The 57,671-nt window shown below is 40.6% G+C and carries 36 protein-coding genes and 4 pseudogenes (2 of these 40 only partly in view); 26 read left to right on the top strand and 14 right to left on the bottom strand.

Translation table 11 applies throughout. The features are described 5' to 3' along the window. Together AC1TO5_RS10515 and AC1TO5_RS10510 are read left to right on the top strand one after the other, a co-directional pair. Window positions 1-1,147: the 3' portion of an S-layer homology domain-containing protein gene (locus AC1TO5_RS10515; RefSeq protein ID WP_482062758.1), read on the top strand. The gene continues 422 nt to the left of window position 1, outside the view; 1,147 of the gene's 1,569 nt are visible here — the last part of the coding sequence; its start codon lies off the left edge, out of view; its stop codon occupies window positions 1,145-1,147. 288 nt (window positions 1,148-1,435) lie between these two features. Beyond that, on the top strand, window positions 1,436-2,140 hold the full coding sequence (locus AC1TO5_RS10510) for a response regulator transcription factor (RefSeq protein ID WP_482062757.1): 705 nt from the start codon (window positions 1,436-1,438) through the stop codon (window positions 2,138-2,140). 258 nt (window positions 2,141-2,398) lie between these two features. On the opposite strand, the gene AC1TO5_RS10505 is transcribed toward AC1TO5_RS10510, so the two are convergent. Together AC1TO5_RS10505 and AC1TO5_RS10500 are read right to left on the bottom strand one after the other, a co-directional pair. After that, window positions 2,399-3,343, bottom strand: coding sequence for an IS3 family transposase (locus AC1TO5_RS10505; protein WP_482063108.1), 945 nt, complete (start codon window positions 3,341-3,343; stop codon window positions 2,399-2,401). Between the two features lie 134 nt (window positions 3,344-3,477). Then, the gene (locus AC1TO5_RS10500; RefSeq protein ID WP_482062756.1) at window positions 3,478-3,957 is read right to left on the bottom strand and encodes a helix-turn-helix domain-containing protein; all 480 of its coding nucleotides are present in this window, start codon (window positions 3,955-3,957) and stop codon (window positions 3,478-3,480) included. A 355-nt stretch (window positions 3,958-4,312) separates the two neighbouring features. Between AC1TO5_RS10500 and AC1TO5_RS10495 the strand changes: the two are divergent. The 5 genes and pseudogenes from AC1TO5_RS10495 to AC1TO5_RS10475 form a co-directional block, all read left to right on the top strand. Continuing rightward, a pseudogene (locus AC1TO5_RS10495) lies at window positions 4,313-4,836 on the top strand (transposase); the annotation flags it as partial. A gap of 489 nt (window positions 4,837-5,325) precedes the next feature. Continuing rightward, window positions 5,326-8,568, top strand: a complete 3,243-nt coding sequence (locus AC1TO5_RS10490) for a family 43 glycosylhydrolase (RefSeq protein ID WP_482062755.1) — start codon at window positions 5,326-5,328, stop codon at window positions 8,566-8,568. 98 nt (window positions 8,569-8,666) lie between these two features. Continuing rightward, complete coding sequence (locus tag AC1TO5_RS10485) at window positions 8,667-9,863, top strand: Ig-like domain-containing protein (protein ID WP_482062754.1); 1,197 nt, start codon at window positions 8,667-8,669, stop codon at window positions 9,861-9,863. A 547-nt stretch (window positions 9,864-10,410) separates the two neighbouring features. Next, window positions 10,411-11,403, top strand: coding sequence for an S-layer homology domain-containing protein (locus AC1TO5_RS10480; protein ID WP_482062753.1), 993 nt, complete (start codon window positions 10,411-10,413; stop codon window positions 11,401-11,403). A gap of 187 nt (window positions 11,404-11,590) precedes the next feature. Next, window positions 11,591-15,058 (top strand): carbohydrate-binding protein, encoded by a 3,468-nt coding sequence (locus AC1TO5_RS10475; protein WP_482062752.1) that lies wholly within the window; start codon window positions 11,591-11,593, stop codon window positions 15,056-15,058. 510 nt (window positions 15,059-15,568) lie between these two features. Here the strand turns inward: AC1TO5_RS10475 and AC1TO5_RS10470 are convergent. Next, the gene (locus AC1TO5_RS10470; RefSeq protein WP_482062751.1) at window positions 15,569-21,088 is read right to left on the bottom strand and encodes a sugar-binding protein; all 5,520 of its coding nucleotides are present in this window, start codon (window positions 21,086-21,088) and stop codon (window positions 15,569-15,571) included. 778 nt (window positions 21,089-21,866) lie between these two features. Here AC1TO5_RS10470 and AC1TO5_RS10465 point away from each other — a divergent pair. Beyond that, window positions 21,867-23,606 carry an ABC-F family ATP-binding cassette domain-containing protein gene (locus AC1TO5_RS10465; RefSeq protein ID WP_482062750.1) on the top strand — a complete coding sequence of 580 codons (1,740 nt, stop codon included), beginning with the start codon at window positions 21,867-21,869 and terminating at the stop codon, window positions 23,604-23,606. Between the two features lie 422 nt (window positions 23,607-24,028). Here AC1TO5_RS10465 and AC1TO5_RS10460 read toward each other — a convergent pair whose 3' ends face one another. Next, complete coding sequence (locus AC1TO5_RS10460) at window positions 24,029-24,208, bottom strand: hypothetical protein (protein ID WP_482062749.1); 180 nt, start codon at window positions 24,206-24,208, stop codon at window positions 24,029-24,031. 178 nt (window positions 24,209-24,386) lie between these two features. After that, window positions 24,387-25,586, bottom strand: a complete 1,200-nt coding sequence (locus tag AC1TO5_RS10455; protein WP_482062748.1) for a hypothetical protein — start codon at window positions 25,584-25,586, stop codon at window positions 24,387-24,389. A gap of 448 nt (window positions 25,587-26,034) precedes the next feature. On the opposite strand from AC1TO5_RS10455, the gene AC1TO5_RS10450 reads away from it, so the two are divergent. The 3 genes and pseudogenes from AC1TO5_RS10450 to AC1TO5_RS10440 all read left to right on the top strand — a co-directional run. Then, window positions 26,035-28,059 (top strand): cohesin domain-containing protein, encoded by a 2,025-nt coding sequence (locus tag AC1TO5_RS10450; RefSeq protein ID WP_482062747.1) that lies wholly within the window; start codon window positions 26,035-26,037, stop codon window positions 28,057-28,059. A 103-nt stretch (window positions 28,060-28,162) separates the two neighbouring features. After that, window positions 28,163-29,200 carry an S-layer homology domain-containing protein gene (locus AC1TO5_RS10445; protein ID WP_482062746.1) on the top strand — a complete coding sequence of 346 codons (1,038 nt, stop codon included), beginning with the start codon at window positions 28,163-28,165 and terminating at the stop codon, window positions 29,198-29,200. Between the two features lie 357 nt (window positions 29,201-29,557). Beyond that, window positions 29,558-30,100, top strand: a pseudogene (locus AC1TO5_RS10440) (class I SAM-dependent RNA methyltransferase family protein); the annotation flags it as partial. A 677-nt stretch (window positions 30,101-30,777) separates the two neighbouring features. Here AC1TO5_RS10440 and AC1TO5_RS10435 read toward each other — a convergent pair. After that, window positions 30,778-30,960 (bottom strand): hypothetical protein, encoded by a 183-nt coding sequence (locus AC1TO5_RS10435; protein ID WP_482062745.1) that lies wholly within the window; start codon window positions 30,958-30,960, stop codon window positions 30,778-30,780. Window positions 30,961-31,165: 205 nt separating this feature from the next. Between AC1TO5_RS10435 and AC1TO5_RS10430 the strand changes: the two genes are divergently transcribed. Together AC1TO5_RS10430 and AC1TO5_RS10425 are read left to right on the top strand one after the other, a co-directional pair. Next, the gene (locus AC1TO5_RS10430; RefSeq protein WP_482062744.1) at window positions 31,166-33,541 is read left to right on the top strand and encodes an endo-1,4-beta-xylanase; all 2,376 of its coding nucleotides are present in this window, start codon (window positions 31,166-31,168) and stop codon (window positions 33,539-33,541) included. Window positions 33,542-33,715: 174 nt separating this feature from the next. Further along, window positions 33,716-34,762 (top strand): S-layer homology domain-containing protein, encoded by a 1,047-nt coding sequence (locus AC1TO5_RS10425; RefSeq protein WP_482062743.1) that lies wholly within the window; start codon window positions 33,716-33,718, stop codon window positions 34,760-34,762. Window positions 34,763-35,148: 386 nt separating this feature from the next. Here AC1TO5_RS10425 and AC1TO5_RS10420 read toward each other — a convergent pair whose 3' ends face one another. Continuing rightward, a complete protein-coding gene (locus AC1TO5_RS10420) occupies window positions 35,149-36,021 on the bottom strand; it encodes a GNAT family N-acetyltransferase (RefSeq protein ID WP_482063107.1) in 873 nt (290 codons plus the stop codon). A gap of 732 nt (window positions 36,022-36,753) precedes the next feature. Here AC1TO5_RS10420 and AC1TO5_RS10415 point away from each other — a divergent pair. Together AC1TO5_RS10415 and AC1TO5_RS10410 are read left to right on the top strand one after the other, a co-directional pair. After that, complete coding sequence (locus AC1TO5_RS10415) at window positions 36,754-38,181, top strand: MFS transporter (protein ID WP_482062742.1); 1,428 nt, start codon at window positions 36,754-36,756, stop codon at window positions 38,179-38,181. Between the two features lie 21 nt (window positions 38,182-38,202). Continuing rightward, window positions 38,203-39,390: an amidohydrolase gene (locus AC1TO5_RS10410; protein ID WP_482062741.1), complete on the top strand. Its 1,188-nt coding sequence runs from the start codon at window positions 38,203-38,205 to the stop codon at window positions 39,388-39,390. Window positions 39,391-39,528: 138 nt separating this feature from the next. Here the strand turns inward: AC1TO5_RS10410 and AC1TO5_RS10405 are convergent, their stop codons facing one another. Then, entirely contained in the window at window positions 39,529-40,446 is a 918-nt protein-coding gene (locus AC1TO5_RS10405; protein ID WP_482063106.1) for a tRNA dihydrouridine synthase, read from the bottom strand. A 588-nt stretch (window positions 40,447-41,034) separates the two neighbouring features. Here AC1TO5_RS10405 and AC1TO5_RS10400 point away from each other — a divergent pair. Further along, the gene (locus AC1TO5_RS10400; RefSeq protein ID WP_482062740.1) at window positions 41,035-41,262 is read left to right on the top strand and encodes a hypothetical protein; all 228 of its coding nucleotides are present in this window, start codon (window positions 41,035-41,037) and stop codon (window positions 41,260-41,262) included. On the opposite strand, the gene AC1TO5_RS10395 is transcribed toward AC1TO5_RS10400, so the two are convergent. Further along, window positions 41,236-42,138, bottom strand: coding sequence for a hypothetical protein (locus AC1TO5_RS10395; RefSeq protein ID WP_482062739.1), 903 nt, complete (start codon window positions 42,136-42,138; stop codon window positions 41,236-41,238). The genes AC1TO5_RS10400 and AC1TO5_RS10395 overlap by 27 nt on opposite strands. Window positions 42,139-43,134: 996 nt before the next feature. On the opposite strand from AC1TO5_RS10395, the gene AC1TO5_RS10390 reads away from it, so the two are divergent. The 9 genes from AC1TO5_RS10390 (at window position 43,135) to AC1TO5_RS10350 (ending at window position 53,336) form a co-directional block, all read left to right on the top strand. After that, window positions 43,135-43,977: a carbohydrate ABC transporter permease gene (locus tag AC1TO5_RS10390; protein WP_482062738.1), complete on the top strand. Its 843-nt coding sequence runs from the start codon at window positions 43,135-43,137 to the stop codon at window positions 43,975-43,977. Window positions 43,978-43,992: 15 nt separating this feature from the next. Then, window positions 43,993-45,207: an extracellular solute-binding protein gene (locus tag AC1TO5_RS10385; RefSeq protein WP_482062737.1), complete on the top strand. Its 1,215-nt coding sequence runs from the start codon at window positions 43,993-43,995 to the stop codon at window positions 45,205-45,207. 32 nt (window positions 45,208-45,239) lie between these two features. Further along, window positions 45,240-46,121 (top strand): carbohydrate ABC transporter permease, encoded by an 882-nt coding sequence (locus AC1TO5_RS10380; protein ID WP_482062736.1) that lies wholly within the window; start codon window positions 45,240-45,242, stop codon window positions 46,119-46,121. Beyond that, complete coding sequence (locus AC1TO5_RS10375) at window positions 46,105-47,022, top strand: ComEC/Rec2 family competence protein (protein ID WP_482062735.1); 918 nt, start codon at window positions 46,105-46,107, stop codon at window positions 47,020-47,022. Before AC1TO5_RS10380 ends, AC1TO5_RS10375 begins: the two co-directional genes overlap by 17 nt. A 14-nt stretch (window positions 47,023-47,036) precedes the next feature. Further along, window positions 47,037-47,810 (top strand): inositol monophosphatase family protein, encoded by a 774-nt coding sequence (locus AC1TO5_RS10370; RefSeq protein WP_482062734.1) that lies wholly within the window; start codon window positions 47,037-47,039, stop codon window positions 47,808-47,810. 41 nt (window positions 47,811-47,851) lie between these two features. Further along, entirely contained in the window at window positions 47,852-48,556 is a 705-nt protein-coding gene (locus AC1TO5_RS10365; RefSeq protein ID WP_482062733.1) for a GntR family transcriptional regulator, read from the top strand. Between the two features lie 26 nt (window positions 48,557-48,582). Next, the gene (locus AC1TO5_RS10360) at window positions 48,583-50,565 is read left to right on the top strand and encodes a hypothetical protein (protein WP_482062732.1); all 1,983 of its coding nucleotides are present in this window, start codon (window positions 48,583-48,585) and stop codon (window positions 50,563-50,565) included. Between the two features lie 217 nt (window positions 50,566-50,782). Continuing rightward, the gene (locus AC1TO5_RS10355) at window positions 50,783-52,033 is read left to right on the top strand and encodes an MFS transporter (RefSeq protein ID WP_482062731.1); all 1,251 of its coding nucleotides are present in this window, start codon (window positions 50,783-50,785) and stop codon (window positions 52,031-52,033) included. Between the two features lie 7 nt (window positions 52,034-52,040). Continuing rightward, window positions 52,041-53,336 (top strand): alkaline phosphatase family protein, encoded by a 1,296-nt coding sequence (locus AC1TO5_RS10350; protein ID WP_482062730.1) that lies wholly within the window; start codon window positions 52,041-52,043, stop codon window positions 53,334-53,336. Window positions 53,337-53,522: 186 nt separating this feature from the next. Here AC1TO5_RS10350 and AC1TO5_RS10345 read toward each other — a convergent pair whose 3' ends face one another. The 5 genes and pseudogenes from AC1TO5_RS10345 to AC1TO5_RS10325 form a co-directional block, all read right to left on the bottom strand. Then, window positions 53,523-54,377, bottom strand: coding sequence for an ABC transporter permease (locus AC1TO5_RS10345; RefSeq protein ID WP_482062729.1), 855 nt, complete (start codon window positions 54,375-54,377; stop codon window positions 53,523-53,525). After that, complete coding sequence (locus AC1TO5_RS10340) at window positions 54,374-55,291, bottom strand: ABC transporter ATP-binding protein (protein ID WP_482062728.1); 918 nt, start codon at window positions 55,289-55,291, stop codon at window positions 54,374-54,376. Before AC1TO5_RS10340 ends, AC1TO5_RS10345 begins: the two co-directional genes overlap by 4 nt. Beyond that, the gene (locus AC1TO5_RS10335) at window positions 55,288-55,704 is read right to left on the bottom strand and encodes a hypothetical protein (protein WP_482062727.1); all 417 of its coding nucleotides are present in this window, start codon (window positions 55,702-55,704) and stop codon (window positions 55,288-55,290) included. Before AC1TO5_RS10335 ends, AC1TO5_RS10340 begins: the two co-directional genes overlap by 4 nt. A gap of 12 nt (window positions 55,705-55,716) precedes the next feature. Continuing rightward, on the bottom strand, window positions 55,717-56,163 hold the full coding sequence (locus tag AC1TO5_RS10330; RefSeq protein WP_482062726.1) for a LytTR family DNA-binding domain-containing protein: 447 nt from the start codon (window positions 56,161-56,163) through the stop codon (window positions 55,717-55,719). A 230-nt stretch (window positions 56,164-56,393) separates the two neighbouring features. Next, window positions 56,394-57,289, bottom strand: a pseudogene (locus tag AC1TO5_RS10325) (aldo/keto reductase); the annotation flags it as partial. Here AC1TO5_RS10325 and AC1TO5_RS10320 point away from each other — a divergent pair. After that, window positions 57,284-57,671, top strand: a pseudogene (locus AC1TO5_RS10320) (AraC family transcriptional regulator); its annotated part runs 258 nt beyond the window's last position; the annotation flags it as partial. The pseudogenes AC1TO5_RS10325 and AC1TO5_RS10320 overlap by 6 nt on opposite strands.

Below are 57,671 nucleotides of genomic sequence, written 5' to 3'. Positions count from 1 at the left end.
GGTTTCGAACAATAGTGGTCAGCTAGGTAAAACGAATTATACGTTTGACGGATGGAACACATCAGCAGATGGATCGGGAGTAGAGTATAAAGTAGGAGATACATTCGTCATTACAGACGATGTAACGCTCTATGCACAATGGGAGTTGAAACATTCACCTACACCTAGTGGAAATAGTAGTATTTCAACAATACCATCTAATATAAGAATGGTTACAATCTATGCAGGGCAATCTGGTGAACTAAATTTTGAAGAAGAAATCATAGTTCATATTCCAGTTGTATCCGCCAGTCAAGCTGTAGACATAACGGTAACGAAAATGCTTAATCCACAGCCATTCATTAAAGATAACGATGTGCTGTTAAGTTCAATCTATGATATATCCAAAAACGTCTCGTGGAAATTTGATCATCCGATTACAGTCACCCTGCAGTTTGATCCAAGTAAAGTAAAAGACAATCAAAAACCAGACCTATTTTCATATGATGAAATTAATAAAGTATGGGTAGAGGTTGAAGGAAGTACAATAATAGGTAATACGATTTCTGCACAGATGAATCATGTAGCAAAAATTGCAGTATTTCTAGTAGAGAAAGAAACAGTATCTCAGATTATTTCAAACTTGTCTGATATAACAGGACACTGGGCAGAAGAAAGCATCAAACAGGCGCTAGTCAGTGGCATCATTAAAGGTTATGCAGATGGGACATTTAGACCGAATGGATCTGTTACGCGTGCAGAGTTTGCCGTGATGCTAGCCAATAGCTTGAATTTAAGTGGTGAAGGATCAGAGCTAACATTTACAGATCATGCCGTAATTGGAGCATGGGCAAAGCAAGCTATAGCACAAGTTGTAGAACAAGGTATTATAACAGGATATAACGATGGAAGTTTCCGTGCGAATGCGGATATTACACGAGCAGAAGTGGCAGTCATGATCGCACGTGTAAAGAATGCTATAGGAGCAAATACAGTATTGCGATTTAGCGATGCAGAAACAATACCAGCGTGGGCAAAAGCTGCGGTAGCCTATGTAGATGAGGTAGGTATCATGCATGGGGAGACGGATACATTATTTAAAGCAAACGATGAGACTACACGAGCAGAAGCAGTTACGATTATCTTAAGACTATTAGAGCTAAAATAGCTTCTATTGTTTTAGTAGAGTGAACGGAATATGGTGAAGTTTCAATATAAAACATACTAAAAATAGTAGCACAGACCAAGGCCATAGTTTGTGCTACTATTTTTTGTGCGCCACGCATGGCGCGTAGCTAGGCGGTTAAAGCCCACCATGATAGAATAGAATCACTTTAATTGGTAGATTGAAAGTGAAATGGAAGGACAAGGATTTCGCATCTTGGATGCATTTCGTCGTAATCGATATTGTATATATCGCTTCCTTGTATTTGAGAAGGAGAAAGGTGACGGAGTGATGGACACGCACAAAATTATGATCGTCGATGATGATCCCCATATATGCGAGATTGTTCAGGTGTATTGCGAAAGAGAGGGTTTCATATCCTCCTATAGTCATAGCGGGACAGAAGCCATGAAGCTACTTAAGTCTTTCGAGCCGGATTTGATTGTACTGGATGTATTGCTGGCTGATGAAAACGGCATAGATTGGTGCAGGGACGCACGGGGCTACACGAATGCGCCAATCGTGTTTCTGAGCAGTCGTGAGGAGGACGAGGTGAAAATCAGTGCATTATCCTATGGCGGTGACGATTACGTGACCAAGCCGTTCAGTCCAGGAGTACTCATGGCCAAGATCAAGGCTCATCTTCGCAGAGTATCGACGGGCAGAAGGGAACAACTGCTGGAGTTACCGGGGGTGACGTTGGATTTCTACGCACAGTCCGTCAACATGGGGAGTGAAACTATCTTTTTGTCAAAAAAAGAGTTTAGTCTACTGTCCTATATGGCTCAAAACGTCAATCGTGTCGTCAGTGTCGATGCGTTGTTTCAGTTCATTTGGGGAACGGAGAGTCTGGAGGACACGAGAACGGTCGCTGTACACATCAGCAATTTACGCAAAAAAATCGAGGCTGACCCTGCCAATCCTGAGAGAATCATTACGGTTCGGGGGGCCGGATACATGCTAGTTGCCAGAGGTGCGTTGCAAGCGCGAACATAGTGTTAAGGTTGATAATGTGACCGCGACTGCCGCTAACATACTAGAGCAAGAAGGGGTAGAAGCAAGCTGCTTTAATGTAGTGAGCTGAACCGTATAATATAGAGCGAAATCCGAGGTAGGCATAGTTCCCAGGCAAAGTCAATTGAAAAATAGCGGCGTAGGGATTACCTGAAGTGCTCCCTGTCAAGTGGACAGTGTAAAAAACAAAAATAGTTAGATTAGAAACCTCGGCTCGTTTTAATAGAGCTGAGGTTTTTTTCATGATGCAGCTCGTCGGTATTCGTTAGGTGACAAGTCATCCAAACATTCTGAATAGCGGTAGTTGTTGTAATAGCGAATATAGTTGCTAACGTCTTTGAGAACGTCTTCATAGGTGTTAAACTTTGTAAGATAATAACTTACCGATTTGTAAGTACCCCAAAAGCGCTCAATAGGCTGGATGTCCAAACATCGGCTCACGCGAGACATGCTTTTTATAAATTCGTATTTTACTTGGAGTCGATTATACTCATAAGACGTATACTGGAAGCCTCTGTCGCTTTGGATGAGTGGAGTGACACCAGGATTCTTCTCATAAGCCTTCTTGAGCGTATCCATCACGAGTTTATTGTTGTTAGAATGGCTCAATACCCAGGAAACAATGGAATTATCGTACATATCAATAATCGCGCTTAAATAGGCTTTGCGACCACTTCCATACTTTAGTTCAGTTACATCTGTAGACCACTTTGAATTAGGAGAATGGGCGTCAAAGTTACGGTTCATTACATTTTCAACGACATGGATCGCAGAGGCTTTCACATAATGTGGCCGCTTCTTGCGGATGACTGCTTGGAGTCCAAGCGCACGCATGATTCGATAATAACGTTTTTTGTTATACTTCTTTTTGAGTTTTCTGTTTAACTGAGTACGCATTTGGCGATAACCAAGTATCCCTTTTCTCTTGTCATAACGAAGCTTTACTTCTTCGGCTAGTGCAAGAATGTCACGTTCTCTGGTAGATGGAGTACAATGTAACCACTTGTAATAGGCAGATCGAGCAACTCCTGCTAACGCACACAACTTCGTAATGGCGTACCCTTTTTCGTTGTTCAGTTCTTGAATCGCTTGATACAAGTGTTCTTGCTGAACGAGGGTTAGCGTGTATTTCGTCGCTTGATCTCTGCCAACTTTTTTTCGAAGGCATTCTCCATCTCCAGGTATTCGTTCCGAGCTTCTAGTTCCTTGATCCGTAGCTTAAGGCGTTCGTGCTCATCTAGTTCTTCTATAGGCTTATTACGACCGCAATTGTCCTTAAGCGCATCCTCGCTACCTGCTTGGTATTTCCGAACCCATGCTTAGACTTGCTGATAAGATACCCCGTACTTTACGATCGCTTTCTGATAATCCAAACCATTAGCGATGGTATATTGTGCAATTTCGATCCGTTCTTCAAATGTTGTTTTACGTCCTTTATTCATATGAGATAGCCCTCTTCCTTTACGAGTAGGTTTCAATTCTATCTCACTAGTATACTTGGAAATCCAATTCCTTAAAACACTTCTACTTGAAATGCGATGCTTCTTTGTCGCCTCTTCTACAGAACAATGACCAGATAATACATCATGAATAGCAGCGAGCCTCAATTCCTTTGAGTAGGTTTTCCATGTATTAGATTCCTTTAATCCATCTGCTTTATATTTTCTTATCCAATCATTAACCGTGTGTGGGTTAACACCTATCTGTTTTGCTTCATATGTTGGATTTGATTTGTGCTCTAAGCATCGCTGTACGACATGTAATTTTGTTTCAACAGAGGTTGAACTTCTTTTAGACATTAGAAAAACTCCCATCATCGTAGTAGTAGAAATTTTGTTTTTTCTACTGTCTACTATGATGGGAGCATATCAACTGCAGGCATAGTCGTGTTTTATTTGTTTATTATTATTATTTGAATCAATTTCATAAATATAAAGCTTTGCTACGACTAGCTCCTTAAGGCATAGAAAAAGGAGTACCCCCCAAATCTCGAATAGGTAAAGTAACCACACCATACCAAAAGAGACGAGGAGAACTCCCTATGCCATATATACGAAACGAGAGCTTATTTACCCTGCAAGAGCTTTATGAAATGGAACAAAAAGATCGTTTCCGTGAGATTTTCTCTACCATCGATATTAAGCCTATCTAGCAATTCCTTCTGAATCTTCCTATTCCAGGTTGGTGCGCAAGATGAGCCAAAGCCATGCGTTGGAAGAAATGCAAGAACAGTTGTTAAAGCAAGCCATGGCAGAATCATTCATTACGGACGATACCGTTGCCATAGATGCAACTCATATCGAAGCTCGAGATCAAGCGCCTGCAAAGCAAGAAAAGGAAAAACCCGAACCTAAAAAGCGTGGGCGAAAATCAAAAGCCGAACGTGAAGCTTGGCTCGAACAATAACAAGAAGAAGAGAAACAAAAGCCAATCTTCGAGAAAGAAATCGCTGCACAACTCAGTGGGACGTTCCATATTCTAAGGGATGAAATGCCTCTTAACCCGCAGTGGGGAATCAAGAAAAATAGTGATGGAAAAAACGTCTTCTGGTATGGCTATAAAGGTATCTTGCTGTAGGAACCAAGAGTCAATATATCCTTGGAGCCATGCTCTCTTCTGGGAACATGAATGATGGTAAAGCCGCGATTCCGCTCCTAAAAGGGGTTGCTTTGCAGTTGATGATAGGGTTTGGGGGTAGGCCCCCATGTGAAGCCATATCTTACCGCTGGCACTTTTATCTAGCATTTAAACAGATAATTATGAGAAATACCCACCAAGCCTAAAATCTCTACTTTTCGAACAAGAAATTACATCGTGATTTTCTAGTGATGCAATTATAATAAAAGCAATATAAACAGGGGGGAGGCAAGAGGATTACTGTTTTTTAAAGTTTTTGTATTTTAATAAGAAGGAGGAGGAGAAGTAGCGAAAAACTGTAAGGATTTCGCATATTAAAACCTTAACGTCTACAATATTTAAAGCGTTTTCAATAACATAGTTGTTAAATTAAGTATGTAATTGAAATCCAAACGGGAAATTTTATGTGTAGTTCGCTTCCAATCAATCACCTTGGTAAATCACTCATATTGCAAAGAAATCATACATCATGCTCGTAATAATTTAACACTAATTTTTTAGAATGAGCCATAGGGGAGGAACTCAAATCCATGTATAATAAACTATTTGCAATCGTATTAGCTTTTACATTAATAATTAGCTGTCTACCTGGCACATCTACATATGCTGATGGCACCACTGCCAAGAACCCAATAATTTGGGCGGATGTACCGGATGTTGATGTTATCAGGGTAAATGATACCTATTATATGACCAGCACAACCATGCACATGAATCCTGGAGTTCCTATTATGAAGTCTAAGGATCTCATAAATTGGGAAATCGTCAATTATGTATATGATGTGCTCGCGGCTACTGATAAACAAACTCTTTCAGATGGTCAAAACATATACGGGAAAGGCTCATGGGCAAGCAGCATTAGATACAATAATGGCAAGTTTTATGTAGTATTTGCTTCCAATGATACTGGTAAAACGTATATCTTTCAAACCACCGACATAGAAAAGGGCCAATGGGAAAAGTATGAACTTGCTGGTGGAGTTTATCATGACATGTCATTGCTGTTTGATGATGACGGACGTGTGTATTTGGTTTATAGCGGTGGAGCTATTAAGATTGTTGAGCTTACTTCAGACGCAACAGCGATCAAAGCAGGCGGAATGAATAAAACAATAATTCAAAATGCAAGCGCTCCTGGTGGCTCCGGCGGTCTTGGAGCTGAAGGTTCACACATTCATAAAATTAATGGTAAATATTATATCTTCAATATTTCATGGCCAACAGGGAATATACGTACTCAACTAGTACATAGGGCTGACACTATTGATGGCACATATGAAGGGAAGATTGCTTTAAGATCGGGCAGTAATTCAAGCGGCGCCGGAATAGCACAGGGGGGGATTGTTCAAGCCTCTGACGGAAAATGGTACGGAATGCTGTTCCAGGATCATGGATCTGTAGGACGTATACCTTACATTGTACCGATGACATGGAGTGAGGATGGATGGCCTGTATTCGGAGATGTCAACGACACGGGAATTCCTGCCGTGCTTTCAAGATCATGGGTTTCATCAGATAACTTCGATCAGAGAACAGAGAAAGTTGGTGCTTATCACACAGAGGTAGCAGGAGGAGAAAATGATTATAATGGATCCAATCTATCATTAGTTTGGCAGTGGAACCATAATCCTGACAATAGATACTGGTCTCTTACTGACCGACCGGGGTATGTAAGACTCACTGCCGGAAAAACAAGCATGAGTATTCTTGATGCCAGAAATACTCTTACACAAAGAACCTTCGGGCCTGAAAGTTCAGGAACAATTGCTATCGATGTTAGCAATATGAAGGACGGGGATTATGCCGGAATTGCCGCCTTCCAACGAGACTATGGGTTTGTCGGTGTTAAAATGTCCGGTACTACAAAATCTATTGTTATGGTGAATGGAAGTTCAGGAACAGCAGTGGAAGCAGCAAACATTCCGATTACTCAGGACATCGTATATTTAAAGACTGAACTTGATTTTAAGAATAGGACAGATAAAGCATATTTTTATTATAGTCTTGACGGTGAGCGTTGGGCTTCCATAGGAAACACGCTTCAGATGTCATATACATTACCTCATTTTATCGGCTACCGTTTTGCCTTATTTAATTTTGCTACAAAGACTACAGGTGGTTACGTAGATATCGATTATTTCAAACTAGATGACAAATTGGCAGGATCAAACTTTGATACGAATTTGAAGGGTCTCCAGGTTAATGGTGTACAAGTGAACGGGTTCAGTCCTAGTACCTACACTTTTTCTCTAGATGTTCCTGCAGGATCAGCTCCGCCGCAGGTTACCGCTACTCCAAATGACCCTGGTGCGATTGTTACGATATCACAGGCGACGGCAGTACCAGGAAAGGCTACGGTAACTGTAAGCAGGGAAGGCTTACAATCATCTGTCTATACTATTAATTTTAATACGCCTGTCTTTGTTGCCATTGAGGCAGAAACAGCAGCAGAAAACTCGGAAAACGCCTATGTATCTGGCATCATAAACGACCATACCTGGTCGCTTGTTGACGGACAGTCCACGAAAGCTATGCTATTTGGACCTGACACTGACTTCAGTATGCCAGGTACGGATACAGCTACCTTGGCTTCAGGTTCCAGACTCGGATATAAAATCAATTTTACGACTGCAGGAACATACAATGTTTGGCTGCTCGCAAAGAGCGTTGATTTTAATTCGGACTCCATCCACGTTGGATTAGATAATGAGTATAAATTCACATCCAATGGTATTCAGGCTGTTAGCAACAGTCAGTTTAAATGGGTGAATCTCAGTAATGGTGGTACAACTGTGCCCGGGGGAACTCCTTTGAATATAACTGCTGGCGTGCATGAATTGAACTTTTGGGGAAGGGAAGACGGACTAATCATAGACCGGATTTATTTAACGACAAGCAACTCGACCGCAGATCCTGTCTGGCCCACCATTCAGCCACTTGTACCTACAGCTGCACTTTCAGCAGACAGTAGTGTAAAGCCTGGAAGCAGCTTTACAGTGGCAGTTAATCTGAACAACTTGGAACAAAGTGTTTATGCAGAGGACATCACCCTGTCCTATGATTCCAATGTATTTGAGTATGTGAGTGCGGCAGGTGCCGACAACAATATCCAGATCATTGAAGAGGACAAAGCCACTGTCGGTAAAGTAAGACTCATTATCGCCAATATTGGGGGGGTAACTGGAGCCAGTACACCGGTTCTGAATCTAACCTTCAAGGTAAAGGCTGGTGTTCAGAATACCACCGGAACAATTACAACTACCCAGGCGATGCTTGGTGTGGCTCCAGAAGGAACCGTGATTCAGGCGGCTCTTGGCAGCAAGAGCATTGCAATAGGCAATATTGAAGTGGTTAAAGACAAGTCAGCTTTGATAGCAGCGATTTCGGATGGACAGAGCCTGTATGACAATGCAGTAGTTGGCACACTGCCTGGACAATACCCGCAGGGAGCCAAAGATGCATTCGGTGCTGCCATCAACGCAGCAAAAGCTGTAAAGGATAACCAAAGTGCAACTCAGACCGAGGTCGATAGTGCCGTAACAGCACTTAACAGTGCAGTAGATACCTTTAAGGCAGCAGTTATGAAGCAAGTGTCTGCTGACCTCAACAAGGACGGAAGGATCAATGTAGGTGACCTTGCGATGGTTGCGTACCATTACGGTAAAGACTCTACCGGAGCAGATTGGGCAACAGCCAAGATTGCTGATATGAATAACGATAATAAGATCGATATTATGGATCTTGCGTATGTTGCTTCCAAGCTAGTTGACTAAAAAAATCATACGAAAAGCTATGGATGGGGATGCTTTATACCCCGTCCATAGCTTTTACAAAATGGTATGGATAAGTTTTGGAGAGGTGGCGTTTGTCAATGAAAAAATTATTTAACCTTATCGTTATCATTTCTATTATTTCGTCGCTGTTTACGACTGTATCCTTTGCAGAGAGCCGAGAAGTAATTGACGTAACAGGAGTAACACTGAGTCTTAATCTCACTCCAGGAAATAGTGGACAGCTGACTGCGACAGTGGCTCCATCTATTGCAGCCAATAAGGAAGTAACCTTCTCATCAAGCAATACAGGTGTCGCAACAGTAACTGGGGCATTTTACAATCCTGAAGCAGGAACTACAAGTATAACTGTAAACGCAATAGCTGCAGGATATGCGGTCATTACTGCGACAACAGCAGATGGTAATCAAACAGCGGTATTTAATGTAACGGTAACTCAACCCTTAGTACCTACAGCTGCACTTTCAGCAGACAGCAGTGTGAAGCCTGAAAGCAGCTTTACAGTAGCAGTTAACTTGAACAACTTGGAAAAAAGTGTTTATGCAGAGGATCTCATTCTTTCTTATGATTCCAGCATATTTGAGTATGTGAGTGCGGCAGGAGCAAACAGTAACATCCAGATCATTGAAGAGGACAAAGGCACTACCGGTAAAGTAAGACTCATTGCCGCCAATATCGGAGGGGTATCTGGAGCCAGCACAAAGATTCTGAATCTGATCTTTAAGGTAAAGGCGGGTGTTCAGAATACCACTGGAACGATAGCAGCTACCCAGGCAAAGCTTGGTGTGGCTCCTGACGGAACTATGATTGAGGCGGCTCTTGGCAGCAAGAGCATTGCAATAGGCAGGATTGAGGTGGTAGACAAGTCAGCTTTAGTAGCAGCCATTACTAATGGAGCGAGCCTGTATGACGCTGCAGTAGTTGGCACACTGCCTGGACAATACCCGCAGGAAGCCAAAGATGTATTCGGTGCTGCTATCAACGCAGCAAAAGCTGTAAATGACAACCAAAGTGCGATACAGTCCGAGGTCGATCGTGCCGTCACAGCACTTAACAGTGCAGTAGATATCTTCAAGGCAGCAGTTATGAAGCAAGTGTCTGCTGACCTTAACAAAGACGGAAGCATTGATGTAGGTGACCTTGCGATGGTTGCATACCATTACGGTAAAGACTCTGCTGGAACGGATTGGCCAACAGCCAAGATTGCTGATATGAACAACGATAATAAGATTGATATTATAGATCTTGCGTATGTTGCTTCCAAGATACTCGAATAAGTGATCTGCTCAATCGTGTGGTTTGAAGAGTGTCCTCTATGATGATGGGGGTTTGAGGTAAGCCCCCTTGTGTAATCCTATCTTACAGAGGCTCTCTTTTTTTTCAAAGTTCAAGTTTTTCTTTTTACACACATGATAACGGTCGAAACAAAAGCAAAAGTAATCTGGTATCACTCCGGAGATACTGTCAATTAACATTCGAACAGTTAATTGTTAAAAATTCCAAAAAGTACCTAAAAATTTATACTTTTCAAACAAGAAATTCCATCGTGATTCTAAGGTGGCAAAGTTATAATAAAAGCAATATAAATCAAAGGGGGATAGGCAAAAGAATTACTGTAATCTAGAAGTGTTAATTAATGAGTAGGAGGAGAAGCAGCCTAGCATTGTATGATTTTATGGTTTTCTAATATTAACAAACATAAAATTTAAAGCGCTTAGAAAAACAACTATTGAATTAATAGGTAAATCTTGAATCGCATCAAGTGACGACTTCTAAAGTCTACTTATACAATAATCATTCTATTCTTACGATAAGGAGGTTAGCATGAGAACAGGGAAATTAACTATAGTAATGTTTTTAGTTGCAGTCATGATAGCAGCTTGTATACCCGGAACAGGATATGCAGAAGGGGATACGGTCTTCACTCTGACTAATAATAAAGACAGCGCTTTGCCTGATCAAGCGTTAGTAGTTACGGTGAATGGCAGCAACTTAAAAGACCTCTATGCATATGAAGCTTTGATTACGTTCGATCCTGATATTGTTGAGTTAGATAAGGCGGAATCAAAGCTAGAGGGTTATTTTATACAACCCAAGGTAGATAAAGGAAAAATGACTATAGCGTTCACGAAAATTGGAAAGAAGGCAGGAGAAAAAGGGAGCATAGCTCTGAGTACCATCGCCTTTAAAGGGAAGGCTCAGGGAAATGCCAAAATTAAGCTGGTATCAGTGAAGGCACTGGATCAGAATCTAACAGCTACTGTTTACAGTTATGGAACCACCTTCGACGATCTAGCAGGCTATGATTGGGCTAAGATGGAGATAGAGGCTCTTGTATCATTGGGAATAATTAAGGGAACATCAGCTACTTCCTTTAACCCGGGAGACAACATTACTAGGGCAGATTTCATTAGCTTGCTGGTCAGGGCATTAAAAATTGATGCAGAAGTAGACGGCAGTTTCATGGATGTAAAACAGTCTGACTATTATTACAAAGAGGTAGGGATAGCAAAAAAACTAAGAATTGCTCAGGGAACAGGCGACAACCAGTTCGAGCCGAGGAAAAGCATATCCAGACAAGATATGATGGTGCTGGCCGAACGAGCAATGAAAATTGCTGGTAAAATGCAGGATGAGTCAGTCTCGGATTTAAACAAATTCAGTGATTCTAGTGAGGTAGCTGCTTATGCAGTAAGACCCTTGGCTCAACTGGTCAAGGAAGAAATCATCCAGGGCTACAATGGCATGATTAAGCCCAATGCTACGGCGAAAAGAGCGGAAGCAGCCGTTATCATATACAGGTTATTGAACAAGTAGATAAAATAAGGTGGCATATGGGGCTACACAGGTAAATCCGTGAGGTGGTCGGTGATGGATCTTTAAGATTTACTGTTACCAGTAGTGAAAGGAGGTGTTTACTCTCAAGAGGGGTCAAACGCAACAATTAATTAAATAATGAAGGTGGAGGTTTTTCATAATGAAAAAATGGAAAAAAATTCTATCGATGACGATGACTTTAGCTCTTGCAATCACATTATGCCCTTTAAGCCCAGGTGCGATAAGCGTACAGGCTGCAGAAGCTACGATCACTCCAGCGATTGCTAAAACGCCGGGTAACAATAATCCGCTATTTACTCAAAAGTTTGGTGCCGATCCATATGCAATGGTTTATGATGGTAGAGTTTATATTTACATGACAAATGATATATTGGAGTACAATGCTAACGGAACTGTTAAGGATAACGGTTATGGTTTGATCAATAAGATTACGGTTGTTTCGTCCGACGATATGGTGAACTGGACAGATCACGGAGAAATACCTGTAGCCGGGGCGCAAGGTGCGGCAAAATGGGCAAACAACTCATGGGCGCCAGCAGCTGCACATAAAACGATAGATGGCAAAGAGAAATTTTTCCTTTATTTCGCGGATAGTGCTAACGGTATTGGTGTGCTCACAGCGGACAGTCCGATCGGTCCATTTAGAGATCCAATTGGAAAGGCTCTTATCAATAGAAATACTCCAGGAGCTAGTAATGTTACTTGGCTTTTTGACCCTGCGGTGCTGATTGATGATGATGGAACTGGTTATATTTATTTTGGCGGAGGTATTCCGACGGGTAAAGATGCTGACCCGGGAACAGCACGAATTGCAAAGCTCGGGGCGGATATGACCAGCTTGGATCTGGCTGCTAGTGGCGGAGAAGCTGTGCCGATCAATCCACCATGGTTGTTTGAGGATTCAGGAATCAACAAATACAACGGGAAATACTATTACTCCTATAGCACTAATTTTTCTGGTAATCATCCACCGGAATTCCCTACAGGAACTATTGCCTATATGATAAGCGATAATCCTATGGGCCCATATACCTACGTGAAAACAATACTGCCCAACCCTGCAACATTCTTCGGTGTTGGAGGCAACAACCACCACGCCATGTTTGAATTCAACGGCGAATGGTATATCACATATCATGCTCAGACCGTTGCAAAGGCAATGGCTGAAAGTGGGACGGTACCAGAAATGGGAGGGCAAGCACATGGGTATCGCAACGCACACATCAATAAGGTAAGCTTTGATGATAAAGGTGTCATCCAGAACATTACTGGCGATTATAAAGGTGTTCCGCAGCTAATAAATTTAAATCCCTATACGAGGGTAGAGGCAGAAACTATTGGTTGGAACGGAGGAATATCCACTGAAACCACTACTCAACCAGGAGCAATGGTAAGCGGAGTAAATCTGGCAGTTAGCAACATAAATAATGGGGATTGGACAGCTGTATCCAAAGTTGATTTTAGTGATACAGGCGCGGGAACCTTTACAGCAAACGTTGCAAGCGGTTCCAATGGCGGGGTAATTGAGTTGTATCTTGATAGTGCTGATGGAAAATTGATCGGTTCGCTACCAATTTCTAATACAGGCGGAGAAAATATTTGGAAGACAAAGACAACAAATGTTTCTGGTGCTACAGGAGTCCATGATGTATATATGGTATTCAGGGGAGCGTCAACAGGTAATCTCTTCAAGGTAGATTATTGGCAGTTTGGGAAAAAGAGCGAAGCTCAGGATCTTGCTGCAATCAACGTATCAATCGATAAACAAAAGATTGATATTGTTTCCGGGACCAACCAGGCAAGCATGAAAGTTACAGCTATATACACCGATGGAACAAGTGCAGATGTTACTGCGCAGGCAGTTGCAACACCGGTACAAAGTGGTATTTTAAGTATCAGCAACGGGTTAGTAACCGGAATAGGCTATGGTTCAACAGACATCAGCATCAGCTATGGCGGAAAAACTGATACAGTCCATATGTTAGTAAAAGATTTGAACAGTGAATTAATGGTAAAGCAGATTACAGTTAACAATCAATCGGTTGCACTGGATTCTGGCAGAACAGCAACATTTAAAGTAACAGCAGAGTATCTTGACGGACACACTGAAGATGTAACAAAAAAAGCAACCTATAGCAATCCAAGTCCGAATATTGCAGATGTTTCAGACGGTACAATAACGGCTAAAGCCAGCGGAACAACGAGTGTTGCTGTAAGCTTTAAGGGAGAACTTGGCGATGCTGCAACAGCGCAAATTACTGTCACTGTCAATACGCCTGTCTTTGTTGCCATTGAGGCAGAAACAGCAGCAGAAAACTCGGAAAACGCCTATGTATCTGGCATCATAAACGACCATACCTGGTCGCTTGTTGACGGACAGTCCACGAAAGCTATGCTATTTGGACCTGACACTGACTTCAGTATGCCAGGTACGGATACAGCTACCTTGGCTTCAGGTTCCAGACTCGGATATAAAATCAATTTTACGACTGCAGGAACATACAATGTTTGGCTGCTCGCAAAGAGCGTTGATTTTAATTCGGACTCCATCCACGTTGGATTAGATAATGAGTATAAATTCACATCCAATGGTATTCAGGCTGTTAGCAACAGTCAGTTTAAATGGGTGAATCTCAGTAATGGTGGTACAACTGTGCCCGGGGGAACTCCTTTGAATATAACTGCTGGCGTGCATGAATTGAACTTTTGGGGAAGGGAAGACGGACTAATCATAGACCGGATTTATTTAACGACAAGCAACTCGACCGCAGATCCTGTCTGGCCCACCATTCAGCCACTTGTACCTACAGCTGCACTTTCAGCAGACAGTAGTGTAAAGCCTGGAAGCAGCTTTACAGTGGCAGTTAATCTGAACAACTTGGAACAAAGTGTTTATGCAGAGGACATCACCCTGTCCTATGATTCCAATGTATTTGAGTATGTGAGTGCGGCAGGTGCCGACAACAATATCCAGATCATTGAAGAGGACAAAGCCACTGTCGGTAAAGTAAGACTCATTATCGCCAATATTGGGGGGGTAACTGGAGCCAGTACACCGGTTCTGAATCTAACCTTCAAGGTAAAGGCTGGTGTTCAGAATACCACCGGAACAATTACAACTACCCAGGCGATGCTTGGTGTGGCTCCAGAAGGAACCGTGATTCAGGCGGCTCTTGGCAGCAAGAGCATTGCAATAGGCAATATTGAAGTGGTTAAAGACAAGTCAGCTTTGATAGCAGCGATTTCGGATGGACAGAGCCTGTATGACAATGCAGTAGTTGGCACACTGCCTGGACAATACCCGCAGGGAGCCAAAGATGCATTCGGTGCTGCCATCAACGCAGCAAAAGCTGTAAAGGATAACCAAAGTGCAACTCAGACCGAGGTCGATAGTGCCGTAACAGCACTTAACAGTGCAGTAGATACCTTTAAGGCAGCAGTTATGAAGCAAGTGTCTGCTGACCTCAACAAGGACGGAAGCATCACTGTAGGTGACCTTGCGATGGTGGCATACCATTACGGCAAAGACTCTACCGGAACAGATTGGGCAACAGCCAAGATTGCTGATATGAACAACGATAATAAGATCGATATTACGGATCTTGCGTATGTTGCAAACAAGATACTCGAATAACGGATCCACTTATGCGTGCGGGTATATTTATCTTATTAGTTACGTAAAAAACTGATTCTAGTAATGCCCTATTCCAGAAATTTAGAAATCGATAATAGGGATAGGGCATACTAGAATAGGTGGTATTGTTGAAAGAAGGGCTGTCCCAAAAGTGATATGCTCCCCATACGGTAGACAAGTGAATTTAAAAAAACCCTGTCTCACGCAGTTCAAATCCAGATGCACTTTTTATATATATCTTCGAATTGAATAATTCTATAGATGAGAACAAAGTAGCAAATGTCCTGCATACGAGTCATGTGGTGTAATGACTATTAAATTGCTTGACCACTTCTTAATATTTTATTAGGGAGTGGTTTTTTATGCTTTTAAAGTTTGCGTGTAAGGATTTTTTAGACGATAGGTGTGTTTAGCAGCATCAGACCGGAGATTTTCTTTGTAAAATAGAAGAAGACCCTTCCGGCAGGATAATGTCCAGCCAGAAGGGTCCATATTTTTCTGTTTACGCTTTTACTTAGCTAGATATTCGATGAATCTTACAAAGACGGTTGCTACTTCGGCACGGGTAGCGGTACCTTTAGGGTCAAACAAGTTCTTACCCTTGCCTGTTACAATGTCGATGCCTTGTAGCGCCTGAACAGCCTCCAATGCCCATGAACTGATCTCGCTTTCATCCGCGAAGGACTGAGCTTGGTTTTGAGGAATCTCATAGCCCTTGTAGTTCATGTAGTTGTACAGTATCACTAGCATCTGTTCGCGTGTCATCGATGCATTAGGATCAAACAGATCTGCGTTTATACCGTTGACTATGCGGTTTTCAGCCGCCCATCCGACTGCCGCCGTGTACCACTGTCCGTCCGCCACGTCGCTAAAGCGAGAATTCATGTAGTCGGAACGGTCTACGTTCTCAAGATTGGCCAGTACCTGCACGAACATCGCGCGAGTCATTGAGGTGCCCGGTGAGAACGTCGTGGATGACGTGCCGTCGAACAGACTGAATGTGTAAGCGGAGTTTACGTAGCTGTAGAACCAGTTGTTATCGTTGACATCATTGAAAGGGTTGCTCGACACTACGATGAAGCCTAGTTCAGTGTCGTCATCGAACACAAGCTCTGTACCCTCATGGATGTTCAGCGATATGCCGTTGTCGCCTGGTAGTGTCACTTCGGCGCTCTTGTCTGCCGGAATGGTCACCTTACCGTTTGAGTCTATAGTTGTGCCTTCAGGCACCTCAATCTTCGTCCCGCCCTTGGTCACAATCTCGCCACCGCCAGGCAGGGTAATATTGCCTTTCGTGTCTGTAATCGCTGGCTTATCCTGCGGTGTGTTTACTGTGTAGGTCGGCTTCGACGATCCAGTGTCTGTCTCGGTGCCCGTATTGCCGGTGTTGTCCGTATTGTCAGTGTTCCCGCCAGAAGGATCGGTCACAATAGGAGTCGTCTTCTTCTTCGGCGTCGCCGTCACACTTATCTCCTCACTGTCGCCCTGCGCGTTCACCGCGACGACTTTGAAGGTGTAGCTTTGGTTGTTTTTCAACTCCGTGAAAATATAATCGGTCGTCGTATCACCCAGTATGATCGGCGTCTTGTTGTCATACCAGACCTTGTAGCCCAATATCTCGCTGCCACCGTCGTCAGCCGGAGCAGTCCAGCTCAATGTGACCCGTCCGTCGCCCGCCGTCGCTTTTAAGCCGATCGGAGCACCGGGCACGTCTTGTTTTCTCTGAGCAAACATCCAATCAAAGACGTCTGTGTAGTCATTGTCCCAAGCCGGCAAGTTAGAAGACTGTGATGCCGGAGCAATGCTCCAAGTCCCTATAGTAATCTGGTTGTAAAGAACCGCCGCTTCTACTTCGTGTGCTATATAGTCTTGCATGACAGGGTCGTTTTCTGGATTTGGTCTCTGACTTGGCTGATCAAATTGATTGAATGGCCACGTAAGAGCCTCATTGCTCTCAAAACGAGAAGCCCTTGCGTTGGTCATTTCCGGCATATTGTTATTTATGAAGTTATTGAGGTTAGTCTGGTATCCTCCAACGTTATGAGCATTTACAAATATCCAATAGGCCAGGTCTCTGTGGGCTTCGTTATCGCTCGCTTCGGGTGAGCCGAATACCGGGGCCATAGGTGCACCTGCTGCGAAGAAGCCAGGATATGTGTTAATTAAGGTGTTCGTATACGCTCCACCCCATGAAAAGCCCGCCACATAAATACGGTTAGGGTCTACTAATCCGCTAGCCACTAAGTCGTCAATAACTTTCTTAACATCGTCTGATTGTGGAGTAGAAGTCCCATTATAGGAAATATTCAGAATATGGCTAGCATAATTAACAGGATTTTTTCCCATATTCTTCATCAGAGCAACCGAACCGTTAGCAGATTTCATAGACGCTTTTTGGTCGAACTGTGCCTGTGTGCCGCCGCGTGACATACCGTGAGTATAGACATATAGCGGCATTCCTTGCAACTCTTCACCTTCTTCATCCTTGTGAAGGTAGAGCGCGTAATTGACTGAATCGCTCGTATGTGTTGTAAACTTGTCAAGGATTGGATTCACAACATTTTCTTGTTTAAAGACGACGTAGATAAGCGGTTCGCCTTCAGTTAGCACGATATCTTCGTTTTGAACAATGTTGTAACTTTGCCTTGTCGAGTTGCTACTGCCATCCAGCGTTGTACTACCGCCGGCTTCTGTATAAAACTCAAACTCAACTACGATGTAACGGCCACTTGACAGTCCGTCTTGATAATCCGGTGAATTGCTTACCTTCCCAAGATAGCCGCGCACTTTCGGTTCGTCATTGGCGTATACTCTTGTGATCTTGCGCGTTCCTTCAAAGACCACTGAGTTACCGACTAGGGTCGTGTTTCTAGCTGACCCGGTAAACAAGCCCGGATGAAGTTCGGAACCTAACGCTTCTTTCCCTTCGCCTAAGTCAATGATGACAGCCGTTGTGTACTCGCCACTAGCAAAGTTGTCATTCCATACGATAAAAGGAAGCTGATTAGCGGCTGGATCATCTTTAAATGTCACGTGAATTTTATGATCAGCACTAATATTTGTTAAAGAAAAAGTATTATCGTTGGATATAGTCACAGCCTCGTCATCTACTGTTACGGTATCTACAATTTTGCCGTGATCAGGGGAAATTGTATATGTTTTGTCTGAGCCAGGAACGACTCTCAGAACATTGCCGAGTGCGTTCGGCGTTATTGTGCCGCCCGTATCTGTCGAGAGGGTGATTGAAAATCTAGTGTCCACTTCATTGGCTAGAGTGAGCTCCAAGCTGTCTGCAAATGCAGCATGGCCACCGAAACCTGTGTCCGGATTTCCGAAAGCTGAAACGACTTCATAGCGATCTCCACCATTTTCCGTCGAGTTATTGATATAAACCTCGAAGGTAAGTTTGCCTGGCTCCAAGGTCAAGTCACGTTTTGGGATTCTCATTTCCACGATGTATCCTGTGTCCGTGATCTCAGTCCACGCAGCTCTGTCGGTATGGGACTGTCCTGAAAACACGCCCGTTGAACTGACACGCCATTGGTTGGAAGCGCTGGATCCTGCGCCGACATAAAACTCTAAGCTGTCGTACGTATGATTCGAACCGGGTCCCTGATATAGATCACTATCCTCTACAACTACGCGAGCATACACGTTTTCATTGTCCCAAAGAACCTTTACTGTGCCCGTAGCATGCGGTCTTGGGTCATCTGGTACAGTGCTTTTGTTGATCGGATACTCCATTGTCTTGTTCCACAGTGGGTCGTTGGATCCGATCTCAGGAGTTCCGAACATGGCGGTCGGACCATCAGGCAGCACGCCTAGTTTACTCTGTACGAACATCCAATCAAAGATGTCTGTGTAGTCAGGTAAGTTAGGGGACTGTATAATCGGAGCTATGCTCCAAGTCTCCTCAGTAAACGGATTATCCATAGTAATCTGGTTGTAAAGAACCGCTGCTTCTACTTCGTGTGCTATATAGCGAAGTAGTGGAGGATCGTTCACCATATTTGGTCTCTGACTTGGCTGATCATATTGATTGTATGGCCATGTAAGAGCCTCATTGCTATCAAAACGAGAAGCTCTTGCATTGGTCAAATCATCAATATCGTTGACCATGTTATCGACGTTACTTGCTCCAGAGTCATAAGTGTTGACAAATAGCCAGTAGGCCAGATCTCTGTGAGCTTCGTCTGCGCTCACCGACGGCCAGCCAGATGAAATGCCCAAAGGAGCAGCTGCCGCGAAGAAGCCAGGGTAGGTGTTAATTAAGTTGGTCGTAACCCCGCCACCCATTGAAAAGCCCGACGCATAAATACGGTTAGGATCTACTAACCCGCTAGCAACCATGTCGTCGATAATCGCCTTAATATTGCCTACTTGCGGAGCAGAACCGTCACTATAGGAAATATTCAGAATATGGCTGGCATATTTGTCAGGATTTTTTTCCATTCTCTTCATCAGAGCAACCGAACCGTTAGCGGATTTCATAGACGCTTTTTGGTCGATATGTGCCTGTGTACCACCGCGTGAAAAGCCGTGAGTATAGACATATAGCGGCATTCCTTGCAACACTTCACCATTTTCATCCTGGTGAAGGTAGCGCGCGTAATTGACCGACTCGCTGCTCGTATGTGTTGTAAATTTGTCAAGGATTGGATTCGATACATTTTCTTGTTTAAAGACGGCGTAGCTAAGCGGTTCACCTTCAATTAGCATGATATCGCCGTCTTGAACAATGTTGTAATTTTGCTTGGTCGAGTTACTGGCATCCAGCGTTGTATTACCGCCGACTTCTGTATAAAACTCAAGCTCAACTACAATGTAACGGCCACTTTCCAGTCCGTCCTGATAATCCGGTGAGTTGTGTACTTTCCCAAGATAGCCACGCACCTTCGGTTCGTCATTGGCGTATACTCTTGAGATCTTGCGCGTTCCTTCAAAGACTACTGAGTCACCGACCAGGGTCGTGTTTTTAGCTGATACGGTGAACAAGTCCGAATCAAGTGCGGAGCCTAATGCTTCCTGCCCCTCACCTAAGTCAATGATGACAGCAGTTGTGTACTCGCCACTAGCGAAGTTGTCATTCCATACGATAAACGGAAGCTGATCAGCGGCTGAATCATTGTTAAATGTCACGTGGATTTTATGATCAGCGTTAACATCTGATAAAATGAAAGTATTATCGCTAACAGTCACAACCTCTCCATCTACAGTTACGGTATCCACGATTTTTCCGTTATCAGGGATAATCGTAAATGTTATGTCTGAGCCAGGAACAACTCTCATCACATTGCCGGGTACGTTTGGCGTTATTTTGCCGCCCGTATTTGCCGAGAGGGTGATGGAGTGTCTAGTGTCCACTTCATTGGCTTCAATGAGCTCCAAGCTGTCTCTAAATGAAGCATCGCCATTAAAACCAGTGTCTGGATCTCCGAAAGCGGAAACGACTTCATAGCGATCTGCGCCAGTTGCCGTCGAATTATTGATATTAACTTCGAAGGTAAGTTTGCCTGGCTCCAAGGTCAAGTCACGTTTTGGGATTCTCATTTCCACGATGTATCCTGTGTCCGTGATCTCAGTCCACGCAGCTCTGTCAGTATGGGACTGTCCTGAGAACAGGCCCGTTGCACTGACACGCCATTGGTTGGAACCGCTGGATCCTAGGCCGACAAAAAGCTCTAAGCTGTCGTACGTATGATCCGCACCAGATCCTTGATATACATCGCTGTCCTCTACAATTACGCGAGCATACACGTAGTCAGAGTCCCAAAGGATCCTGGCAGTACCCGTGGCATGGGGTCTTGGGTCATCGAGCACAGTGCTTTTGTTGATGAGATGCTCCATTGTCAGGTCCCACAGTGGGTCATCTGACCCGAGTTCGGGAGTTCCAAAAATGGCGGTCGGCGTTTCGTTCGCTTCTGAGATCTCGTTGTTGTCAGTGTCAGCGGCAAAGCTGACAGGCATTAGCGACGCCACCATTACCAAACAACAGAGGAACGCGAGCATTTTGCTAAATCGTTTTGACATAAATGAAAACCCTCCTTATTTTTCGATACGGTGCGCCAACGGCTTACCCGCATCGTATTCGGACACCTTGTCGATTTGACAAGTATCCAAATATATATTATAGATTTTTATCTTTTCTAGAACACTTTTATAATATAATCTATCAAAATATGAAAACGCTTACTATAAAAATTATCTAAAAATAATCAACTGGAGAAAGCCATTGAAGACCATAAAGGTACTATTCTCATGATTTCCATTATATACTCCTTTCAAATTTTATGTTTTAGCAAACCAAATATTGAAAATGTAATGCTAGATACATAGCATCATCCTTTCATTTATTGCAATTTCGTTTTAGCATAGATTGAGTATAACAAAAAGGTTTTAAAAATAACATCAAATTATGGATATCCAAAATAACTATTTTCCGATTGCATACATAAGTCTTTAGGCTCATTAAAAATGCTATTTCTATAAGTACTTAGACCTATATTAGTAACTATGATCTTCATCGCACCTCCTAAAAAAGGATAAATTGCTTGCTGTTGATCGTTCTTTGTAATGTATCAATACTCATCTGTTCAAAAAATGCAGGTTTATTTCCCCAAATATGAGCGACAATATCGTTTTTATATGTTGCAACAGGAGAAGATAATCATGTTCATTCTGCACCATTTTCCTTATAATGATAAGGTATGTCATTTTTGAAGAGTTACAGAAGCATTGTGGGAATAATACTTCATTACATGAACATTTAATAATAGTCACTATTCTAGTTATAAAGAGAGGTAACACTATGATAAAAGTTAATAACTTATCCTTCTCATTTCCGCAAAAAGAGCTATATAAAAACATTTCATTTACGTTTGAAGAGGCACAACATTGCGCTTTTATAGGAACAAGTGGCAGTGGGAAAAGTACATTGATAGATATACTGATGGATCCAGAAAGGTATATGTTCGAGGGCATGTTAGAAATAGACCCGACTTGCAAAATTGGGCATGTAAGTCAATTCTCACAACTAGACAAAACTAAAGAAACAACAGTTTTTGAATATATCGGGGAAGAATTTATTAAGATACAAAATGAAATAACATCTATTTGTACTGAAATGGAAACATCATCGGATATTGATTCGTTATTGGAAAAGTATCAATTAGCTTTAGACGCATTTGATTCAATCGGTGGGGATGATTTTGAAAGCAACATTAATAAGAAACTAAATCTAGCAAACCTCATGAAGCTAAAAGATCTTAGGGTATCCGACCTGAGTGGTGGGGAATTCAAACTTATTCAAGTGATGAAGGAGATGCTTAGTGGTCCAGACGTAATGATTATGGACGAACCAGATGTGTTTTTAGACTTTGAAAACCTAAATGCGCTTAAAAATCTTATTAATTCTCACAAAGGAATACTGCTTGTTGTTACGCACAACCGATATCTATTGAATCATTGTTTCAACAAAATTATACACCTTGAAAACACGGAGATCCAAGAGTTTGATGGGCGATATATTGATTATAACTTCTTATTACTTCAGACTAAAATTGAGTTACAAGAACTCACAATCGCTGATAATGAAGAAATTGAGAGAAACGAGAACATAATCGTTAATCTTAGAGCTAATGCAACTTATAATCCAGCAGCATCTAGAGGGAGAGCATTAAAAGCTAGAGTTAAGGTTCAAGAAAGATTGGAAACGCGTAGAATTAAAGCGCCATTTGTTAATATTAAGCAACCGAATATTAGTTTTGGTATCGATAATGAAATTGAAGACACCATTGTTGTAAATGTCAATAATTATAGTGTTGCCTATGATGATTTGCTTTTAGACAATGTTAACTTTGAGATAAAATCTACTGATAAAGTAGCCATTATTGGTTCAAACGGTACCGGGAAAACGACTTTACTCCGAGATATCTTTAAAAATAATCATGATTCAATTGAAATAAATGCTGATGTTAAAGTGGCTTATTTATCTCAGAATCAAGGCGAAATGCTAAAGGATTCTAATACAATACTAGAAGAATTCATCGATGCCGGGTTTAAAACTTATGATGAGATTAGATCGTATATTTCAAACTATGGCTTTGAAGGAGAAATCGTTAATCAAAAGATAGAGTCTTTATCTGGTGGAGAAAAAAACACGCTTCAGTTGGCTAAAGTTTCTGCCAGTAAAGCAAACGTATTGCTTCTTGATGAACCGACAAGTCATTTAGACACTTATACACAAAAAGCATTGGAGAAAGCCATTGAAGACTATAAGGGTGCGATTCTCATGATTTCTCATGATTTCTATTCTGTTGTAAATGGTATGGATTATGTTTTAATCATTGACGAAAAGACGATTAGAAAAATGAGTATACGAAAATTTAGACAGATGATTTATGCTAGTCATTTTAATATGGACTATTTAGAAACTGAACAAAATAAAAAATCAGTTGAAATGAAAATAGAATTGGCATTAAAAGATACTGATTTTGAAACTGCAAAAGTATTGATTGATGAGCTAGAAGAGCTGATTAAGTTGCTTTAAATTCCAACCCTCTGATTGAAGCGATTAAGCGGTAAATTGAATCAACGATGGAGCTAAAGCTCCATGCGGAAATCTAGACTGTAAAGCCTTGTGGGGCAAGGGTTTCTCATCGGAGAAACTGTAGACCATGCCAATAGAGAGAAAGTAACTGTCATGAAGTATGATCCGAATTTGTAATAAAGTAAGACTGTAAGGGAGGCTGTAACATAGCTAGCCTCTAAGATATGCAAAGGGCTGCAATCCATTTTGGATTGCAGCCCTTTGCATATATATTCATTTTTTGGAAAGAGTTTACTTCCTTATAGCACATTTTCGCGAATTTATTGCCAACGAAATGGTAGAGTGTTCAGTTTATCTCATGCGCTCATTTAATGACATAGAGCGTGATGTGAACAAGATTAGAGAATATATGAAGAGCATCTCTATAAAGTTCGCTCAATCTCACCGTCAATCAATTTGAAGTGAACATTAAGTGATGTTCCGCCTTGAATATGTTTTGGAACATTGGATACATCAAGTAATTCATTTAAATGAATAGATTTTTTTTCATTTGCTTCAAATGTGGTGCTATATGGACTAGCTAAATTCATAAGCGATTCCATACGAGTACCATCATGAGATATAGCATTAATGCCACTTGCTAAAGTTTCTTGGTACAAATTAATGAGTATTAGTGGTAATAATCTATATGCTATTACAAATAAAACTGAAGCGAATTATATTAAGCATAAAAGAAAGATTCACTGTTTCTCCATGTTTATTTACTAGGAGGCACGACTGTTAATCCTCATCTATTCGTAACATAAAGAAATCAACTTCGTTTTCCGGCTCAATTGCTGGCATATAAGAGAAGCTAAGAAACCCTTCGCTATTAAACACTTTAGAATAAATGGACTTCTTAGCAACGATTTCATGTTCAATTCCAGATTGTAAATCCAAGGAAAAAATAGAGTCAATGGAATATCGATAATACAAAGTACCATTCCTAATAAAGGGGGAATCAAAAGACATATCACGTTTTGGATCTTTCACTTCATGTACAATTATCCCTGAATCTCTGTCCATGACAGATACTTTACCTGTTTCGGTCCAAACAAAATATTGGGAATCGGCGGTGAAATCCACTTGGCTCACATTATCGACCATCACTTTGGGTTCCGATTTATCATAGGGATAGAGTACAATTTGGAACATTTTTTCGAGATCTTTATTTTCTGAAAATACGGATTGATGTATTAATATTCCGTCTTCAATTGGTCTTTGTAGAATAAAGAAAGTACCTTGGGGCTCATTTTTTTCATTGAGTTCTGCCACGGCAATTAAATTATGAACTTTCTCTTTGGAATTGTATGCAAAAGCGGAACTGGTAACAATATGATTTTCAATTCGTTTTTCTATCCATGTTATGAGACCATTATCAATTCGGAGTACGGGTGGAGAAATTTCATCTTCGGCCACTCCTGAACGAATTTCTCGAATTTCTCCCGTTTGTAGGGATAACGCTTTTAATGACCATGCTGTATCGATCTGTCGTTCATAGATATGTTCGACCCAGAATAGAGTTTCTTCACTGCCTACAAGTGAATTTATTACTTGTTTTGAAGGAGCGGTATAGACGGTTTTCCATTCATTATTATTTTTATTGACTACAACAATATGACTGGTTGATTCGATGTTTGATTCTATGATCTCAAAGGCTATTTGCTTCTCAGCAACATAGCTTGGTGCAACAAAAGTATCGGCAAGCATGTCATGACCCACTGTGAAAAGTTCAAAAGGTATGTTCTCTTCAATTTCGCTACTGCTTATATCCTCATGAGTGGGTTTATCAATAGAACTTGGTAAAGGAGAAGACGTTTCAGAAGGGGTAAGAATAGGTGTTTCATCGGGCATGTTCTCTCCGCGATAAGAATTTATTAACAATGAAATAACTACTATTATAAGAACTCCTGCCACAAAAAAAGAAACAGTTTTTTTCAAGAGGCTCACTCCTTATTAAACGTAAACAACACATTCCGTTTATGATACATTTACCAAATAATTGCCTTACTGAAATGTTCCTGGTTTACATTCCATACACCTCCCATAGTGTACCATTTATTTCCTAATATATCTCCCCGAACACCTTGGTCAAAAGGATCAGTTACACGAACTCGGAGGCTAGAGTCACTGATTGCATCAGAAAGGTATCGTAGATTTCCATGTAACAATTATTCTTGAGTCTAAAGAACTATATATTTTAACGAAAAATAGTTATTTTAGCTATCCATAATTTGACGTTTTTTTTAAAACCTTTTTGTTATACTCAATCTGTGCTAAAACGAAAATGCAAAATATAATAAATGAAAGGATGATGCTAAGTATACAGTAAACCATTTTCAGTCTTTGGCTTGCTAAAACGTTAAAGTTGAAAGGAGTAGTTTAATCCATGTTGAAGAAAAGGTTTGTAACGATTTGTATTACTCTATTTGCTCTGGTATTTTTTATCCCTTCGGTCTTCGCAGCAGACGAAACACCCGATGAAAACACTTTACCGTTTATTCTTCTAAATAAGAACTTTGCTTTTGAAGAACGTACGGATGTTGTCATTATTGACGCAGGAAAAAATGTAAGCGATTCCTCTCTAGCTATATCGGACTTTAGTGTGCATGTGAAATCTACAAGAAAAGTAGACTCTGATGTCGTGATCTATGACGGACCCCGTGTAGTCACGGATGTTTATACTAGTCAGGTAAATGATTCAGGATCTCCTTCTGATACCGGACAGTATATTGTGATTGATTTTGCTGACGTTGGATGGGGCGACGGCGGTACAACGATCGATAACGGCTACACTTTAGATTTGCAGTATACGATCACATATAACGGCAGCAAAATGAACTATGTGGACGGGTCCTTCATCGTACCGACATTCGTCCAGACTGGTGTTGTGAGCCCTGTCCTAGACAAATACAAATATGATAATTATGAGGGGCTGGATTACAGTTACTTTCTAAACGAGGATGAAGAAGGGCCGCTGCCTCTGGTCGTATTCTTCCATGGTGGTGGACAGGGTAACGACATCTATACGCCAATTAGATTCAGTAATGGCGGCACAGTATGGGCCAATCCTGAGAATCAAGAGAAGTACCCATCTCATGTTCTGGCACCTCGTAACGCAACGACTGTCGAAAGTATACACAAAGTTAAGGCTGTCATTGACCGGATGATCGAGGACGGAAAGGTTGATCCGAACCGTATCTATGTTACCGGTTTTTCAATGGGCGGAGGCTCTACATGGACCTTCTTGCAGACATACCCTGATTTCGCTGCAGCGGCTGCACCTCTATGTCCTGCCGGTGGGCCGGGCAATGTGGAAAATGCATTAAAAGTTGCCAATTTGCCTCTGTGGACTTTTGTTGATGAAGAAGATTTCTTATACAACTTGGTAGTAAACAATGATAAAACCTATTCGCCTTACTGGAACGATTCCTTGTTGACCATAATACCTTTTAACCAATTGAATGATCCTCCTTATAACGGTCACAGATTTGATGGGCACTCCGTATGGCTTCCAGTCTACAACGAATACGTACATGAGGAGCGCGGCATGCTTATTGACTGGTTATTCTCTAAGAGCAAAATTCAAGGGGTAGCTGATGTAGTGGTCACTACAGCAATTGGGGTAGCACCTGTTCTGCCTGAAACGGTGGCTGTAAATGTAAATCACAGTGCTGAAGGAGTTGTTATTGAAGACCGTTCAGTTGTGTGGAATGCCATTGATCCACAACTCTATAGCACGTCAGGAGTATTTGCGGTAGAAGGTACGATTGAAGGTGCCGTTGAGAAAGCAAAAGCTACGGTGACAGTTACCTCTGTGAATACCAGCTCCGCAATTCTGTCAGGTCCTGAATTGGTGCAGTTTGGTCAAGAATTCGATGTGATCTACAGTCTGCAAAACTTGAAACAAGCCGTGTATGCACAAGACATTACAATTGAGTACGACGCTGATAAACTGGAGCTAGCAGGTCAGCCTGTATCGGTAGATTCCAATAAGTTTATTATTGTGGACACGGATAACAAAAATGGAAGTATTAGAATTCTCGGTATACATGTAAATGAAAGCATAAATAATCCAAATCAGAATCTCATTAAACTTAACTTCAAAGCTAAGGCTACAGCTGGATTAGCGAATATCGAGGTGACGCTGCTAGTGCTTTCCGATGGTGAAGGAGAAGAGTCAGAAATTGAAGGAGATGCACATACGGTAAAGATTCTCAAACCAGTAGTATCGGGTGATTTCAACAATGACGACAGAGTAAGCGTTGGTGACCTGGCTATACTTGCTAAAGCTTATGGCAAATCCTCTGATAGTCCAGATTGGGATCAAGTGAAGAATTATGACATTAATAATGATGGCATAATCGACATTGAAGACCTTGTCAGATTGGCTCGTCTCATCCTGACTAAATAATTGATCTAAAACAGACCAAGGGTACGCCTAGGCTTGATGAGGTTAATACCCTTGGACCTGTTCCTCGCTATTTTTATTTTTATGTACAAGGGAGACGATTCGAGTGAAGATTCAAAAATTACCGTTGCTGCTGTCCATGCTTCTTCTATTTACGTTAATGCCGATTATGGCGTACGCTGAGCTCAAGCCCACTTTCTTATTGAGCAGCTCCTTCAGCAATGTACAAGTTGGCGACGAATTAGTAGTCACTGTTGAAGGCCATAGCGAGAAGAACGTTTTTGGATATGAACTTCGTCTATCCTACGACACTAAGGTATTGAAATTCCGTCAAGCATCTACTACTTGGGAGGGTTTTACGGTCCCCCCAATCGTGGAGAACGGGAAAATTACATTCGCGCATACTAAGGTTGGCGATGCAACGAGTGAGAACGGAAATATACAATTAGCCTCGTTGCAATTCGAAGCCATTGGGCAGGGCGAGGCTTCCATTCAATTAACGCGCATCAAGCTTGTTGACAGCGCGGGTAACAGCACAACTTCGGAACCAAATTTGTTGTTGAAGGTCAACATCCCGGTTATCTATCTTGACACGAAAGGCCACTGGGCCGAGGAAGACATTGTAAGGGCGACGAAAATGGGGTGGATCAAAGGATATCCAGATGACACATTCGCTCCAGATAATCAGGTTACTCGGGCTGAATTCACTACAGTGCTTTCAAGAGCGCTGGATCTGTCTTCTGCTTCATCTGACCTTGCAAAGAAATTTAAGGATCATGAGCACATTCCGGATTACGCAAAATCCCATGTATCACAATTCGTTGCTGCCGGATTGGTGAAAGGGTATGAGGACGCAACATTTAGGCCGTCGCAATGGATTAACCGTTCTGAGATTACGGTCATAATGATGCGCGTATTAGGGTACGAAGACAAGATGAATTCGAGTCTTACGCTCGCCTATGATGATGCGGATCAAGTTCCTAATTGGGCTTATCCGGCCATTGCAACAGCTACGGACATAGGTTTAATCAATGGAAGGGGCAATAATAAGTTTGCTCCGGGCGGTTACACGACCAGAGCCGAAGCTGTTACCTTGATTTTGAGAATAGTAGACCATCTTGCCTCAACGACCAAAGTCAACTGACTTTCATTGGTCCAACAATAATAGCCTGATCGTAACAAGATCGACTCTCGGGAGGATTGATCTTGTTACGGTTCAGGCTATATGTCATACGAGTGTTCACAAAATAAGAGACCTTTACAAAGGGTACATTTTACTTTTGGATGGTCTCTTATTATTTAAAGCAGATAGGTATGCCTCAATCTAATACTTATTCTAAAACAGGTTTTACCTAAACGACGGTGTCTATCCCTATCATACTTCATATTGAATATGTATAAAATACAAGTTCATTCAGATCCATTTTCGTTATAATGACGAAAGTATGTTTACGTTGAGAAGAGGTAGACAAGCATTATGGAAATAATCCTTCCATATAGAATGGACAATCATTGGCATTACCGTAATAAGATGGAGTTCACATTCTCCCCTGAAGGGGATCTCGGAATGCATGAACAAGGGAATTTTCGCAAGATCATTCCACTGGAAACATGTCTGATTGCAGGCCGCAATATGGTTGATGGTATGTTGGAAGTTAGCGCATGGGTAAAAGAGTTCGGCCTTAAAGGTTACAATAAAGATACACATGAAGGACTACTTCGTCATTTGATGGTACGAGAATCATTTGCGACCGGTGAAATGATGTTGGCATTGTTTGCTACAGAAAAGCCTGGTGGTGGATTGGCGACTGCAGTCGAAAATCTTGTCTGGCGGATCACGAGGAAGTTCCCGAATGTGAAAAGCCTTCTGTGGCTAGTGAACACTGACTGGGCAGATCGCACATAATCCGAGGATACGCATCTGTTAGCGGGTCGTGATTTCATTTACGATGAAATGGCAGGCTATCGTTATCGTCTTTGGTTCGATATATCCATCGATAATGTGCCGTTGCTTAGCCTCCACGTGTTACAACGTGCTTTAGACCCTTTAAATTTTGTTATTGCAGTGTGAATAGGAACTTACCATTTGAAGAATTAGGCACTTCTAAGTTAACTATACTTATTGAGAAGGTGGCGGTCTCCAATTAGAAAAAGGTATTTTCATAGAGTTTAGATAACATCTTTAGATAATTGACTCAGATAGTGATTGGTCCTTTTGAAGTAGGTGACGGCAATCTTACTTGTAGATAAGGCTCGAAGTATAGTCGAAGTTTATATTAAACTAGGAATGTCTGCGGTAACTTGTACTCTTCTAGCGGTGAAATACAAATTAAAAATAGTACTTTTGGCTAGACACTATTTTACATTATCTTCACAATATTTCTGCTACATTTAATCTGTACTAAAACGTAAAAGCAAATGAAAGAGGCGATGCAATGGATTAACTCACTTAGAATCAAATCAATTGTCTACATGCTAGTAAATCTAATTTCTAAAGGAACAGTGTACAGTGTTTAAGAAAAAATGACTTCGATATTCAATATACCTTCGGTCTTCGCAGCAAATGAAGTGCCGGATGGAACCTTGCCGTTTATTCTCAAAAATGAGAGCTTTGCTTTTGACGAGCGTACGGATGCTTTCATTATTAATGTGGGCAAATGTGTAAACGGTTACATTCTGTCTGTATTGGACTTCAGTGTGAATGTGAAAGCTTACGAACACTTATCTTTTGGCGAATATGGTCATAGCTTTTTTTAGGATTTCATTTTCCTCTTCAAGCTCTTTAATTCTAGATTTGAACTTTTTGACCTCTACGACAGAGACTTGTTCATTGCCTACTTTAATCTCTTTACCTACATTAACCCATTTGTAAAACGCCGTTTTGCTTAGACCATATTCACTCATAATTTAAGTTGCTGTTTTCCCTTTACGATGAAGTTCAACGATCATGGCTTTGAACTCGTCACTATATTTTCCTTGCTTGGTTCCCATAGTTGGACACAACCTTTCAATATTATTTTATCAGTCCTCTTTTTTGTGTCCACAACTTTATACTAGCTCCAAAATACTTGAAATAGAGACTAATAGCTGAATAAGTATGATTTAGTGTTTGATTCAAGAAGTATACAAATATGTTAAAGGAAAGGAAAAAAATATGAAAAAGATGAGAAAGTTATTGTTTATTTGTTTGGTGGCTGCTCTTCTGACGGGGACTTTTACGATGCAGGCCTCGGCTAACACCGATGATACCGCTCTGAAGACGGTCATAGATAAGTTCGTGGCGCTTGATGAGAATGTTTATACCCCAGCCACATATCGACTGGCCAAAATGGAATACGATAAAGTAAAGGATCTAATTGACGATCCAAACGCCACGCTGAAAGAAATCAACGATGCAATCAATGCTTTAAGCACACGTATTGTAGCACTGAGAGTCCGAAACGGTTCTGAGTCACTGTGGAGAACCTATGAGGACTACTTTGAAATGGGCAACATTTATAGTGGGGCTGGTAACTTAGATCCGAGTAATACTCGCGGCTTGTTGACATCTACCCACTACAACTCACTCACGGCTGAAAATGTAATGAAGCCCGACAACCTTTCCACTGGAAACACTGGAACGTCGGGTACTTTTAGTATTTTCGAGGGGTCGAACCATGCTTCCGACCAACTGGTTAGACAAGCACAAGAAAACGGCATAAAGGTGCACGGACACGTACTGGTGTGGCACGGCCAGACTCCCAACTGGGTCAACGGTGGTACTAGTGGCAACTACACAAGATTACAGGCCAGAGAAAACATGGAGCGCTTTATCAAAACCGTAGTCAAGCACTTCGACACCTATTATCCCGGTGTAGTCGCAAGTTGGGATGTCGTCAACGAGGCGTTCGTTGATGGAGTGTCAAGCATACCTGAAGGCGCCAATTGGAAAGATTATCTTCGCCAAGGAAACCAGAGCGGCTGGTATAAGGCCTACAGCAAAGACATGTTAGAAAACGAAGATCCGAGCGACTTCATCTATGATGCATTCGTGTTTGCCCGTGAAAATACTGACGCCAAGTTATTCTACAATGACTTTAATATGTATCAGGATGGCAAATCGAAGTTGGTCGCGATGATGGCTAAAGAACTCAACGAGCGGTACAAAAATGAGTATCCAAACGATCCTCGCCAGTTAATCGAGGGTGTAGGTATGCAGTCCCACAACTACATTATGGACACCCCCCCTTCCAGCGTGGAAAACGGAATCCTTAATCTCCTGTCCGCTGATGTCGATCTTGGCATTAGTGAGCTTGATCTGTTTGCCTGGTTTCCGTATAACGGCGAGCCAACAAATGGTTACATGGATTTGAGAGATCGTGGGATTGACCATATAATCGCTTCGACAGGCACAGAGGAAGAGAGGAATTACTGGATTAATCGTGGTATAACCAACGGCTCCGAGATTGAAGCGATACAGGCGGAGGTTTACGCCGAATACTTCCAAGTCTATAAGAAATACGCAGCTAATATCGACCGCGTTACAAGCTGGGGTCTTAACGACAGTCAAAGTTGGAGAAGAGGTCACAATCCGCTAATGTGGAACAGTGATTTCTCCCCGAAGGACGCTTTCTACGCTGTGTCCGATCCTGAGGGCTACCTGGGCGTTGACCATAAAGGAGCGTATTTAACCGGTCCGGCATCTGTTGTATCAGGTACGCCATTTGATTTAAACTTCAATATAAGTGCAGTGACCGATAGCGATTTTCAAAAAGTATATGGGCAAGATCTGACGATACAGTTCGATCCCGATGTACTGACATTCGTAGAGGCGAAATCACTGACGGAAAGTTTGGTAGTTATTGAGTCGAAAGAGGTGTCTCCGGGGAATATTAGATTCCTGACAGTTGCGCTTGGTGAAGACCAAGTGATTCCGGTCAATGGCAATTTTGTTAGTTTCACATTCGTTTCCAAACCTATCACTGTACCAGTTGAAACTGCAGTAGCGGTTGGTAATGTGATCCTAGCTAACGGTATAGGTCAGGAATTGCAAATACCGGGATCCGCCTTCACATTCGACGTAACGATTGAACCTGTCGATAGGGCTGCCCTTAATACGTTAATTAGCTTAGCGCAATCCAAGGTTAACGCCGCAGTAGAAGGCAAGGCCGACGGTCAATATGTAAACGGATCGAAGGCATTACTGCAAACGGCGATCGATCAAGCCCAAGCCGTTGCCGATCAAGCCCCGGCAACTCAACAGCAGATCAATCAAGCTGTAGCCAACTTAACATTGGCCATTACAGCCTTCGAGTCATCCAGAATCTCCGCCGATGTCAACGGTGACGACAAATTAAGCATCGGAGATTTGGCGATTGTGGCAGCTGGGTATGGCAAGAAGTCGACCGATAGTGACTGGGATAAATTTAAAGCTAGTGACGTGAATAAAGACGGTATAATAGATATCGAAGATTTAACAGCAGTTGCGAGGAAGTTATTGGAGTAATTACGTAATCGATATCGAAGGCCTTGTCGCATTGGCACATCTTATTTTAAATTAATAATTGTTTTAATATTACCCAAGGGTATCACCAAAGCTTGATGTGGTCGATACCCTTGAACCTGTCCCAAGTCTATCCATTTCTATATACAATCTCTACGAACAAGGGAGACGATTCACTTGAAGATTCAAATAATGCCTCTGATGCTAGCCATGTTTCTATTATTCGCCATGTTGCCGACCATGGCGTACGCAGAGGATAAACCCACTTTCTCACTGAGCAGCTCCTTTAGCACTGTAAGAGTTAACGATGAAGTAGTGGTTACTGTTGAAAGCCCTAACGCGAGGGACGTTTATGGATACGAGCTTCGTCTATCCTACGACCCGGAAGTATTGGCATTCCAACAAGCATCCACTCTTTGGGCAGGATTCACGATCCCTCCAATCGCCGAGAACGGTGAAATTACATTCGCGCACACTAAGATAGGCAAAAACAAGGGGGAGAGCGGAAATGTGCGCTTCGCCTCATTGCGCTTCGAAGCCATCGGAAAAGGCGATACCATCATTCAATTAACGCGCGTCAAGCTGGTTGACAGTGGGGGTATCAGCACAACTGCAGAACCAAGATTGTTGTTGGAGATCGCTATTCCCTCGAGTTATCCGGATTACTATCTTGACATTAAAGGCCACTGGGCCGAGGAAGACATCGTAAGGGCAACGGAGTTGGGCTGGATCAACGGATATCCGGATGACAGATTCGGTCCACAGGATGAGGTTACTCGCGCCCAATTCACCACGATGCTATCAAGGGCGCTCACTTTGTCTTCTCAATTAGAACCGGCGCAGACCTTTAAGGATCATGAACGCATTCCCGAGTACGCAAAACCCCATGTTTTACAAGCGGCTGCGGCCGGATTGGTGAAAGGATACGAAGATGCAACGTTCAGGCCGTCGCGATGGATTACTCGCTCCGAGACCACGGTCATGCTGATGCGCGTATTAGAGTACGAAGACAAGATTGATTCGATTCCTCCACTCGGCTTTGATGATGGGGACCAAGTCCCAGCTTGGGCTTACACAGCCATTGCGATAGCTTCGGACATGGGCATAGCCAAGGGAACGGGTAATAACAAATTTTCTCCCGGCGGTTATACGACCCGAGCCGAAGCCGTTACCTTAATTCTGAGAATATTAGACCGTATTGCTTCATCGATTACAGTCAACTGATTTCGATTAGATCCAAACCGCATTAGCCTGTCTATACACAATGAAACGATTCCGAGCAGGATCGCTCATTTGTGCAGACAGGCTTTTTATTTAATTTCAAAAAATACAGCTTGGGCATATCATATGGGTTGTTTCGGATGCTAAATGTCCATTGAGCATGGTTACATAACAAATATAAAAGTGACAACTATTATCTTTGAAACAAATCTAAAAACTAATAACTAATCATTATATACAAAAATGATGAATTCCCCCACAACATCTCAAAAGTACAGTGAGCAACACATGTTGAGTGTTGCTCACTGTTAGTGCGAAAGGACAATTAATATCGGAGATGTATTGGCGGAAATAGTAAAGAGGGGCGGAGAGCCCCTCTTTTTTTTGGCCTAATTCAGTATTGTAAAGTACCGTATCTCTTCTTTATCTGTATAGAATCCAACGGATTCGTATAGAGATAAAGCTGATTTATTTGTAGTTAATACCATGAGCTTAGCGTTTTGTGGCTGATGGGATTTGAGATATCTTAAAGCTTGTGTAAGCAAATACTTGGCAATACCGCGTATTCTCCATGGTTCGCGGACAAAAACATCCTCTATGACACCATGGTCTGCTTCTTGCCATGCCATCAGTCCGCCAACAATAGCGTCTGATTGACGTATGACCATGGATGTCCATAGTTTGTTATTCTTATATTCAGACAACCTATTAAGTCCTAGTGGAGTGTGAGGCCAAACTTCAGCTTCTACATCTAGGTAATCTCTTACCTCGCGAGAGGACTCCATCTTCCAGTAAGAAAATTGAAACTCCTCTTGTAGCTTTAATTCAGGAATCGGTTCATTCAAGTCTCGATTCATGCGATATAAACTATTCAGATGAAGGTATCCTTTTTGGATGAAAAACTGATTGTTTGCTGTTTCTGTCGAATCGTTACCAACACATAGTATTGTTCCATATTCTTTAGGTAAAGTTTCCTTTAATTGTTTTGCTCTTATGAAAAGATATTGATAGACGTTGTCGAGCAAAGTAATGTCATTTTCTCTTTCGGGAATGGTTTTAAGATTGACGTATATGGAGTGATTGTTCTCTTTTGAACGATCGGGAGGTACAACGTTAATGATGCTAACTTGCCCCTTAGCGACCATTTTCCCATCTTCAAATGCGCAATAAACGTTACTCCAATTATCTTCGTCCCCGACCCACCAAAATGTTGCATTTTCTCTTGCTGTTACTGATTGGTACAACTCGCCAAGCAAAGGCATGTCCCCATTTTCGAAATTACGAATGAAAATTTTTGTTGATGATTGGCTCAAAATAATACCCCTCTCAATAATAGGGGAATTTCGCAGTTTAGAGGGCTAGCTATGCGAGTTCCCCTTAATAAATTTGCCCTTTGCTATCATTTGTTTACTCACAATAAACGCCTCCTTTAACTTTTATTACCATTGATATTAACATACCTTGACCATTGTATCAAACATAATTTACAACTATAATTATTTTCTCCACCACGAATGTTATCGCTGTTCAAACGCAGTTATATTTATTGTTCAAGAACCGATAACAGTGCTGTTTTCTGTTGGTCAGGAAAGACTAATAGTTGAGGTGTATTGGCGTATACAGCAACGGAGCGGGTAAAGTCCCGCTTCTTTTATTGACCATTAGTTCGATTGAGGGCGGCTATAGACAGTCGTCCTTTGTTTTGCCTATACCCAGTACCTGACGAAAGCGATACTGCTCCTTAATTTATTTGGCAAATATGTCTATTAAGAGACGCACTAGGGAGAACTATAAAATGATTAGTTACCAAATGCGGGATAAGGTTACTTGTATGAAAGAATGAGGTCAAGGTATTGGGGGCATACTTTCTATGAAATAAATAGATGAGATGATGGGTAACTATTTGAGCAAGTTATGCTGTTAGTCCCTGTGCGTTGCATAGTTATTTATTGATAAGGTACATAAAATGTAGTTAAATTATGGGAGGATTAACGATGGAAGCGAATTACAAAGGTACCAATAAGTTAATTGCTGGGATTGTATTCGGCGTTATTACATTTTGGCTTTTTGCACAGGCAATGGTAAATGTAATACCGGCAGTTCAAGCAGATTTAGGGATTTCGCATGGAACAATAAATATTGCCATTAGTTTAACAGCATTATTCTCAGGGTTATTTATCGTTGCTGCTGGTGGAATCGCAGATAAAATTGGGCGTAAGAAAATTACTTATCTTGGATTAATCTTAAGTGTTATTGGTTCGTTATGTCTTGTTTTTGCACAAGGATCTGTCTTATTAATTATCGGGCGCATTATTCAAGGGCTTTCCGCAGCTTGTATTATGCCAGCAACGATTGCTCTAATGAAGGCTTATTTCGAAGGAAAAGACAGACAGCGCGCTCTTAGTTACTGGTCCATTGGGTCTTGGGGAGGTTCAGGTGTCTGCTCATTTGCAGGTGGCGCCATTGCAACGTATTTGGGATGGAGATGGATTTTTATCTTTTCTATAGTTTTTGCCATTCTTGCTATGTGGCTCATTAAAGATACACCTGAAAGCAAAGGAGAAGGAAGCGGAAAGTTTAAGTTTGATTTCAGTGGTTTAGCAATCTTTATCGTCACCATGATTGCATTAAACGTTGTTATTACATTTGGTGCGGATTTGGGCTGGACAAGTCCAATTACGATTATTCTTGCCATCGTTACCATTGGTGGAGCTATTGTCTTCTTCAAGGTTGAAAAAGGGAAAGATATCGCACTTATTGATTTCTCTTTATTTAAAAACAAACCATTCGCTGGAGCAACGTACTCTAACTTTTTGTTAAATGCGATTGCTGGAACACTAGTTGTTGCAAATACGTATGTTCAAGTAGGTCGAGGGTTCACGGCATTTCAGTCAGGGATGCTTTCCATTGGCTATTTAGTCGTTGTTCTTGCGATGATTCGTGTCGGTGAGAAAATTTTGCAAAGAGTAGGAGCAAAGGCACCCATGGTTTGGGGTGCTCTTATTACAACAGTTGGTGTAGCGCTTATGGCTTTAACTTTCTTGCCAGGTTTTATGTACACCGTTGCCGTATTTATTGGGTTTGTTTTATTCGGGCTTGGACTTGGTATATATGCTACACCATCTACAGACACATCAGTTTCCAATGCACCATCACATAAAGTGGGTGAAGCGGCTGGTGTTTATAAAATGGCAAGCTCACTAGGCAGTGCGATAGGTGTAGCCATCTCGGCAACGGTTTATAGTTCAATAGCAGCGGTAGGAAGTATAGAGCTTGCGGCATCAGTAGGGATTATCGTAAACGTAATATTCGGAATCCTTTCATTACTTTCCATTCTGATCATGGTTCCAAAAGATGCTGGTAAACCGTCAGATGATCATTCGAAAAAAACATATCAAATGCCAAATAAAGCGGCTAACTAATAAATTAAGGAGACGAAAATAATGAAAAGTGAACTAATGAGCATGTTAGAATCACGCAAGGAAGAAATAATTTCTATACGCCGCCATTTGCATGAGAATCCAGAGGTTTCATTTAAAGAGGAGAAAACAGCTCAGTATATTACAGATTTTTATAAAGGAAAAGATGTGGATATTCAAACGAATGTTGGAAACGGTTATGGCATTATCGTTACCATTAAAGGTGGTAAACCAGGCAATACGATTGGTCTGCGAGCGGATTTTGATGCTCTTCCCATTACAGAAGAAACTGACGTACCGTTTAAATCAAAAAATGAAGGTGTGATGCATGCATGTGGGCATGATGGACATACGGCTTACTTGTTAGTGTTAGCTGATTGCTTCATTCAATTAAAAGACTCTATTCCAGGAACTATAAAAATCATTCATCAACATGCTGAAGAGGTTCCGCCGGGTGGAGCAAAAAGTATTGTCGAGTCTGGTTTAATTGATGATTTAGATGCCATCTATGGAATTCATTTATTGCCAATGGGTCCAGCGGGAACAGTAGGATATCATGCTGGATATTCCTTCAATGGACGAGCATATATGAAATTAAAAGTACAAGGAATAGGCGGCCATGGCTCATCTCCGCATCTAGCTAACGATGCGATTGTTGCTGCTGCTTATTTTGTTACTGCTGTGCAAACTATTGTAAGCCGCAGATTAAATCCATTTGATATCGGTGTCATCACCATCGGATCTTTTGACGGAAAAGGTACATTCAATGTAATCAAGGATAGTGTGGAGCTTGAGGGCGATATTCGTTATATGAATGTAAAAACAAGTGAAACGATTGCGAAAGAGATTAGACGTATTGCAAGGGGGATTGAAGAAGAGTTTGACGTTACATGTGAGCTCACGTACACACCAGATTATCCACCTTTATACAACGATCCAGAGCTTACAGCTAAAGTAGCAGAAAGCTTACAAAGCATGAACGATAAAGACATTAAAGAAGTAAAAGAATTTCCAGCATTACCTCCATCTGAAGATTTTGCTTACTATGCGGAAAAATTCCCTGCTTGCTTCTTTTACATTGCCTGTTCACCTAAAGGAGTAGAACAGCCTTACTTCAATCATCATCCGAAATTTGATATTGACGAAGATGCTCTTATCGTAGCTGCTAAAGCGGTTGGACAGGTTGTATGCAGTTATTACGAATTAGACTAAATAAAATATCAAGAGTTTCCATGAAAGGAAGACCACATAGTGTGAAAATGAGAGACCCTTCAAGAGTTCATTGAACTTTTGATAGGTCTCTCATTATTTTTGATATAGTTTTTTTAATCATGAATTGGTGGGTACACTTCAATCTAATACTTCATCTAAAATATTCTTCACTAAAAGACGTACTTCATCTGTTGAATTAGTATGCATTAATTGGCTTCTTAGCTCGCCTGCGCCTCTAAATCCACGAACATAGATTTTGAAAAAGCGAAGTAATGGTTTAAATAGACGTGGATGGTTTTCTTCTGAATATTTATCGTGAAGATCCAAATGTAAATGAAGTAAATCGAGAAATTCCTTCGCGCTATGTTCTTTAGGTTCTTCTTCAAAAGCAAATGGATTTGTGAAAATGCCGCGGCCAATCATGACACCATCAATGCCGTATTGTTCTACTAATTTTAATCCTGTTGCGCGGTCAGGAATATCTCCATTAATGGTTATCAACGTATTTGGAGCAATTTCATCGCGTAATTTTTTTATTTCAGGGATGAGTTCCCAGTGTGCATCTACTTTACTCATCTCTTTTTTTGTGCGAAGGTGAATGGAAAGATTCGCAATATCTTGTTTCAATATATGTCCTAACCAATCGCGCCACTCGTCAATCTCAAAGTAACCCAATCTTGTTTTAACACTAACCGGTAATCCGCCTGCTTTTGCTGCTTGAATAATTTCTGCTGCAACTTGTGGATGTTGTATTAATCCAGCACCTTTTCCATTGGATGCGACGTTTTGTACTGGACATCCCATGTTGAGATCGATACCACGAAAACCAAGTTTTTTCAGATCAATACTCATCTGTTCAAACAATGCTGGTTTATTACCCCAAATATGAGCGACAATCGGTTGCTCATCTTCTGTGAACGTTAATCGATCACGTGTACTTTCATTTCCTACAGGATGACAATAACTGTCTGTACTTGTGAATTCCGTGAAAAACACGTCAGGTTTTGCAGCTTCACTAACGACGTGACGGAATACCACATCTGTAACATCTTCCATTGGTGCTAATATAAAAAATGGCTTCGGTAAATCAAGCCAAAAATTTTGTTCGTTACTCACATTATCTTCTCCTTAAACTTTTCAGTTGTACATCTTGACTATGCATCCAGCAAATGAAAAGTCGCATCGGAAGCAAGGGCTTAACATATAAAAAGGATATAAGCCATAGCAAAGATCTTTACCCATTATACATAGTATCATTTTTTTTCGTTCGATGCACAGAAACAAAAGAGTTCGGCTTTAAATGCTATGACAAAGATGCACATGATGGGCTTCTTTGTCATATGCTTGGATAATTCTATGTCCAGATTTTGACCACGAACACTGCCAATACATCATATTGACTTGGAAATATAGGTAATTTGTATTCTGTAGGGTTAGATCCTAGTCAATATCAGCGTATTATACGCCCGATGTTTCCTCTAGATGAGCAAGCTAGTTCTAGAGTGTACCACTTTCAATAGATATCATTACAAGGAGGAAGACTAGATATGACATACGTACAATCAATAGCTAATTTAGAGGAAGCTAAACATTATTTAGCAGGGGGAGTAGCTAGCACATTTCACTTCCTTTCCTAGCTCTGATATGAAAAAGACGATACAAAACTTTCATGATCAAGAAAAGGTGATTCCAGGCACTGGTGGTCAAAGTGAAAATAGCTTGGATGATATTATTTTGGTCCCGTGGAATGACAGTGATGCGTTAGAGAAAGTACTGCTAGAGGAGCATATGACTTCACCTCTACTTAGACCATATTTGTTCAACATATATACTGCTACTACAAGGTTAGCAGATGCGATTATAATTCCGTAGCGTCCGCAACGATTGTAAAGTAAGAATGCCTTTCCATTCTTCTTTTGCATGCAACCACTCATCTTCGTATTGATACCATGTCCAGTTGGGCTCCCAAGCACCGTCCTCGCCTTGGTTACCGATCAGTTCATCCAACTCAATGGATATCACATCTGCATATTTCATATAATACTGCGATTTGGGAGAGGCAGCAACCTGCAGCGGCTTCGCTCCATAGCCTTCACGTTGCCCCGGATCCGAGACGACGCAGTTGTCAAGGAAGAGCTGCATTTTTCTTTCAATTGTTGCACGATGTGTTTCATCCAACCGCTCACTTAGGTGCAAGAAGCAGAACAGCTCATGCATTTCCTTTAATTCGCAGCCAGTCAGTAAATAATCGATTGCAAAGCGGACCAGAGTATCGAGTTTCTCATATGGCACCTGTAAGCGATAGTCCAAGAAAAAAGCAACGATATCTGCATTAGGATTACCCCAATTTTCAGAAAAGACACCGTATTTCCACCAGACTGCGCGAGGAGCGTTCTCAGCTTCCTGAGGTATAATGTCCCACCCATGCCGATCGTCTCGATATGAATTAACCAGAAAGGTAAGAGCCTCGTGAACTATCACATTTTTCATATCCGAAGAAGAAAGGGCTCCCAATATATCAAGCGCACGCGTCGTAGCCAAAGCGGATGATTCCTTGCAACGCAGATCGGGTTCCAGTCCATTGCCAAACCCGCCGTCCGAATTTTGAAACTTAATGAGTTCGTTAAGCACCTGCTCGTAGGAAGAAGATTCGAACTCATGTTCATAAATCGCACGTTCAAGTGGTCTTGCATGTTGCTTCATGAATTGTCTAGCCGACTCCAGACACAATTGATTAAGATGTTTCATTCATGTACCTCCCAGAAAAATCAAATCTGATTTATTTAATAAGAATAATCAATATTAGATATTCCACTTGTATGGAATACGTAGAAGAAGCAAGGCATGCGTTGGACAACTCTAAGAGGGAGTAAAGTATTTATAGGAATTAAAACGTGAAAACTCTTAAAAATAGGGAAAATCTACTATTTAAGGGTGACAAAAAACCGCCCAAAAGCATGGTTGGGATGATGTAAGTCATTGCTCAAAACTTTACTATATCAATGTTTACGGGTTCTTTCGAAAGCTCATTTTCTGTTTAAATCACAGATTTATTGTCTTAGATTATTTTGTTTGAATAAGAGGGCTGCAAGGAAGAGTACTTACAAGATCTATTTGATCTTGTAAGTAGTAATGGGAAATCTAGTGCATTTCAGTTAATAATCACTCGAATCCATAAGGTTGAGGGGGATTCGGGTTTGCTAATAACAGTATTTATTATTAGTAGTTGGTATAGAACCAAGAACAATCCTTATACTGGATCATTCTTAATAATATGTTTGCCTGCAGCGACAAGCAGTGCTACTGAGCTAACAAGTAATAAACTTAAAATGATAATGTATGTCATTTACTTATTCACTCCTTTCACTATGTTTTTCTTGTTGTAATCTAGTTTGGCCAGCATCCTAGATTTTATTAATTTAATCATAGCAAAATAGATAATTTATTGAAATATGGGTTGATGCTAATAATAGGAGATATTTGAAGGTTCTATGACGTAAACTTGACAACTTGGTTACTTATACACTAAAACATACTTTTTGCTAATAATGATCGCTACATACGGTCGCTATATATGTACACAAGATAGTATCGAGAAACAAGAAAGGTACGATCATCAAGTTCTCTAATTAATAGTATTACGACTCTTAACTAATCCTTAACATGACGATGACACAGCGTTAACACATTGAAATTATAGTAGTTGTATAGACGTCTAGACAAATGCAAGGGAAGGAGAATATTTTGAACAGCTTAAGAATGAGTTTGAAATTACATCCCAAATATGGCTTATTAATTATCGTTCTATTAGGAACATTGTTTCCGATTTATTGGATGGTAAAGATGGCAATGCAGAAATCAGAAGATTTATTTACGGAAGTATCATTATTGCCTAACTCCCTTACATTGGAACATATGATTAGCATTTTCATGAAAGAAAATTATTTCCTTCCATTACTCAACAGTTTCATTATTACAGTAGCATCGTTAACGATTGTATTGGTATGTGGCTTGGCAAGTGCCTATGTATTGGGACGAAGAAGCTTTTCTATTGCGTACAATAAATCACTGCTTATATGGATATTGCTTGTTAGAGTGCTACCACCAATCACTTTTGCACTGCCATTATACATATTGATGAACGAATTAGAGCTATTGAATACGAAAATCCCTATTATTCTAGCTCATATTCTAGTGAATTTACCGCTAGTTATTTGGTTTATGCTTGCATTTTTCGCTAGTATTCCAGATGAAATTGAAGAGAGTGCAAGAATCGATGGTGCTTCAGAATTTACGATCTACTACAAAGTAATTTTACCGTTGGTGTCTCCAGGAATTGCAGCGATAACGATACTTTCGTTTATGGCTTCTTGGAATGAATATTTGTATAGTGTTATTTTCATTCAAAGTCCAGGAGATTTTACGATCCCACTGAAGCTTGCCACGTTAAATAGTGAGCAGGAATTAACTGAGTGGGGCAAAGTTGCAAGTGGTGGCATTGTATCGATGCTTCCTGTGCTAATGATCGCAATCTTCATGCAGAAACATTTAATGAATGGTTTGACTGCTGGTGCAGTAAAAGAATAGAGGAGGATAAGAAAAATGAGAAAACAAATTGCAATAATATTAAGCACGATTATGATGGTTTCGATCTTCACAGCTTGTTCAGCAAAAGGCCCGGAGAAGCTGGTAATCGCTGCACGAGGTGGCTCACATGTAACGGCAATGGAAGCTGTAAAGGAAGCGTTCGAGAAGGAACATAATGTGAAAATTGAAATTATTGGGCTTGAAGCTGCAGATTTGAAACAAAAAATATCACTTGATTCTAAAAACAAGCAAGGTGCTTATGATTTGCTAATGGCAGATGATCCTTGGATGCCTGAGCTTAGTGAAGGTGGAATTTTCGCGAACTTATCCGAGCTAGGAGTAGAAGCAGATGCTGATTTTGAAGAGTCTTCGATCGCATTAGGAAAACATCCATATGCTACTGGTGATCTATATGCATTACCTTTCTCGGGAAATGTGCAACTCTTCTTCTACAACAAACAGTTGCTAGAAAGTAATAACTACGATGTTCCGCAAAGCTGGGAAGAGGTTCTTACAATAGCTAATGAAATTCATGCTGCAGATGATGTAGCGGGATATGTTATTCGTGGTCAGCAAGGCAACCCAATCGTTTCAGATTACTTACCAATTTTCTGGGCATATGGCGGTCAAGTGTTTGATGCAGATTGGAAAGCACAAGTAGATTCTGAAGAGGCAAAACAAGCATTGAATACCTATATTCAATTACTTGCTGTAGGTGCAAATTATGAGACAACTGATATTGTTAGTTCTGTATCTGAGGGACGTGCAGTGATGGCATTAGGCTGGCCTTCATGGTTTATTAAAGGGGAAGAGGCAAGTGCAGACTATGCTGCTATTCCAGCTAAATCAACTACAAATGCAGAGGCAGCTGCAACTGGAATGATTGGTAACTGGATGATGGGCGTAACGGCAAATGCGAAGCAACCAGAGCTAGCAGCCCAATTTTTAACGTTCATTACGAGCAGTGAGATACAGAAGGCAATGGTTGAGTATGGCGGAGTTCCTACTAGAAAAAGCGTATACCTAGATCAAGAATTAGCTGCCCAATATAAGCACTTTCCAACACAGCTAGAAGCATTGCAAAACTCTGTAGCTAGACCAAGAACAGCGAAATGGTCTCGTGTAGAAGAAGCTCTTGGTACTGAACTATCAGCAGCTATTGCAGGAACAAAATCAGTCGAGAGCGCACTATCTGATGCGAATCAAGCAATCAATCAGATTATGCAATAATTTCCCTCACGATATGAAGGAGTGTTAGAGAATTGCATAGTAAACGTCGCTTTCAGTGGGCTATGCTGGCCCCAGTACTATTTCTGCTAACGGGTTTAACGGTGTTCCCAATCGTTTATACGGTTGCCAATAGCTTTACGGATTATTACTACTTAGCAAGCGAAGCTAAGCAATACATCGGAATAAGTAATTATATTAATGTCTTAAAGGACGAGGTATTCCAACAAGCAGTCTGGAACACTACCAAATTCATGCTGCTTGCTGTTTCGATTGAAACGATTCTCGGACTAGCTATTGCTGTTTTGGTTGAAAGTGTTAAGCGAGGGGTAAAAATTTTGCGGGTATCGATTTTGATACCCTCTTTATTACCACCTGTTACGGTAGCTTTAATATGGCAGATGATGCTGAGTAATCATAATGGAATCATCAATCATATGTTGTCTTGGTTTGGATTAGATCCATTTAATTTTTTGATGGATATTAGAATAGCGTTTTATGCAATTCTATTTATAGATATTTGGCAATGGACGCCTTTTGCTTTCTTACTAATCTATGCAGCATTGCAGGGGGTTCCCAAATCTCAATATGAGGCAGCTAAAGTTGACGGAGCTAATTCCGTAAGCATTTTCAAACATATTACACTTCCTAATATTATGCCTGCTCTGTTGTTTGTTATTTTACTGCGTATGATTGATACCTTTAGACTGTTCGATAAGGTTAACATTTTAACTGGTGGTGGACCTGCCAATTCAACAACTACGATAACCCAGTATATTTATCGACAAGGTGTTTATAATTTGCAAATTGGTTATGGTTCAGCAGCATCAATAATTATGGTTGGACTCGTACTTGTATTTTCAGTCTTTTATATTAAGCGATCAATAGGAGGGGCTCAGCATGACCTGCGTCATTGATTTTTTGAATGTAGGCTTTGGTGAAGCAACGATTATTAGACATACGAATGGTAATCAGAGTTTTTGTCTTGTTGTTGATGGTGGGGATGTTAAATCTTGCACTAATCCACGTAGAATAAGTTTGGCACAATATGTTCGAGAGCATAACATTGAGAAAATTGATGTGCTTGTCATCACTCATTTTCATAAGGATCATATTGGTGGGGTATATGAGGTTTTAGGTAATGTTCCGATTGGAGAAATTAAGATTCATCTGATGTTACCTGAATTAATATTGGAAAGTCGTCTCATAGACTATTCAACGCCGATGCTTGCTTCTTTATCGTTGTATATTCAAATTGTTAATAGAGCAAGAGAACTCAATATCTCTATTAATATCGTGGAGAAGCCTACAACATTTCACGAACAAGATTTGTCTTATAAGCTATTAATGCCAGATATGAGCAAGCTGAAACAACTGAGATTAGAGCTGAATGAGCTAGATATGAGCTGTCTTGTAGAGCAGATGGAGCGCTTGAAAAAAATTGACCGAATGCTCAATTCTACGGCAATGGCAGTTATTATAAGCTATAAAGATGAATCGATTGCGCTACTTACTTCTGATGTGGAATTGGACTTTTGGGAGCCTTATCAAAAGGAGCTTGAAAACATTATGGTCGTACAAGCTCCTCACCATGGTGACAGACATCAGATTTCAGGGGAGTGGCTTAATAGCATAAACCCACAAGCTGTTATTGTTAGTGCTGATGACGAAGGAACGTATCAGCTTCCGCATAAAGAGATTGAGGAAATGATCTCTGAGCATTGTAAGGCTAAGCTATATTATACGGAAGCTACAACAACGACTCATCGAATTCTTCGCATGGATGCAGAGCAATACATAGTGGAATTAATACAATAAGGAATTGTGATGATATGAATTTAGATCAGTTAATTGATGAAATAGAGACGTGGGTAGACAAGGCGGCTGCTTATCAGAAAATCGCCATTGAGGACAATCAGTTCCAAGTAAGTACGAAGGGTTATGCGACTGATTTTGTTACAAATGTAGATATAAAGTCTGAGGGTATTTTGATTGATTGTATTAGGCAAGCTTATCCGGAGCATAGCATTCTCTCTGAAGAAAGAGGGAGCTATGTCAATGGGAGTGATTACTTATGGGTCATTGATCCTATCGATGGCACAACCAATTTCATTCATCATTTTCCAATATCATCAATTTCGATCGCCTTACAACATAACGGTATTACTCAGGTTGGAATGGTTTATTCGCCGTGGCTCAATATGAAGTTTTGTGCAACTAGACAGGGCGGTGCATATTTGAACGGGAAGCGTATCTCCGTATCCAATACTAATCAATTGGAACAGAGCTTATTGGCTACTGGATTTCCCGGAGGCGGCCATTCAGAGTACATTAATCTAAAATATTTTAATAGTATGATTAGCCAGGTTGCGGGCATTCGACGTACGGGCAGTGCGGCGCTAGATTTATGTTTTGTAGCCGCCTCGTATTTTGACGGCTTTTGGGAATTCAATCTCAATGATTGGGACATGTGCGCTGGTGCGTTAATTGCAGAGGAGGCTGGTGGAATAGTTCAACGGTTAGAAATCAATGATCATTCTCTTATCCTTTGTAGTAATAAAGAGTTATCTGATGTTTTAAAGGTAAGTTTACTTATACAGGAATGATATTATATAAAGCGGGGCTAGGCATAATGGGAACCTATCAGATGATTAAACTAGACATAGAAAAAATGATCGACAATAAGCTCTGGAAGGTCGGACAAAAGTTACCTTCTGAATACGAGCTGGCCAAATATTTCAATGTGAGTAGGGAGACATTGCGAGCAGCTATTAAGTTGCTAGAGCAGGAAGGTAAGTTGCTAGTAAAGCATGGAGTAGGTACTTTTGTCATTAAGCCGCTTCCGATTATTCCGAGCCGCCTTGAGATGCTGCAAAGTATTGGTACTATGATTAAGGCGGCAGGTTTGAATGAAGAAGAGAACAAGGAAATGATCGGGGAAGTACCATGCACCAAGGAATGGGCAGCTGCACTGAACATTGCAGAAAACAGCATGGTTATTAAGTTGGAACGAATGCGATATGCCGATGGTGAGCCAGTAGCTTACTCTATTAATATATTGCCAAAAGATTTAGTTGGTGATGCGTTTGAACGTGTTGATTTCTCTGGCTCTTTATTTGGTTTTCTAGAGGATAAATGCAAAATCAATATTGCTAGAGCAGATACAGAGCTACTTGTCCCTTTAAAGAAAGATAAGTATGTTGCGAGACTGCAAATAGATAAGGAAGAAGAGACGCCAGTCATTCTTATGAAGCAGCTCCATTATAATGAAAAAAATAAAGAAGTGCTCTATTCCTTTGACTATTTAAGAAATGATATGTTTAATTTCTGGATTCGCCGAGAACGAAAATAATAAATTGAAAACAAGGAGTGGTAACAGTGCATAAGCCGTATTTATGGTTTGTCAAATTGTCATCAATTACATTTTGTTTCATTATGTTATTATCTTTCACTTCAGCAAGTGCCACAGCAAGCACTATTGTAATGAACGCCAATCAATATAAAGCTTTTCATGATACTTATGATGAAAGTGATCCAGATCAAAAGTTTCTTAATGCACTCGCTCAAAAATTTTACAATGTTGAACTTGATTTTATGGTAGATAGCAACAAAAGCACTTATTCAGGTTCGCAATACCCTAGCTACTTGCAAGGTAAAGTAAAGCTTTATGTAAAACATGATGCAGCGGCTTCGCCAAATACGAGAGATTTGTACAAGTACTTTGAGGATGTTGTAGCTCAAGTAGAACAAAATGGCGGCAGTTTACATGGTGATGGAAAAAGCATCATTATTAATTTGGATATGAAAATTGCAAATAGTCCGAACTATGCGGATGTCGCAAGCTCACTGCAAGCGATCTTTCAGCATTATGAGGGATTAATGAGCTTTGGTTACGTAGGAGATCGAAATAGCTACAGCGAAGGAGCAATTACGATTTGTCTATCGGGAGCCGAAGAACTGAAAGATGCATATTTTCAACTGATTTCTAACTCAGGAGGAAAACTGCTAGCTTTCAAAGATGAAGTTTATAGTACAACGGATAGCAGATATAGTAACGTAAATAATTACTTCCCAACAGAAGCGGACATTTATCATCGTTTCTATGCAATACATTGGAAACATATCGAGAGTGGCTTTGACTTATTAATGCCTGGTAATTGGTCACAAGATGATCAAGATAGACTAGAGCAGATGATGTCTCTTGCATCTGAACAAGGATATACGATTAGATTCTATAGCTTGAACGGTAATGAAGGTGCTTGGTTTTATAAGTTTCCCTATGGTGATGGCGAAGCAGCACAGCGCTGGACGCAATTTGCCTATATGAATCATAAACTTGGAACAAATCATTATGTTTCTACGGATTCATATGAGGTGATAACGAAAGTTTATGATCAGTTTTTCGTACCGATGCGAGACTATAATTATAGAGTAGAAAAACAAGGTGGTACACAAAATGGACAGGATCCATCTGTATCCATTACTGATGATGGCAGAATTGTCGAGATCCATAAAGGAGAAGGTATATTTAACAATAACTTATGGTATTCAGTCGGAATGATTGAAGGAAATGGTTATATTCAATGGGTAACAAATGAACGTATTAATCCAGGTGGTAACAATAAAAATGGAGTACAGCCGAGCAGTGATGTGACGAACATTAATGGGCAAACGATTGTTGTCCAGGTGAATCAGACGGATGGTTCTGGTTCAGGACTATGGGCTAATATCGGTAAGTTAGAAACTAACTCTACTATTACATGGCACACTAATGAAGCAATTAAGCTTGGAAGCCAGCAAACTGAAGGTTCTTGGCCACACATTGCGATGGAAGGGAATAAAATTGTACTCGTCTATATAAACGGCGGTAAATTACATTATCAGACAGGGACTGTGAATGCCTCAAATTATAAAATCGAATGGAATGTTTCGGGTACGATTAATAATTATAATGGTGAGCATCCCGATGTAGATATTCAAGATGACCAGATTATCGTTGTATATCGTAATGACAGTCAATTAAAATACGCGACAGGTACGATGGCATCGAATAAGGTCATTTCATGGAATGGTTTCGGTAATATGCAGGGTCAAGATGGCAAAGAGCCTACTGTTACATTTATAGATCAGAATAAAGTGATTGAAATGCACAGCAGCGAAAGTACCGGGTTAATCTGGTATAACATTGGTAATATACATGGCACGAGTATTGAGTGGATTCATAATTATGTGTGGGATTCAGGTGCATCATCAAAACCAAGCGTCGCTTATCATCCAGAGAATAATTTGTTAGTGGATGTACATAAAGCTAGCAGTAATGATGCGTTATGGTATAATACAGGACGGATTAATTTTAATTAACTCGTTAAACATTAAAAGGAAGTTCTAGCTATTAAGTTGCTAGCCGAGAATAATAACACACAGAAAAAAACCTGATTGTGGTGTTTCCCTACCAATAATCAGGTTTTTTTCTGTGTGTCTACAGTGAAACTTTACGCCTGCTTAACTTACTTTTAACACTAGCATGACCTTGTAACTGTATAGTTGAGTTAATTAACGATATGCAGGAGAGGTGTCTATGAAGTTAACCAGGGAAGAGAGATCGTGGATTTTATATGATTGCGGGAATTCGGCTTATTCAATGGCGGTTACAACGGCGTTATTACCGATTGTTTTTGGTATGTTCAATAATGTAAACAGTAGCATGGATCTAGGTTATTTCAATTCGTTAGCAAGTATCATTATTGCAGTTCTTAGTCCGATATTAGGTACATTAGCCGACTATAAGGATAAGAAAAAGCGCTTCTTTCTATTTTTTGCTCTAGTAGGAATTCTGTCCACGGTATCGCTCGCTTTTGTTTCGCCTAGTAGCGGCCAGTGGCAGTTGCTCATACTATTTTATGTTTTATCAGCAATCGGCTTTGCTGGATCTAATATATTTTATGATTCGTTTCTAGTAGATGTAACGAAGGATGATCGTATGGACAAGGTTTCTTCTAGAGGCTTTGCCTATGGTTATATATCTAGTGTTATTCCCTTCGGGATTAGCTTAGCATTGATTTTCTTTATGGGCATGGATAAAGCAATTGGCTATCAAATCGGCTTTATTATTACGGCATTATGGTGGGGACTACTCACGGTTCCGATGGTTAGAGATGTACAGCATCGTTACTATATTGAGCCTGAACCTCGTCCAATCTTAAATAGCTTCAAAAGGCTAGCGGACACGTTCAGAAAAATTCGAAGCTATAAAGTAGTGTTTGTATTTCTAATTGCTTACTTTTGTTATATTGATGGAGTAGATACGATTATTAAAATGGTTGTGCCCTATGCCACAGCGGTGCTAGGTGCTGATACGCTTGATACATTTACGTTACTAGGTATATTATTAATCATTCAAATTATTGCTTTTCCATGTGCTATACTATATGGGAATTTGGCGAAAAAGTATTCCGCAAGAACAATGATCATTGTTGGTATTATTACGTACATCGTGTCTTGTATAGCTGCATTTTTCATTTCGTCAGTATGGCATATATTTATTCTTGGTGCACTCATTGGTTCAGCGCAAGGTGGCATTCAAGCATTAAGCCGATCATATTATGCGAAAATTATACCGAAGGAAAACTCTAATGAATTTTTTGGATTCTACAATATTTTCGGTAAATTCGCAGCTATTATCGGGCCGTTTATTATGGCGATGACGACGACAGTGACAGGTAACGCTAAGTTTAGTATTTTATCAATTATTCCGCTATTTATTATTGGATTGATAGTATTTCTGACGCTGCCTAAGGAACAGAATAATAGTATTGAAGTGATAGGATGATGTAATCTTGATTCATAAAGCAGACAAAGATAAATACTTAATTGTTGTATCCTATGATGCATTTTCAGAGGATAATTGGGAGATGGCAAGTAAGCTTCCCAATATGGCAGCCTTAATGAAAAATGGTGCTTATAGTACGAAGCTGAAAAGTGTATACCCTACGTTGACTTATGTTATTCATACAACGTTTGTGACAGGCGTCTATCCCAATAAGCATGGAGTATATCATAATAATCCGCTTCAACCCTTTGTCGATGCGGAGAATCAGCGTTGGTTCTGGTTCAGAAGTGATATTAAAGTACCTACAATATATGATGCCATCCAGAAGCAGGGGATGACATCGGCGGGGCTATTATGGCCAGTGTCGGGGAAAGCTCCGATCAAATATAATATTCCTGAGATCCGAGCGATCAATAATGAAAATCAGGCGCTTAAAATATTGAAGAACGGTAGCCCATTGTACAGCCTCAATATGGAACTGAAATATGGACGCGTTCGCCAAGGCATTCAGCAGCCTTATCTTGATGATTTTACAACGATGTGTGCCGTTGACACGATCAAGCGTAAGAAACCAAATTTACTTCTGATGCATTTGATTGATCTTGATGATGCTAAGCATGTTTTTGGCACTAAGGGTCCTCATATTGAGGAGGTCATTCAGCGTATGGACAATAGGCTCGGTGATTTGATGAGAGCTGTTGAGGAAGCTGGTATCAAGGAACAGACAACGTTTATTGTCGTTGGAGATCATGGACAGAAAGATGTTCGATATAAGGTGCATCTTAACACTTTATTGAAAGAGCATGGGCTGATCTATGAGGAAAACGGGGAGATGAAGTGGAGAGCATATGTGCAAGGAGCGGGTGGAGCTGCTTATTTACATCTCAAAGTCGGCGATGATGAGGCTGAAGCGTTAGCCGTGAAGTTGATTAAGCAAGCCTTGCAAGACAATGCTTATGGCATTGAGAGTATATTAACGGGAAATGATCTGGATCGTTTTCATGTAGATAGCTCGCTGCGATATATGCTGGAAGCTAAGGTCGGCTATTGCTTTGAAGATGATTATGATGAGCCCATCCTAATAGATTTAGAAGAACAAGGGAAGGTCTATGCTACACATGGCTACTCTCCGAACAAGCCTGATTATACAAGCGTGTTGGTTGTATCTGGCGAGGGCATAAAAAGCAACTATTCGTTTGGCGATGCAGAGGTCGTTGATCTAGCACCAACGATGGCGAAAATGTTAGATATTAACTTTGGACCATGTGATGGTAGAGTATTGCAAGAGATTTTCATAGAGTAATCGATTTTTATGTCAAAATAGCTTATAGCATATTTTAAAAAAGTAGCACAAACCAAGACAATGGTTTGTGCTACTTTTTTGAGTAGAAGTGAAGCATAGATCATGACAGCAACATGACTATGTATATGACACAAACCTCCTTTATCGCGAATACATATTACATAAGAAGTGAAATTTCGGTGAAATTCATTTGTTTTTTTTCCTCAAAACGAGCAGAGAAATAAGGAAAAAGACGATGGTTATGCCAATGAGGTAGAAAATACTAAACAAAGTAGACATATGACTATCATTAATTTCATAAAAGACTCCCATATCGAATTGAAATGCTTCTTTCATTTCAGTAGAAGTATTGGCAAAAGCGTCAAGTAGAGGCGTATCCATTAATAACTGACGGAATAATGCGGCTGAATGGGAAACCGGGAAAAATTTTACGATCGTTTGTAAGTAATCAGGTAAACTACCAATCGGAATATAAATGCCAGCTAAAAAACCAAGAAGTGTCCCAATGACAGTACTAGCTGCAGCAAAAGCATTTGATGTTTCAAAGAATGAGACTAGCAATAGAACCATCGATGCACTCGATAAAACAGCCAAAATGATGACACCAACTACTGCAAGCATTTTGTTAAAAGGTAACAATGCTTCCCCAGTGATGAAAAAAAAGATTTCTGCTGCAATAAATGTGAATAAACACATAATAAAACCAATAATCAATGCACTGAAAATATAGCCTCCGACTAACTTCGCCCGTGAAATAGGAGAGGAGTAAAAGTCCATATATGTCTTATTTGCTCGATCTTCGACAAGAATTCCGAAAGAACCTAATGTCGTTGTTAACGATGTGACTGATAAAATTCCTGCAATGAACCAAGATTTGAGCAGTGCTTCTTTCGATGGGAAGTCAGGAATGTTTTTTGAAGTTAAATCACCCAAAAATATAACGTATAAAGCAATAAGAATAAGTACGGCAAGTATTGAAAAAAAGACTGCTGTTTTATCTCTAAAGTATAAGAGGATATTGCGTTTAGTGAATGCCATCATCGTTTATCACCACCATATTCATTAATCGTAATGAACACATCATCTAAACTAGGTTTTCGTACTTCGAAGGACGAGATTAGATCAGAGAATTTGTTCAAAATTGGAATCGCATCCGTTGTTTCCACTAGTGGGAAGTGGATGAGTGATTTTTTAATTTCAAATTTGTAATCTTCCGCAATAAGTCTTTTTTTCAAATCTTCTTCATCATTCGTAGTACATATAAGTTTATGGGATGAATACTTGTTTTTTAGTTTTTCTGGGGTACCTTTTGCAATAATACGCCCATTCTTCATGACGACGACATAATCCGAGCTCGCGGCTTCCTCGATATAATGGGTTGTCAAAAACACGGTCATTTTCGTCACACTTTGAAGCTGGATGATTGTTTCCCAAATGTTTTTTCTGCTTTGTGAATCAAGACCAGTCGTTGGTTCGTCAAGTACTAAAATAGTAGGGTTATGAATAAGCGCTCTCGCAATATCTGCCCTCCGTTTTTCGCCGCCTGATAATTTACCATAGGGTCGCTTTAGGAAAGAATTCAAGTCTGCTATGGCGACAACTCTTTTAATTGCTTCTGCTCTTTCTTTTCTAGACATTCCATAAAACGATCCACGGATCTTTAAATTCTCTTCCACAGTGAGTAAGGAATCCATTAGACTTTCTTGAAAGACAACACCAATTTCTTGGCGAATTTTAGAATCTTCATTTCCGACGGTATAGCCATTCACTTTAACGGTGCCTTTGTCTTGTTGTAAGAGCGTCAAAAGAATAGAGATGGTTGTCGATTTTCCAGCACCATTCGTCCCTAAAAAAGAGAAGAGAGTACCTTCCTCGACGTAAAAGCTAACGTTGTTCACCGCCTGGACTTTTCCAAACGATTTAGACAAGTTATCTACTTTAATTATTTTCTTCATCTGATATCCTCCTTTTTCTGAGTCCGTATTACGGAATTTATTTTTCTTGCAGCCGCTTGGTCCCCAGTAAATAGGATGAAAATTACGATCGCATATATCAATAATCCGATCGCTAGTACATAAAGAATATACGTAGTTTGGAATGGAACCATATTGAAAAATACGATGGCCACAAGCAGAACGATGATGACAGCCAAAACCTCCAATAATCTGAAAACAAAAGGACTTCGGATAGGTAATAAATGGGTTAAGTAAATCAATGACATGATGCCAATAGAAATAAATAACATAGTGACGGCTAGTTGTTCATCAAAAGGAGGGAAAATAGTTAATAGACTAAAAAAGAGATAAAAAATACAGCTAAATGTGAACGAAATACAACCGGATACAATATACTTCATAAATTCTTTCATACGATTTCCCCCTTACGTTAAAAACTTTTCTTTAAATGCTTTGACATAATGTCTGTTGACAATTATTTTTTCTCCATTTGTTAACATAGCCTCAAATTTTCCGTTGAATAAAGCGCGTACGTTATCAATATGTGTTGTATTGACAATCAAGTTTTTACTAATGCGGATAAAATGTGTTCCGCGTACTAATTGTTCAAGCTCAAATAATTTCAAGTTACTTTCATACACTTCTTTCTCATCATAAAGAAATGATTTATTATCGACAGACTCGAAGTAATATAAATTTTCCGCAGCAAGGGAATATGTTCTAGCATCTCTCTTTCCAGTTAACATAATTTCATAGTGTTTAAATTGTTCAATCAAACGTTCAAGCCGCTCATCGACTCGGGGACATTTAATTATAATTTCAATCTCATTGTAATCTTCAGATTCGTCAATTATTAAACGAATAATGATCACGCCCTTTTACAGAATTCCTATTGACTGAATAGTAACACTAGATTGAATGAGGAACAACGTTTCAAAAGTAACTTGCATTTATAGATAGATGAGTTGCAGTTTTTTGTGAAAAACGTAGGTTATCTTTCAAAATCATCAAATTAAATACCCATAAATAGCACCTCTTTTTGAAGTTCACGGGTATTCTAATAAACAGCAGAAAGACGGAATCAGATTACCATCATAACGATTTAACTAAAACTAATAATTGGATGAGCTACATATGGCTCTTCTAGAGACGCAATTTCTGCAGCTGTTAACTTAATAGATAGAGCGCCTACTGCACCTTCGAGATGAGATATTTTCGTAGCACCGATAATAGGAGCTGTTATTGGTTCCTTCTGCAGCAACCAGGCAAGTGCGATATTAATACGTGGAACGCCACGTTCCTTTGCAATTGCTGCTAACCTCTCCACAACTAATCGATCGGCATTAGCGGTTGCATCGTATTTAGATTTTTGTGTTTGATCGGTTTCGGAACGATGCGTTGTTTCTGACCAGTCACGAGTCAATCTTCCTGAAGCAAGCGGGCTATAAGGAATTACCCCGATTTTCTCTTCCTTACAGAGCGGTAGCATTTTCCGTTCCTCTTCACGATAGATGAGGTTTAAATGATTTTGCATCGATACAAACTTCGTCCACCCATTTTTCTCCGCTACATGTAGAGCCTTATGGAATTGCCATGCATACATAGCAGAAGCGCCGATATATCTTACCTTCCCAGCCTTCACCACATCGTGTAACGCTTCCATAGTTTCTTCGATAGGTGTATTGTAATCCCAGCGGTGAATTTGATAAAGGTCGACATAATCGGTACCAAGTCGCTTCAAACTTTTATCGATTTCACTCATAATTGCTTTACGGGATAGACCAGCACCATTTGGACCTTCATGCATTCGAAAATGTACCTTTGTAGCAAGTACAATTTCATCACGATTAGCATAATCTTTTAGCGCACGTCCAACGATTTCTTCGCTTGTACCATCTGAATAGACATTTGCCGTATCGAAAAAATTGATACCAAGATCAAGAGCTTCTTAATAACAGGGCGACTTTGCTCTTCATTAATTACCCATGGGTGAACCCATCATTCTGTATTATTGTTCAAGGGGAGAAGGAAGTATTACTGGCAGAGGAAAGCTTTAAGTATGGCGCTTCGGATTATATTGTGTCGTCTGTTGGCTTACCGGTTAAGGGGCAAGTGATTAAAGCCTCTTCCGACGCTCCATACTTGGCACTAAAGCTTGAATTTACCCCAAGTCAAATTTTAGATGTTTTAAGTGATTATAATATGTTAGCAAACACGAAAAGAAATGCGAAGCGTGCTATGTATGTTAGCAAAGTCGAGCCATCTCTACTAGATGCAGTAGTCAGGTTAGCTTGTTTATTAGACAATCCGGAAGATATCCCGGTACTTGCTCCATTATTCACGAAGGAAATTCTCTATAGGATTCTGCGAGGTCAGCATG

The organism is Paenibacillus sp. Y930 (genome assembly GCF_056786375.1).
Note: the sequence above shows the minus strand (reverse complement) of the source record. Positions and strands in the feature narration are given on the sequence as shown.

Excerpts from the sequence above, each read along its gene's own strand:
- AC1TO5_RS10510 (WP_482062757.1), top strand. The coding sequence starts at position 1,436 with ATGGACACGCACAAAATTATGATCGTCGATGATGATCCCCATATATGC.
- AC1TO5_RS10500 (WP_482062756.1), bottom strand. The coding sequence starts at position 3,957 with ATGTCTAAAAGAAGTTCAACCTCTGTTGAAACAAAATTACATGTCGTA.
- AC1TO5_RS10490 (WP_482062755.1), top strand. The coding sequence starts at position 5,326 with ATGTATAATAAACTATTTGCAATCGTATTAGCTTTTACATTAATAATT.
- AC1TO5_RS10485 (WP_482062754.1), top strand. The coding sequence starts at position 8,667 with ATGAAAAAATTATTTAACCTTATCGTTATCATTTCTATTATTTCGTCG.
- AC1TO5_RS10480 (WP_482062753.1), top strand. The coding sequence starts at position 10,411 with ATGAGAACAGGGAAATTAACTATAGTAATGTTTTTAGTTGCAGTCATG.
- AC1TO5_RS10475 (WP_482062752.1), top strand. The coding sequence starts at position 11,591 with ATGACGATGACTTTAGCTCTTGCAATCACATTATGCCCTTTAAGCCCA.
- AC1TO5_RS10470 (WP_482062751.1), bottom strand. The coding sequence starts at position 21,088 with ATGTCAAAACGATTTAGCAAAATGCTCGCGTTCCTCTGTTGTTTGGTA.
- AC1TO5_RS10465 (WP_482062750.1), top strand. The coding sequence starts at position 21,867 with ATGATAAAAGTTAATAACTTATCCTTCTCATTTCCGCAAAAAGAGCTA.
- AC1TO5_RS10460 (WP_482062749.1), bottom strand. The coding sequence starts at position 24,208 with ATGGAATCGCTTATGAATTTAGCTAGTCCATATAGCACCACATTTGAA.
- AC1TO5_RS10450 (WP_482062747.1), top strand. The coding sequence starts at position 26,035 with ATGTTGAAGAAAAGGTTTGTAACGATTTGTATTACTCTATTTGCTCTG.
- AC1TO5_RS10435 (WP_482062745.1), bottom strand. The coding sequence starts at position 30,960 with ATGAGTGAATATGGTCTAAGCAAAACGGCGTTTTACAAATGGGTTAAT.
- AC1TO5_RS10420 (WP_482063107.1), bottom strand. The coding sequence starts at position 36,021 with ATGCCTTTGCTTGGCGAGTTGTACCAATCAGTAACAGCAAGAGAAAAT.
- AC1TO5_RS10415 (WP_482062742.1), top strand. The coding sequence starts at position 36,754 with ATGGAAGCGAATTACAAAGGTACCAATAAGTTAATTGCTGGGATTGTA.
- AC1TO5_RS10410 (WP_482062741.1), top strand. The coding sequence starts at position 38,203 with ATGAAAAGTGAACTAATGAGCATGTTAGAATCACGCAAGGAAGAAATA.
- AC1TO5_RS10405 (WP_482063106.1), bottom strand. The coding sequence starts at position 40,446 with ATGGAAGATGTTACAGATGTGGTATTCCGTCACGTCGTTAGTGAAGCT.
- AC1TO5_RS10400 (WP_482062740.1), top strand. The coding sequence starts at position 41,035 with ATGAAAAAGACGATACAAAACTTTCATGATCAAGAAAAGGTGATTCCA.
- AC1TO5_RS10395 (WP_482062739.1), bottom strand. The coding sequence starts at position 42,138 with ATGAAACATCTTAATCAATTGTGTCTGGAGTCGGCTAGACAATTCATG.
- AC1TO5_RS10385 (WP_482062737.1), top strand. The coding sequence starts at position 43,993 with ATGAGAAAACAAATTGCAATAATATTAAGCACGATTATGATGGTTTCG.
- AC1TO5_RS10375 (WP_482062735.1), top strand. The coding sequence starts at position 46,105 with ATGACCTGCGTCATTGATTTTTTGAATGTAGGCTTTGGTGAAGCAACG.
- AC1TO5_RS10370 (WP_482062734.1), top strand. The coding sequence starts at position 47,037 with ATGAATTTAGATCAGTTAATTGATGAAATAGAGACGTGGGTAGACAAG.
- AC1TO5_RS10365 (WP_482062733.1), top strand. The coding sequence starts at position 47,852 with ATGATTAAACTAGACATAGAAAAAATGATCGACAATAAGCTCTGGAAG.
- AC1TO5_RS10355 (WP_482062731.1), top strand. The coding sequence starts at position 50,783 with ATGAAGTTAACCAGGGAAGAGAGATCGTGGATTTTATATGATTGCGGG.
- AC1TO5_RS10345 (WP_482062729.1), bottom strand. The coding sequence starts at position 54,377 with ATGATGGCATTCACTAAACGCAATATCCTCTTATACTTTAGAGATAAA.
- AC1TO5_RS10340 (WP_482062728.1), bottom strand. The coding sequence starts at position 55,291 with ATGAAGAAAATAATTAAAGTAGATAACTTGTCTAAATCGTTTGGAAAA.
- AC1TO5_RS10335 (WP_482062727.1), bottom strand. The coding sequence starts at position 55,704 with ATGAAAGAATTTATGAAGTATATTGTATCCGGTTGTATTTCGTTCACA.